The sequence below is a fragment of the Streptantibioticus parmotrematis genome (genome assembly GCF_019890615.1).
GTDB lineage: Bacteria > Actinomycetota > Actinomycetes > Streptomycetales > Streptomycetaceae > Streptantibioticus_D > Streptantibioticus_D parmotrematis.
In genome coordinates this window covers 1-56,447 of record NZ_JAINVZ010000029.1, presented here as the reverse complement: position 1 = coordinate 56,447, position 56,447 = coordinate 1, and the positions used below count along the sequence as shown (strand labels likewise).

57 protein-coding genes (1 of these 57 running past the window's edge) are annotated in these 56,447 nt (G+C 73.1%); 46 read left to right on the top strand and 11 right to left on the bottom strand.

What is annotated here, in order from left to right; genetic code table 11:
* Positions 1–176, top strand: the 3' end of a protein-coding gene (locus K7472_RS28840) for an HU family DNA-binding protein (protein WP_222981605.1). It extends 466 nt beyond the left edge of the window; only the last 176 of its 642 coding nucleotides appear in the window; its start codon lies off the left edge, out of view; the stop codon is at positions 174–176.
* Between the two features lie 121 nt (positions 177–297).
* On the opposite strand, the gene K7472_RS28835 is transcribed toward K7472_RS28840, so the two are convergent.
* Both K7472_RS28835 and cofC read right to left on the bottom strand, forming a co-directional pair.
* A complete protein-coding gene (locus K7472_RS28835; RefSeq protein ID WP_222981603.1) occupies positions 298–519 on the bottom strand; it encodes a hypothetical protein in 222 nt (73 codons plus the stop codon).
* A 189-nt stretch (positions 520–708) separates the two neighbouring features.
* On the bottom strand, positions 709–1,371 hold the full coding sequence (gene cofC / locus K7472_RS28830; RefSeq protein ID WP_308014133.1) for a 2-phospho-L-lactate guanylyltransferase: 663 nt from the start codon (positions 1,369–1,371) through the stop codon (positions 709–711).
* 191 nt (positions 1,372–1,562) lie between these two features.
* Here cofC and K7472_RS28825 point away from each other — a divergent pair, with 191 nt between their 5' ends.
* The 3 genes from K7472_RS28825 to K7472_RS28815 all read left to right on the top strand — a co-directional run bounded on the left by K7472_RS28825 (position 1,563) and on the right by K7472_RS28815 (position 4,650).
* The gene (locus tag K7472_RS28825) at positions 1,563–2,339 is read left to right on the top strand and encodes a lysophospholipid acyltransferase family protein (RefSeq protein ID WP_222981601.1); all 777 of its coding nucleotides are present in this window, start codon (positions 1,563–1,565) and stop codon (positions 2,337–2,339) included.
* Between the two features lie 114 nt (positions 2,340–2,453).
* Positions 2,454–3,404 (top strand): NAD(P)H-dependent glycerol-3-phosphate dehydrogenase, encoded by a 951-nt coding sequence (locus K7472_RS28820; RefSeq protein ID WP_252396418.1) that lies wholly within the window; start codon positions 2,454–2,456, stop codon positions 3,402–3,404.
* Positions 3,405–3,498: 94 nt separating this feature from the next.
* A complete protein-coding gene (locus K7472_RS28815; protein ID WP_222981598.1) occupies positions 3,499–4,650 on the top strand; it encodes a D-alanine--D-alanine ligase family protein in 1,152 nt (383 codons plus the stop codon).
* A gap of 39 nt (positions 4,651–4,689) precedes the next feature.
* On the opposite strand, the gene K7472_RS28810 is transcribed toward K7472_RS28815, so the two are convergent.
* Both K7472_RS28810 and K7472_RS28805 read right to left on the bottom strand, forming a co-directional pair.
* On the bottom strand, positions 4,690–5,211 hold the full coding sequence (locus K7472_RS28810) for a DUF3515 domain-containing protein (RefSeq protein WP_308014132.1): 522 nt from the start codon (positions 5,209–5,211) through the stop codon (positions 4,690–4,692).
* Positions 5,212–5,230: 19 nt separating this feature from the next.
* Positions 5,231–5,464: an Lrp/AsnC family transcriptional regulator gene (locus K7472_RS28805; protein ID WP_109452464.1), complete on the bottom strand. Its 234-nt coding sequence runs from the start codon at positions 5,462–5,464 to the stop codon at positions 5,231–5,233.
* Positions 5,465–5,685: 221 nt separating this feature from the next.
* On the opposite strand from K7472_RS28805, the gene K7472_RS28800 reads away from it, so the two are divergent.
* Positions 5,686–6,645: a thiamine-phosphate kinase gene (locus K7472_RS28800; protein ID WP_222981596.1), complete on the top strand. Its 960-nt coding sequence runs from the start codon at positions 5,686–5,688 to the stop codon at positions 6,643–6,645.
* Positions 6,646–6,801: 156 nt separating this feature from the next.
* Complete coding sequence (gene thiD / locus K7472_RS28795; RefSeq protein WP_222981594.1) at positions 6,802–7,596, top strand: bifunctional hydroxymethylpyrimidine kinase/phosphomethylpyrimidine kinase; 795 nt, start codon at positions 6,802–6,804, stop codon at positions 7,594–7,596.
* Positions 7,597–7,714: 118 nt separating this feature from the next.
* Here the strand turns inward: thiD and rpmB are convergent, their stop codons facing one another.
* A complete protein-coding gene (gene rpmB, locus K7472_RS28790) occupies positions 7,715–7,900 on the bottom strand; it encodes a 50S ribosomal protein L28 (RefSeq protein WP_014628431.1) in 186 nt (61 codons plus the stop codon).
* A 274-nt stretch (positions 7,901–8,174) separates the two neighbouring features.
* Here rpmB and K7472_RS28785 point away from each other — a divergent pair, with 274 nt between their 5' ends.
* The 11 genes from K7472_RS28785 to mutM all read left to right on the top strand — a co-directional run bounded on the left by K7472_RS28785 (position 8,175) and on the right by mutM (position 18,506).
* On the top strand, positions 8,175–9,830 hold the full coding sequence (locus K7472_RS28785) for a DAK2 domain-containing protein (RefSeq protein WP_222981592.1): 1,656 nt from the start codon (positions 8,175–8,177) through the stop codon (positions 9,828–9,830).
* A gap of 152 nt (positions 9,831–9,982) precedes the next feature.
* Positions 9,983–12,274 carry an ATP-dependent DNA helicase RecG gene (recG, locus tag K7472_RS28780; RefSeq protein WP_222981590.1) on the top strand — a complete coding sequence of 764 codons (2,292 nt, stop codon included), beginning with the start codon at positions 9,983–9,985 and terminating at the stop codon, positions 12,272–12,274.
* Positions 12,275–12,439: 165 nt separating this feature from the next.
* Complete coding sequence (locus K7472_RS28775; RefSeq protein ID WP_222981588.1) at positions 12,440–12,967, top strand: hypothetical protein; 528 nt, start codon at positions 12,440–12,442, stop codon at positions 12,965–12,967.
* A complete protein-coding gene (locus K7472_RS28770; protein WP_222981586.1) occupies positions 12,964–13,101 on the top strand; it encodes a hypothetical protein in 138 nt (45 codons plus the stop codon). The genes K7472_RS28775 and K7472_RS28770 overlap by 4 nt, the downstream gene beginning before the upstream one ends.
* Positions 13,102–13,172: 71 nt before the next feature.
* Positions 13,173–13,775 carry a 16S rRNA (guanine(966)-N(2))-methyltransferase RsmD gene (gene rsmD, locus K7472_RS28765; protein ID WP_222981584.1) on the top strand — a complete coding sequence of 201 codons (603 nt, stop codon included), beginning with the start codon at positions 13,173–13,175 and terminating at the stop codon, positions 13,773–13,775.
* A 26-nt stretch (positions 13,776–13,801) separates the two neighbouring features.
* Positions 13,802–14,281, top strand: coding sequence for a pantetheine-phosphate adenylyltransferase (gene coaD / locus K7472_RS28760; protein WP_222981624.1), 480 nt, complete (start codon positions 13,802–13,804; stop codon positions 14,279–14,281).
* Positions 14,282–14,431: 150 nt separating this feature from the next.
* Positions 14,432–15,658 carry a F0F1 ATP synthase subunit B gene (locus K7472_RS28755; protein WP_222981582.1) on the top strand — a complete coding sequence of 409 codons (1,227 nt, stop codon included), beginning with the start codon at positions 14,432–14,434 and terminating at the stop codon, positions 15,656–15,658.
* 208 nt (positions 15,659–15,866) lie between these two features.
* Positions 15,867–16,463: a YceD family protein gene (locus K7472_RS28750; RefSeq protein WP_222981580.1), complete on the top strand. Its 597-nt coding sequence runs from the start codon at positions 15,867–15,869 to the stop codon at positions 16,461–16,463.
* Positions 16,464–16,465: 2 nt separating this feature from the next.
* Positions 16,466–16,639 carry a 50S ribosomal protein L32 gene (gene rpmF, locus K7472_RS28745; protein WP_109452482.1) on the top strand — a complete coding sequence of 58 codons (174 nt, stop codon included), beginning with the start codon at positions 16,466–16,468 and terminating at the stop codon, positions 16,637–16,639.
* 19 nt (positions 16,640–16,658) lie between these two features.
* Entirely contained in the window at positions 16,659–17,483 is an 825-nt protein-coding gene (gene rnc / locus K7472_RS28740; RefSeq protein ID WP_222981579.1) for a ribonuclease III, read from the top strand.
* A 150-nt stretch (positions 17,484–17,633) separates the two neighbouring features.
* Positions 17,634–18,506, top strand: a complete 873-nt coding sequence (mutM, locus tag K7472_RS28735; RefSeq protein WP_222981577.1) for a bifunctional DNA-formamidopyrimidine glycosylase/DNA-(apurinic or apyrimidinic site) lyase — start codon at positions 17,634–17,636, stop codon at positions 18,504–18,506.
* Here mutM and K7472_RS28730 read toward each other — a convergent pair.
* Complete coding sequence (locus K7472_RS28730; protein ID WP_222981575.1) at positions 18,482–18,925, bottom strand: winged helix-turn-helix transcriptional regulator; 444 nt, start codon at positions 18,923–18,925, stop codon at positions 18,482–18,484. The two genes, mutM and K7472_RS28730, sit on opposite strands and share 25 nt — an antisense overlap.
* Before the next feature lie 135 nt (positions 18,926–19,060).
* Between K7472_RS28730 and K7472_RS28725 the strand changes: the two genes are divergently transcribed.
* A complete protein-coding gene (locus K7472_RS28725; protein WP_222981573.1) occupies positions 19,061–19,663 on the top strand; it encodes a flavodoxin family protein in 603 nt (200 codons plus the stop codon).
* Between the two features lie 136 nt (positions 19,664–19,799).
* Positions 19,800–20,822, top strand: coding sequence for an alpha/beta fold hydrolase (locus tag K7472_RS28720; protein WP_222981571.1), 1,023 nt, complete (start codon positions 19,800–19,802; stop codon positions 20,820–20,822).
* A 63-nt stretch (positions 20,823–20,885) separates the two neighbouring features.
* Here K7472_RS28720 and K7472_RS28715 read toward each other — a convergent pair whose 3' ends face one another.
* On the bottom strand, positions 20,886–21,797 hold the full coding sequence (locus K7472_RS28715; RefSeq protein WP_222981569.1) for a CAP domain-containing protein: 912 nt from the start codon (positions 21,795–21,797) through the stop codon (positions 20,886–20,888).
* Positions 21,798–21,931: 134 nt separating this feature from the next.
* Between K7472_RS28715 and K7472_RS28710 the strand changes: the two genes are divergently transcribed.
* From K7472_RS28710 to K7472_RS28695, 4 genes are all read left to right on the top strand, one after another.
* Positions 21,932–22,258, top strand: a complete 327-nt coding sequence (locus K7472_RS28710; protein ID WP_222981567.1) for an acylphosphatase — start codon at positions 21,932–21,934, stop codon at positions 22,256–22,258.
* A 423-nt stretch (positions 22,259–22,681) separates the two neighbouring features.
* Positions 22,682–22,882: a hypothetical protein gene (locus tag K7472_RS28705; protein WP_222981565.1), complete on the top strand. Its 201-nt coding sequence runs from the start codon at positions 22,682–22,684 to the stop codon at positions 22,880–22,882.
* A 346-nt stretch (positions 22,883–23,228) separates the two neighbouring features.
* Positions 23,229–27,074, top strand: a complete 3,846-nt coding sequence (locus K7472_RS28700) for a chromosome segregation SMC family protein (RefSeq protein WP_222981563.1) — start codon at positions 23,229–23,231, stop codon at positions 27,072–27,074.
* A 251-nt stretch (positions 27,075–27,325) separates the two neighbouring features.
* Positions 27,326–28,753 (top strand): sugar porter family MFS transporter, encoded by a 1,428-nt coding sequence (locus K7472_RS28695; RefSeq protein WP_222981561.1) that lies wholly within the window; start codon positions 27,326–27,328, stop codon positions 28,751–28,753.
* Positions 28,754–28,898: 145 nt separating this feature from the next.
* Here the strand turns inward: K7472_RS28695 and K7472_RS28690 are convergent, their stop codons facing one another.
* A complete protein-coding gene (locus tag K7472_RS28690; RefSeq protein ID WP_222981559.1) occupies positions 28,899–30,353 on the bottom strand; it encodes a purine-cytosine permease family protein in 1,455 nt (484 codons plus the stop codon).
* Positions 30,354–30,597: 244 nt separating this feature from the next.
* Here K7472_RS28690 and ftsY point away from each other — a divergent pair, with 244 nt between their 5' ends.
* Complete coding sequence (gene ftsY, locus K7472_RS28685; RefSeq protein ID WP_222981557.1) at positions 30,598–31,818, top strand: signal recognition particle-docking protein FtsY; 1,221 nt, start codon at positions 30,598–30,600, stop codon at positions 31,816–31,818.
* Between the two features lie 91 nt (positions 31,819–31,909).
* On the opposite strand, the gene K7472_RS28680 is transcribed toward ftsY, so the two are convergent.
* Positions 31,910–32,578 (bottom strand): bifunctional DNA primase/polymerase, encoded by a 669-nt coding sequence (locus tag K7472_RS28680; RefSeq protein ID WP_222981555.1) that lies wholly within the window; start codon positions 32,576–32,578, stop codon positions 31,910–31,912.
* 474 nt (positions 32,579–33,052) lie between these two features.
* Here K7472_RS28680 and nsdA point away from each other — a divergent pair, with 474 nt between their 5' ends.
* The 4 genes from nsdA to K7472_RS28660 all read left to right on the top strand — a co-directional run bounded on the left by nsdA (position 33,053) and on the right by K7472_RS28660 (position 39,358).
* Entirely contained in the window at positions 33,053–34,570 is a 1,518-nt protein-coding gene (gene nsdA / locus K7472_RS28675; protein ID WP_222981553.1) for a transcriptional repressor NsdA, read from the top strand.
* Positions 34,571–34,961: 391 nt separating this feature from the next.
* Entirely contained in the window at positions 34,962–36,353 is a 1,392-nt protein-coding gene (locus tag K7472_RS28670) for an ammonium transporter (protein WP_222981551.1), read from the top strand.
* The gene (locus K7472_RS28665) at positions 36,350–36,688 is read left to right on the top strand and encodes a P-II family nitrogen regulator (protein WP_222981549.1); all 339 of its coding nucleotides are present in this window, start codon (positions 36,350–36,352) and stop codon (positions 36,686–36,688) included. Before K7472_RS28670 ends, K7472_RS28665 begins: the two co-directional genes overlap by 4 nt.
* A gap of 180 nt (positions 36,689–36,868) precedes the next feature.
* On the top strand, positions 36,869–39,358 hold the full coding sequence (locus K7472_RS28660) for a [protein-PII] uridylyltransferase (protein WP_222981547.1): 2,490 nt from the start codon (positions 36,869–36,871) through the stop codon (positions 39,356–39,358).
* 206 nt (positions 39,359–39,564) lie between these two features.
* On the opposite strand, the gene K7472_RS28655 is transcribed toward K7472_RS28660, so the two are convergent.
* Positions 39,565–39,831 (bottom strand): hypothetical protein, encoded by a 267-nt coding sequence (locus K7472_RS28655; RefSeq protein WP_222981545.1) that lies wholly within the window; start codon positions 39,829–39,831, stop codon positions 39,565–39,567.
* 396 nt (positions 39,832–40,227) lie between these two features.
* Here K7472_RS28655 and ffh point away from each other — a divergent pair, with 396 nt between their 5' ends.
* From ffh to ftsH, 3 genes are all read left to right on the top strand, one after another.
* Entirely contained in the window at positions 40,228–41,775 is a 1,548-nt protein-coding gene (gene ffh / locus K7472_RS28650; protein ID WP_222981543.1) for a signal recognition particle protein, read from the top strand.
* 8 nt (positions 41,776–41,783) lie between these two features.
* Positions 41,784–42,347: a GNAT family N-acetyltransferase gene (locus tag K7472_RS28645; RefSeq protein ID WP_222981541.1), complete on the top strand. Its 564-nt coding sequence runs from the start codon at positions 41,784–41,786 to the stop codon at positions 42,345–42,347.
* 119 nt (positions 42,348–42,466) lie between these two features.
* Complete coding sequence (gene ftsH / locus K7472_RS28640) at positions 42,467–44,398, top strand: ATP-dependent zinc metalloprotease FtsH (RefSeq protein WP_222981539.1); 1,932 nt, start codon at positions 42,467–42,469, stop codon at positions 44,396–44,398.
* A gap of 58 nt (positions 44,399–44,456) precedes the next feature.
* Here ftsH and K7472_RS28635 read toward each other — a convergent pair whose 3' ends face one another.
* The gene (locus K7472_RS28635) at positions 44,457–45,245 is read right to left on the bottom strand and encodes a methyltransferase domain-containing protein (protein ID WP_222981538.1); all 789 of its coding nucleotides are present in this window, start codon (positions 45,243–45,245) and stop codon (positions 44,457–44,459) included.
* A gap of 171 nt (positions 45,246–45,416) precedes the next feature.
* On the opposite strand from K7472_RS28635, the gene proS reads away from it, so the two are divergent.
* From proS to K7472_RS33010, 15 genes are all read left to right on the top strand, one after another.
* A complete protein-coding gene (gene proS / locus K7472_RS28630; protein WP_222981536.1) occupies positions 45,417–46,829 on the top strand; it encodes a proline--tRNA ligase in 1,413 nt (470 codons plus the stop codon).
* A 250-nt stretch (positions 46,830–47,079) separates the two neighbouring features.
* Positions 47,080–47,670, top strand: coding sequence for a hypothetical protein (locus K7472_RS28625; protein ID WP_222981534.1), 591 nt, complete (start codon positions 47,080–47,082; stop codon positions 47,668–47,670).
* A 227-nt stretch (positions 47,671–47,897) separates the two neighbouring features.
* Complete coding sequence (gene rpsP / locus K7472_RS28620) at positions 47,898–48,341, top strand: 30S ribosomal protein S16 (protein ID WP_109452531.1); 444 nt, start codon at positions 47,898–47,900, stop codon at positions 48,339–48,341.
* A gap of 2 nt (positions 48,342–48,343) precedes the next feature.
* Positions 48,344–48,583, top strand: coding sequence for an RNA-binding protein (locus tag K7472_RS28615; RefSeq protein ID WP_109452533.1), 240 nt, complete (start codon positions 48,344–48,346; stop codon positions 48,581–48,583).
* Between the two features lie 151 nt (positions 48,584–48,734).
* Positions 48,735–49,412, top strand: coding sequence for a ribosome maturation factor RimM (gene rimM / locus K7472_RS28610; protein WP_222981531.1), 678 nt, complete (start codon positions 48,735–48,737; stop codon positions 49,410–49,412).
* Positions 49,413–49,440: 28 nt separating this feature from the next.
* The gene (gene trmD, locus K7472_RS28605; RefSeq protein WP_222981529.1) at positions 49,441–50,256 is read left to right on the top strand and encodes a tRNA (guanosine(37)-N1)-methyltransferase TrmD; all 816 of its coding nucleotides are present in this window, start codon (positions 49,441–49,443) and stop codon (positions 50,254–50,256) included.
* Between the two features lie 131 nt (positions 50,257–50,387).
* Complete coding sequence (rplS, locus tag K7472_RS28600; protein WP_222981527.1) at positions 50,388–50,738, top strand: 50S ribosomal protein L19; 351 nt, start codon at positions 50,388–50,390, stop codon at positions 50,736–50,738.
* A 94-nt stretch (positions 50,739–50,832) separates the two neighbouring features.
* Entirely contained in the window at positions 50,833–51,657 is an 825-nt protein-coding gene (gene lepB / locus K7472_RS28595) for a signal peptidase I (protein WP_222981525.1), read from the top strand.
* Entirely contained in the window at positions 51,650–52,846 is a 1,197-nt protein-coding gene (gene lepB, locus K7472_RS28590) for a signal peptidase I (RefSeq protein WP_222981523.1), read from the top strand. Before lepB (K7472_RS28595) ends, lepB (K7472_RS28590) begins: the two co-directional genes overlap by 8 nt.
* Positions 52,734–53,750 (top strand): signal peptidase I, encoded by a 1,017-nt coding sequence (gene lepB / locus K7472_RS28585; protein WP_222981521.1) that lies wholly within the window; start codon positions 52,734–52,736, stop codon positions 53,748–53,750. Before lepB (K7472_RS28590) ends, lepB (K7472_RS28585) begins: the two co-directional genes overlap by 113 nt.
* A 266-nt stretch (positions 53,751–54,016) precedes the next feature.
* A complete protein-coding gene (gene lepB / locus K7472_RS28580; protein ID WP_222981519.1) occupies positions 54,017–54,766 on the top strand; it encodes a signal peptidase I in 750 nt (249 codons plus the stop codon).
* Positions 54,763–55,416 (top strand): NUDIX hydrolase, encoded by a 654-nt coding sequence (locus K7472_RS28575; protein ID WP_222981517.1) that lies wholly within the window; start codon positions 54,763–54,765, stop codon positions 55,414–55,416. The genes lepB (K7472_RS28580) and K7472_RS28575 overlap by 4 nt, the downstream gene beginning before the upstream one ends.
* A 10-nt stretch (positions 55,417–55,426) precedes the next feature.
* A complete protein-coding gene (locus K7472_RS28570) occupies positions 55,427–55,753 on the top strand; it encodes a DUF2469 domain-containing protein (RefSeq protein WP_109452549.1) in 327 nt (108 codons plus the stop codon).
* Between the two features lie 172 nt (positions 55,754–55,925).
* A complete protein-coding gene (locus tag K7472_RS28565) occupies positions 55,926–56,285 on the top strand; it encodes a YraN family protein (RefSeq protein ID WP_222981515.1) in 360 nt (119 codons plus the stop codon).
* Between the two features lies 1 nt (position 56,286).
* On the top strand, positions 56,287–56,447 hold a 161-nt coding region (locus tag K7472_RS33010), incomplete at its 3' end, for a magnesium chelatase domain-containing protein (protein ID WP_289679274.1).

The following is a 56,447-nucleotide window of genomic DNA, read 5'->3' as shown; positions in this document are numbered from 1 at the left end:
CGAAGAAGACCACCGCCAAGAAGACGACCGCCAAGAAGGCCGCGGCGAAGAAGGCCACGGCGAAGAAGGCGACCGCCAAGAAGACCGCGCCGGCGAAGAAGGCCACCGCCAAGAAGGCCCCCGGCAAGCGAGCCAGCGCCCGCAAGACCACCGCGAAGCGCACCGCGCGGAAGTGACACCCGCGGGCGGCCGTACGCCGACGCGGGCCGCCCACCCACCGCGACGGGCCGGACTCCCCTTGGGAGCCCGGCCCGCGCTGCGTTCCGGGGCGCTTTCCGCGTCGTCCGGCGGGGCCCTTCAGCCCTGCTCGGGGTCCGGGAAGGTCTGGAGGGTCACGAAGACCACCCGGCGGGCCTCGCCCTCGCCCTCGGTGCGGATGCGCACCCGCTGGCCCACCCGCAGCAGCCGCAGGCCCCCCGCGTCGAACGCCGCCGCGTCGAACGGCAGCGGGGTCCCGTCGTCCAGCAGCACGCTGCCGCAGCGCGTGTCCGGATCGTAGGTGTACGAAGTCGCCTGCATGCCCCGCAGCCTACCGGCGGCCCGGCGCGCCCCGCCTTCCGTCGGCCCCCGCCCGACCGGTGCGCTCCGGTCCATTTACCGCCTCCGGTAATCACGAAGAAGCCCGCGCGGGTATTACCGCCGAATTCACCGAACAGGTCCGCTTCACCGAACAGGTCCGCGAAATCACCGGGCAAAGCGCGAACGCCCTCACTCCGCCATCAGCAGGCCCGCCACCGCCGCGGCCGTACGCGGGCCGACCCCCAGCGACAGCGCGACCCGCAGGTCCTCACCGGTGTCCACGTCGCGGCGTACCGAATCGACCCCGAGCAGCGCGATCTCCCGCGCCCCCGAAGCCCGGTGCCGGGCCCGGGAGGCGCCGCCGAACGCCGGGGCCAGCGCGGCCCCCGGCAGGGCCGTCAGCAGCGTGGTGCCGACGCCCGCCGCGTCCGCCAGGAACGCCCGCGGCCCGTCCGGCGCGTGCCCGGGCACCCCTTCCTGCGCCGCGTCCGCCAGGACCAGGGCGAGTTCGTCGGGGCGCAGCGCGGGCAGGTCCGCGTTGAGCGCGGCCACCGGTGCCCACGGGTCCTCCTCGCGCACCGCCCGCTCGCCGTGCGCCAGCGCCGCGTTGAGCCCCGAAGGCGCACCGGGCACCACCCGGGCCCCCAGCGCCGCCAGCTCGCGGGCGGCCAGCGGGTCGTCGGTCACCACCGCGACCGCCCGCACCGCCGGACAGGCCAGCGCCGCGGCCACGGTGTCCAGCGCGAACGCCAGGGCCAGCCGCGGCCGCACCGCCTCGTCGGCGGTGTCCGCGAGCCGGCTCTTGGCCGCGCCGAGCCGCTTGACCGGCACCACGACATCCCACACCCTCACGCTGCGCACCGGCTCATTCTGCCCGCAGCCGCTGGTCCGCGCCGTGCGGCAGGGGGTTACGGTGTCGGTACGCGCCGGGCCGGTCCTGCTCGACACCAGCGCTGGGCCGGGGCCACACTTGTGCGGCTGTCCGATTGCCGGGGGCGCCCCGGCGCCGCGTCGAGACAGCGCCAATCGAGGAGGATGTCCTGGTGTCCCGCCGCAGAATCGGCTTCGTCTACCGCTTGGCCGCCGTCATCGCGAAGCCCTTCCTGATCGCCGTGATCAACCGGGACTGGCGCGGTGTGGAGAACATTCCGGCCGAGGGCGGATTCATCACGGCCGTCAATCACAACTCCCACCTCGACCCGTTCTGCTACGCGCATTTCCAGTACAACACCGGCCGCGTCCCGCGATTCCTGGCGAAGGCGCCGCTGTTCAAGCCGCCGGTCGTGGGCTGGTTCATGCGCGGCACCGGGCAGATCCCGGTCTACCGCGCCACCACCGACGCGGCCCAGGCCTTCCGCGCCGCCGTCGCCGCGGTCAACGACGGGGAGTGCGTCGCGTTCTACCCCGAGGGCACCCTCACCCGCGACCCCGACGGATGGCCGATGACCGGCAAGACCGGCGTCGCCCGCGTCGCGCTGCTGACCAAGGCACCGGTGATCCCGGTCGCGCAGTGGGGCGCCAACGAACTGCTGCCGCCGTACAGCACGCGCCCGCGGCTCTTCCCGCGCAAGACGCACCAGGTGCTGGTGGGCAAGCCGGTGGACCTGGACCGCTTCTACGACCGGGAGCCGACCGCCGAACTGCTGCGGCAGGCCACCGACGCCATCATGGCCGACATCGCCGTACTGCTCGGCGAACTGCGCGGCGAGACGGCCCCCGCCGAACGTTTCGACCCGCGCCGCCACAGGAAGACGGCGAAGGCCAAGGGCGGCAAGTCCGGCGCGAGCGCCGTCGACGACGCGGACGACGCGGCCGAGTAGGCCCGTACGCGGGGGCGCGGGCAGCAGGGGACAACCGGAGCGAAGGCAAGGGATCAGCAAGTGACGACGCGCTGCGCGGTGTACGGAACGGGCTCGTGGGGGACGCCGTTCGCGATGATCCTGGCGGACGCCGGCTGCGAGGTGACCCTGTGGGGCCGCCGCGCCGCCGTGGTGGACGCCATCAACACCACCCGCACCAACCCCGACTACATGCCGGGCGTCGAACTGCCCGCGACCGTCACCGCCACCACCGACCCCGCGCGGGCCGCCCGCGACGCCGAGTTCGTCTTCCTCGCCGTACCGTCGCAGACGCTGCGCCGCAACCTCACCGAGTGGGCGCCGGTGCTGCCGTCCGACGCGGTGCTGGTCAGCCTGATGAAGGGCATCGAACTCGGCACCGCCAAGCGGATGAGCGAGGTCATCGAGGAGGTCGCCGAAGCCGGTCCCGAACGCGTCGCGGTGCTGTCCGGCCCCAACCTCTCGCCGGAGATCGCCGCCCGGCAGCCCGCCGCCGCGGTCGTCGCCTGCCGTGACGAGGACGTCGCCCGCCGCCTGCAGGCCGCCTGCCACACCGCGTACTTCCGCCCGTACACCAACACCGACGTGGTGGGCTGCGAACTCGGCGGCGCGGTCAAGAACGTCATCGCGCTCGCCGTCGGCATCGCGGACGGCATGGGCCTGGGCGACAACGCGAAGGCGTCGCTGATCACCCGCGGCCTCGCCGAGACCACCCGGCTGGGCCTGGCGATGGGCGCCGACGCGCACACCTTCGCCGGGCTCGCCGGCATGGGCGACCTGGTCGCCACCTGCTCCTCGCCGCTGTCGCGCAACCACCGCTTCGGCATCAACCTCGGCCGCGGCATGACGCTCCAGGAGACCGTCGCCGTCACCAACCAGACCGCCGAGGGCGTCAAGTCCTGCGAATCCGTGCTGGATCTGGCCCGCAGGCACGGAGTGGAGGTGCCGATCACCGAGACGGTCGTCGGCATCGTGCACGAGGGAACGCCGCCGCTGGTCGCCCTCAAGGAGCTGATGGCGCGCTCCGCGAAGGCCGAACGCCGCTGACGGCGCTACGGTGGGCCGCACGGCCGGTTTTTCCCCGAACCCGTGGCCATGCGTCGGCGATGGCCCGGGAACCACCAGGTAGGGTCTCAGCGACATGAGCAACGTGCCTACTGACCAGAACCCCGAGCACCGCAAGCCCCGGGTCGCCGTCGTCTTCGGCGGCCGCAGCTCCGAGCACGGCATCTCCGTGCTCACCGCGGGCGCGGTGCTGCGCGCGATCGACCGTTCCCGGTACGACGTGCTGCCCATCGGCATCACCACGGACGGCCGTTGGGCGCTGACCGCCGACGACGCCGACCGCATGGCCATCGCCGACCGGGCCCTGCCCAGCGTCGAGCAGATCGCCGAGTCGGCGGAGGGCTCGGTGCTGCTGTCCGTCGAGCCGGCCAGCCGCGAGGTCGTCCTCGCCGAACCCGGCTCGGTGCCCAAGGCGCTCGGCGACGTCGACGTCGTCTTCCCCGTGCTGCACGGCCCGTACGGCGAGGACGGCACGTTGCAGGGCCTGCTGGAGCTGTCCGGCGTGCCCTACGTCGGCTCCGGCGTGCTGTCCTCCGCGGTCGGCATGGACAAGGAGTACATGAAGCGCGTCTTCACCTCCTTCGGCCTGCCGGTCGGCCCGTACGAGGTGATCCGGCCGCGCGAGTGGGAACGCGACCAGGCCGCGGTGCGCGAGCGCGTCGTGAACTTCGCCGCCGACCACGGCTGGCCGCTGTTCGTCAAGCCCGCCCGGGCCGGCTCGTCCATCGGCATCTCCAAGGTCGACGACCTCGGCGGCCTGGACGAGGCGATCGAGGAGGCCCGCAGGCACGACCCGAAGGTGCTGGTCGAGGCGCTGCTGACCGGGCGCGAGATCGAGTGCGGCGTGCTGGAGTTCGAGGACGGGCCGCGCGCCAGCCTGCCGGCCTGGATCCCGCCCGTCACCGACCACCACTTCTACGACTTCGAGGCCAAGTACATCGACTCGGCCGAGGGCGTCGTGCCCGCCCCGCTCACCGAGCGGGAGACCGCCGAGGTGCGGCGGCTCGCGGTGGCGGCGTTCGAGGCGGCGTCCTGCGAGGGCCTGGTGCGCGCGGACTTCTTCCTCACCGACGAGGGCGAGTTCGTGATCAACGAGATCAACACCATGCCGGGCTTCACGCCGATCTCGATGTACCCGCGGATGTGGCAGGAGACCGGGGTGAGTTACCCGGAGCTGGTCGACCTGCTGCTCCAGGCGGCGCTGCGACGCTCCACCGGGCTGCGCTAGCCGGTACCGGCCGAGGCGCCGGGCTCTCGCGGCCCGGCGTCAGACCCCGGTCGGAACGGTGCGGCTGATCGCGTTCGCCAGGTCGGTGAGCGCGCTCATGTCGCCGTAGGGGCCCGCGTACTTCTCCGGGATGGTCACCTCGACGTACGCCTTGCGCAGCGTCGTGGTGCAGCGGACACTGCCGTCCGACTGCTTCTGCGGCAGCCAGTCCACGCCGTCGATCTGCGCCGCGTCCGCGGTCGGGTCGTAGTGCGGGGTGCCGGGGGTGAGGACCGTGGGCTGCGGGACGCCGCAGCGCAGGGCGATCGCCGGGTCGCCCCAGGCGGCGGTGAGGTCGGAGGCCGGCTGCGTCGTGTGCCGGGACTGGCCGTCGACCTTGGCGGGCAGGGCGGCGTGCAGGGCACGGCAGAGCGTCGCCACGTCGGGGGAGGGGCTCGGCACGGCGACCGCGTACGGGGAGCCGCCGGAGGAACAGGCGGCCGCCGCCAGAAGGCAGGCGGCGGCCGACAGCAGACGCAGGGAGCGGGACCTCGGAAGCGGCCGGAGGGCGGAAGAACTCACCGGCCGAGCATAGGCGGAGCTAGAGATGGACCACCGGACAGGTCAGGGTACGGGTGATCCCGTCCACCTGCTGGACCTTGGCGACCACCATGTGGCCGAGTTCGTCCACCGTGTCGGCCTGGGCGCGCACGATCACGTCGTACGGGCCCGTCACGTCCTCCGCCTGGATGACACCGGGAAGCTTGGAGATCACCTCCGCAACCGACGAGGCCTTGCCGACCTCGGTCTGGATCAGGATGTACGCCTGTACCACGGAACCTCCAGGGCGGCTACGAGGATCATGTGGAAGGGACGGCAACCGTACCGCGTCGCGGCGTGGTGCGGGGAGACCCGCGCGGTCGGATCGGCGTGCCGGGTGCCCGCGGCGGGCGCCGTATTGACGAGCTTTGACCATCGTGACGGACGTGGTGCGGCCCCAGCGGGCCGCCGGGCGAAGGGGACTGCGTTGCCGGCGTTGACTGAGGAGCGGGTCGGATGAGGGGCACCGTGGGCGAGCTGGGGGAGTTCGGTCTCATCAGGGAGTTGACCTCCCGGCTCACCACCACCGAGGCGGTCCGGCTGGGGCCCGGCGACGACGCGGCCGTGGTCGCCGCGCCCGACCGCCGGGTGGTCGCCAGCACCGACGTGCTGCTGGAGGGCCGCCACTTCCGGCGCGACTGGTCCACCGCGTACGACGTCGGGCGCAAGGCGGCGGCGCAGAACCTCGCCGACATCGCCGCGATGGGCGCGGTGCCGACCGCGCTGCTGCTCGGCCTGGTCGTCCCGGCGAGCCTCGCGGCGACCTGGCCGGTGGAGCTGATGGACGGCATCCGCGACGAGTGCCAGGTCGCCGGGGCCGCGGTGGTCGGCGGCGACGTGGTGGGCGGCGACGCGATCACCGTGGCCATCACCGCGCTCGGCGACCTGGGCGGACGCGAGGCCGTCACCCGCTCCGGCGCCCGCCCCGGCGACGTCGTCGCGGTGACCGGCTGGCTGGGCTGGTCGGCCGCCGGGTACGCGGTGCTGTCCCGCGGATTCCGCAGCCCGCGCGCGTTCGTCGAGGCGCACCGCAGGCCGGAACCGCCGTACCACGCGGGCCCCGCCGCGGCCGACCTCGGGGCGACGGCGATGACCGACGTCAGCGACGGCCTGGTGGCCGACCTCGGGCACATCGCGGCGGCCAGCGGTGTCCACATCGACCTGCGCTCCGCCGACGTCGACGTGCCCGCCCAGATGCACGACATCGGCCAGGCGGTCGGCGTGGACCCGCTGCACTGGGTGCTGACCGGGGGAGAGGACCACGCGATCGTGGCCACGTTCCCGCCCGACACCAAGCTCCCGGCCCGCTGGCGGGTCATCGGCGCCGTCTCGCCGACCTCCGGCCCGCCCCTGGTGACGGTGGACGGCGCGCCCTGGGACGAGGCGGGCGGCTGGGACCACTTCACGCACGGCTGAGACACTTCACGCAGGGCTGAGGCAGTCCACGTACGGCTGAGGTACTTCACGCACGGCTGAGGCGCGGCGGCCTCCCGCCGGGCGCGGCCGGATCTTCACCGGGCGTCGACCGGGCGTCGACCGGGCGGTCACCCGGCACCGGTTAGGTTGGCCCGCATGAGCATTCCGCCGCGCGTGCTGACCGTCGCCGGATCCGATTCCGGTGGCGGCGCGGGCATCCAGGCCGACCTGAAGACCCTGCTGGCCCTCGGGGCGCACGGCATGAGCGTGATCACCGCCGTCACCGCGCAGAACTCACTGGGCGTACGCGGTGTGTGGGAGCTGCCCGCCGAGGCGGTGACCGCGCAGTTCCGCGCCGTCGCCGACGACATCGGCCTGGACGCGGTCAAGACCGGCATGCTGTCCTCGCCGGACCTGGTGCGCACCGTCGCCGGACTCCTCGACGACCTCGGCGTCCCCGTGGTCGTCGACCCGGTCGGCGTCTCCAAGCACGGTGACACGCTGCTCGCGGCCGAGGCGCTGGACGCGGTGCGGACCCTGCTGCTGCCCACCGCCACCGTGGCCACCCCCAACCTCGACGAGGTCGAGCAGCTGACCGGGGTGCGGGTGACCGGCGAGTCCGGGATGCGCGCGGCGGCCGAGGCGGTGCTGGCGTACGGGCCGCGCTGGGTGCTGGTCAAGGGCGGCCACCTGCCCGGTACGGGCAGCGCGGCCGACCTGCTCTGCGACGGCACCGAGGAGCACTGGTTCCGGGCCGTCCGCCACGACAACCGGCACACCCACGGCACCGGCTGCACGCTGGCGAGCGCCGTCGCCGCGGAACTCGCCAGGGGTCGCGCCGTCCCGGAGGCGGTCGGCCGCGCCAAGGCGTACGTCACCGGCGCCATCGCGGGCGGGTTCGCGCTGGGCGGGGGCATCGGCCCGGTCGACCACGGCTGGCGGAACCGCTGACCGGAGCCTTCCGGCCCCCGCGGGCACGACGAAAGGCCGGTCCACCCCAGAGGGCGGACCGGCCTTTCGAACAGCCGCAGGCTGCGCTACGACGACGTGTCGGACGTCAACGCGTCGACTAGCGCGCGACCTTGCCGGCCTTGATGCACGAGGTGCAGACATTGAGGCGCTTCGGCGTCCGACCGACCACAGCACGCACCGTCTGGATGTTGGGGTTCCAACGACGGCGGGTACGGCGGTGCGAGTGCGAGATGTTGTTGCCGAAGCCCGGCCCCTTGCCGCAGACGTCGCAGTTGGCAGCCACGGGTATCTCCAAAGACTTCAGATGCACGTACGGTGAGATCCCAAGCCGGGCCGAGGGCCGGGCCGAGGGGAATGGCCCGACTGGTGCCGGGCAACCGGAGCAGCATACAACGCCTGCTCCCGTACAACGAAACTACCATGGTCACGGCTCCGCCCGCCCCGGGCTGCCGGCCCCCGGGCCCGCCGCACTAAGGTCACGGCGAGATCTTCCGTCCACAGGTCCACGGGCCCACAGGCCTACAGGTCCACGGTCAGCGAGCCGCAGGAGGAACCCGGTGCCGCACACGCTCGACGCCGCCGCGGTCCGCGACTGGTGCCGCACGGCGCTGCGGGCGCTGGGCCGGGCCCGCGAGGAGATCGACGCGATCAACGTCTACCCGGTCGCGGACGGCGACACCGGCACCAACCTCTACCTGACCATGGAGTCCGCCGCGCAGTCGGTGGACGCCGTGCTCGACGGCCACGCCGCCTCCGGCGGGCTGCCGGAGGCGACCGAGGCGGTGCGGGCGATGGCGCACGGCGCGCTGATCGGCGCCCGAGGCAACTCCGGGACGATCCTGGCCCAGCTGCTGCGCGGGATGAGCGAGGCCCTGGCGGAACGCGCCGACGCCGAGGGCCTGCGCACCGCGCTCGGCCTCGCCGCGGCCTCCGCCTACCAGGCCGTCGCCCACCCCGTCGAGGGCACGATGCTCACCGTGGCCTCCGCCGCCGCCCGCGCCGCCCGGGAACGCGACGGCGACGCCCTCGCCCCGGTCGCCGCCGCCGCCCACGCGGGCGCCCGCGACGCCCTCGCCCTCACCCCGGCCCAGCTGGGCGTGCTGGGCCGGGCCGGGGTGGTGGACGCCGGGGGGCGCGGGCTGGTCACCGTGCTGGAGGCGCTGGAGCGCACGCTGCGCGGCGACGCCGCCGAGCAGGACGGGGGCCGCACCGCGCAGCGCACGGTGCCCCCGGTCCCGTACGGCTGCGGAACGCGCGGCATCGGCGACCCGCACGTGGTGCCGGGCGGGCCCGCCTTCGAGGTGATCTACCTGCTGGAGGCCGCCGACGACGCGGTGACCGCGTTGCGCGCCCGGCTGGACCGGATCGGCGACTCCCTCGTCGTGGTCGGCGGCGGCGGGCTGTGGAACGTCCACGTCCACACCGACGACGCGGGGGCCGCCGTCGAGGCGGGCGTCGAGGCGGGCCGTCCGCACCGCATCCGGGTCACCCACTTCGGGGACGTCCAGCGGCTGCGGGAGAACGCGGCGGCGGAACCGGGCCCGGAGCCGGCCGGCCGCGCCGTGGTGGCCGTCGTCGAGGGCGAGGGACTGGCCGGGCTCTGCCTCCAGGCGGGCGCGACCGTCGTCGCCGTACGGCCGGACGAGCCGTTGGCCAGCGGGGACATCGCGGAGGCGGTCCGGCGCGGCGGCGCCGACGAGGTGGTGCTGCTGCCCAACGACGACGCGCTGCGCGACATCGTGGGCGCCGCCGCCCAGCGGGCCCGCGCCGAGGGACTGCGGGTCGCCCTCGTCCCGACGCGTTCGGTGGTCCAGGGCATGGCGGCGCTCGCGGTCCACCAGCCCAGCCGCCGCTTCGACGAGGACGTGGTCGCGATGACGGCCGCCGCGGGCGCGACGAGGTACGCGGAACTGGCGGTCGCCGCGCACGAGTCGTGGACGATGGCGGGCGTCTGCCAGGCCGGCGACGTGCTGGGCCTGATCGACGGCGACGTGGCGGTGATCGGCGGCAACCTGGTGGAGACCGGCACGATCGTGCTGGACCGGATGCTCGCGGCGGGCGGCGAACTGGTCACCCTGGTGCTGGGCGAGGGCGCCCCGCCGGACCTGGCGGACCGCCTCCAGGCCCACGTCCGCGAGAGCCACCTCGCGGTGGACACCGTCGTCTACGCGGGCGGCGGGCGCGGCCGTCCGCTGGTCATCGGCGTGGAGTAGGGCGGCTCACCGGGGGGAGCGGGACGGCTCACCGAGGGGGGGCGGGACGGCTCACCGAGGGGGGCGGGACGGCCCACCAGAGGGGGTGGGGCAGCTCACCGGAGAGGGCGGGACGGCCGGTCAGCGGCCCGTTGTCCGAGGCGTGCGCCAAGATGGACAGCGTGTCCGCCCTGCGAGAGCCCCTGCGCAAGGTGGTCGGCGACCGCACCGCGAAGGTCCTGGCCGACCACCTCGACCTGCACACCGTCGGTGACCTCCTGCACCACTACCCGCGCCGCTACGCCGAACGCGGCGAGCTGACCCGGCTGGCCGACCTGCCGCTGGACGAGCACGTCACCGTCGTCGCGCGGGTGGCCAAGGCGGAGAAGAAGACCTACAACCACGGGCGCGGGGTGCGTCTTGAGGTCCAGGTCACCGACGGCAGCGGCACGCTGACCCTGGTGTTCTTCAACAAGGCGGCCCACTTCCACCACACCAAGCTGGTCCCGGGCAGCCGCGGGATGTTCGCCGGCAAGGTCACCGTCTTCAACCGCGCCCGCCAACTCGCCCACCCCGACTACCAGTTGCTGGACGACGAGAGCGGGCAGGACGCCAGGGACGCGGTGGACGCGTTCGCCGGGAAGCTGCTGCCGCTGTACCCGGCGTGCAAGCAGATCGCCTCCTGGCAGATCGCCCAGTGCGCGCAGACCGTGCTGGACTCCATCGACTGGACGGACGTCGCCGACCCGCTGCCGGAGCGGCTGCGCGAGCGGCGCGCCCTCGCCGCGCTGCCCGAGGCGATCGAGAAGGTGCACCGGCCCGCCACCAAGGCGGACATCGCCGCCGCCCGCGACCGCCTGAAGTGGGACGAGGCGTTCGTCCTCCAGGTCGCGCTGGCCCGCCGCCGGGCCGCCGACGCGAGCCTGCCGGCGGTCGCCCGGGTGCCGCGCGCGGACGGGCTGCTGGCCGCGTTCGACGCCGAGCTGCCGTTCACCCTGACCGACGGTCAGCGCACGGTCAGCGGCGAGATCTTCGCCGACCTCGCCACCGAGCACCCCATGCACCGGCTGCTCCAGGGCGAGGTGGGCTCCGGCAAGACGCTGGTGGCGCTGCGGGCGATGCTCGCCGTCGTCGACAGCGGGGGACAGGCCGCGTTGCTGGCGCCCACCGAGGTGCTGGCCCAGCAGCACCACCGGTCGATCACCGAGATGATGGGTGAGCTGGCGGATCGATGGGGTCTGCGCGAAGCGCAGTCCGACAAGGGCGGTGGTGGGCGACGGGCGGGCATGCTCGGTGGGTCCGACCTGGGCACGAAGGTCGTGCTGCTCACCGGCTCGATGGGCGCCGCCGCCCGCCGCGCCGCGCTGCTGGACCTGGTCACCGGCGAGGCGGGGATCGTCATCGGCACCCACGCGCTGATCGAAGACAAGGTCGCCTTCCACGACCTCGGCCTGGTCGTCGTGGACGAGCAGCACCGCTTCGGCGTCGAACAGCGCGACGCGCTGCGCGGCAAGGGCAAGCAGCCGCCGCACCTGCTGGTGATGACCGCCACCCCCATTCCGCGCACCGTCGCCATGACCGTCTTCGGCGACCTGGAGACCTCGGTGCTCGACCAGCTGCCCGCGGGACGCTCGCCGATCGCCAGCCACGTGGTGCCCGCCAAGGACAAACCACACTTCCTCAGCCGCGCCTGGGAACGGGTGCGCGAGGAGGCCGAGGGCGGCCACCAGGCGTACGTGGTCTGCCCGCGCATCGGCGACGAGGAGGAGGCGGAGGGCGCCAAGGGGGCGAAGGGCGCGCGGAAGAAGGCCGACGCGGACGGCCCGGACGCCCCGGACGACGCCGAACGCCGTCCCGCGCTCGCCGTGCTGGAGGTCGCCGAGCAGCTGGCCGAGGGGCCGCTGAAGGGCCTGCGGGTCGAGGCGCTGCACGGCCGCATGGCGCCGGACGCCAAGGACGACGTGATGCGCCGCTTCTCCGCGGGCGAGGTGGACGTGCTGGTGGCGACCACGGTCATCGAGGTCGGGGTGAACGTGCCCAACGCCACCGTGATGGTGATCATGGACGCCGACCGGTTCGGCGTCTCGCAACTGCACCAGCTGCGCGGCCGCGTCGGCCGGGGCTCCGCGCCGGGGCTGTGCCTGCTGGTCACCGAGGCCCCCGAGGCGAGCCCCGCCCGCCCCCGGCTGAACGCGGTCGCGGCGACCCTCGACGGCTTCGAGCTGTCCCGCGTCGACCTGGAGCAGCGCCGGGAGGGCGACGTGCTGGGCCAGGCCCAGTCCGGCACCCGCTCCAGCCTGCGGATGCTCGCCGTCATCGACGACGTCGAGGTCATCGAGGCGGCCCGCGAGGAGGCCGCCGCGCTGGTCGCCGAGGACCCCGAGCTGGCGGCCCACCCGGACCTGCTCACCGCGCTGGACGCGCTGCTCGACGCCTCACGCGAGGGCTACCTCGAAAAGGGCTGAGGGCCGCTGCCCGGAGGCGGGCCGACGGTGGCCTGAGCGGCATGAAGCCCCGCCCGCGGCACGGTTCCTGACGGCCCGTCATTGTCAGACCCCCCTGGGAGAATGAAAGCAGTTCGGCCGATCCGTCGAAGGATGGGCCGAGTTGGACCATTGGGGGCTGAAATCATGGCGTTCCGTCATCTCAACGAACTGCCACTGGGCGAGCGGGTCTTCCGGATCGAACTCGCCAGTGACGACGACACCACGGTGACCCTGGGACTGGCCGGCTGGAGCGAGGCCGACCCGGACACCCCGCTCGCGTCCGGTGAACTGCGACTGCCCCTGCGGGACGTGGCATCGCTGCGCATCGCCCTCAACCGCGCCCTGCGGGCGCTGGCCCTGGTGGCCGACGTCGCCGAGCCGATTCCCGACCGGGACGTGCTGCGGGAGCTGTTCCCCGGCCACGGCGCGCCCTGGATACCCCAGCACGAGGAGGAACTCGTCCGCAGGTTCCACGACGGCGAGACCATCGCCCGCGTCGCCGCCCGCTTCGGCCGTACCCCGGACTCCCTGCGCACCAAGCTGCGCGAGCTGGGGCACGACCCGCGCCGCCCGGAGCACTGCCCGCCGGACGGCTGCCTGTCCTGGTCCCGTTACGCGTCGGCCGCCGTCGTCGGTGCCGTCGGCGCGGTGGGGGAGGGGAACGCCGAATGACCATGGCCCACGCACACAGCGGCGACGACGACAACTGGCACAACGGCTTCGCGCCCGCGAGACGTGACGGCTTCGCGCCCGCGGGGCACGGCGGCCGCGCGCCCGCGCGGGTCGAGCCGTTCGCGGCCGGGTGATGTACTGGTGGAACGGCGCCCGACCGGCGCCGTTCCACCGCCCACCCGACCCTTGAGGACGTGACGACGACGTGACCCGCGTGATCGCCGGAGCGGCCGGAGGACGGCGGCTCGCCGTGCCGCCGGGGCTCGGCACCCGGCCCACCTCGGACCGGGCGCGTGAAGGGCTCTTCTCCAGCTGGGAGTCGCTGCGCGGCACGCTGGACGGCGCCCGCGTGCTCGACCTGTACGGCGGCTCCGGCGCGGTCGGCCTCGAAGCGCTCTCCCGGGGCGCGGCCCACGTGCTGCTCGCCGAGGCGGACGCCCGCGCCGCCCGGGTGATCCGCGACAACGTGCGCGCCCTCGGGCTGCCCGGCGCCGAGGTGCGCCCCGGCAGGGCCGAGAAGCTGGTCGCGGGACCGCCGCCGGGCGAACCGTACGACCTGGTCTTCCTCGACCCCCCGTACGCCGTCACCGACGACGAACTGCGCGAGATCCTGCTCACACTCACCGCCGGGGGCTGGCTCGCGCCGGACGCCGTCGCCACCGTGGAGAGGAGCACCCGGGGCGGTGAGTTCCGCTGGCCCGGGGGGTTCGAGGGGCTGCGGGCCCGCCGCTACGGAGAAGGCACGCTTTGGTACGGTCGCGCCGCCGCCGGTGATCACGCCGGCGGCGCCGGCACGCCCGCGTCATGAACGCACCGGAGAGCGAGGAACCACTGTTGCGCCGCGCCGTCTGTCCGGGGTCCTTCGACCCCATCACCAACGGACACCTCGACATCATCGCCCGCGCGTCCCGCCTGTACGACCAGGTCTACGTCGCCGTGATGATCAACAAGTCGAAGCAGGGCCTGTTCGCCGTCGACGAGCGGATCGCGCTGATCGAGGAGGTCACCGCGGGGTTCGGCAACGTGGTGGTGGAGTCCTTCCACGGACTGCTGGTCGACTTCTGCAAGCAGCGCGACATCCCCGCCATCGTCAAGGGCCTGCGGGCGGTCAGCGATTTCGACTACGAGCTCCAGATGGCCCAGATGAACAACGGGCTGTCCGGCGTCGAGACGCTCTTCGTACCGACCAACCCCACCTACTCCTTCCTCTCCTCCAGCCTGGTCAAGGAGGTCGCCCAGTGGGGCGGCGACGTCTCCCACCTGGTGCCCGAGCCGGTGCTGACGGCGCTGCGCGCCAAGCTGGCCCGGGACTGACCACGCCCACCGCCGCCCGGCACCCGGCTTCCGCGGGGCTGACGTCGCGTCAGTCACTGTGCCGGGTGCGCCGGGTGGTCGTAGCATCTGCTTGACCCGTACGGCGACCGCCGGTCCGCGGGGTCCGGCCGAGGAGAGACTGACAGCACCATGGACGTGCAGAAGAAGCTCGACGAGATCGTCGCGGCCGTCGAAGGCGCGCGCTCCATGCCGATGTCCGCCTCCTGCGTGGTCAACCGCGCCGAACTGGTGGCCCGGCTCTCCGAGCTCCGCGATGCGCTGCCCGACTCGCTCTCCCAGGCCCAGGCGCTGCTGGGCGACCGCGACCAGATGGTGGCCGAGGCGCGCGCCGAGGCCGAGCGGATCATCGAGTCCGCCCACCAGCACCGCGGTTCGCTGGTCTCCGACACCGAGGTCGCCCGGCAGTCCCAGGAGGAGGCCGACCGCATCCTCGCCGAGGCCCGCCGCGAGGCCGAGGAGATCCGCGCGGAGTCCGACGAGTACGTCGACAGCAAGCTCGCCAACTTCGAGGTGGTCCTCACCAAGACCCTCGGCTCGGTCGACCGCGGCCGCGAGAAGCTGCTCGGCCGCGACCCGGGCGCCCCGCAGGACGACGTGGACGACGAGGCCCCCGAGCGCAGCGCCGACCCCGAGGAGCTGCGCCGCCGCGCCGACGCCTACGTGGACGCCAAGCTCGGCGCCTTCGAGGCGGTGCTCGCCAAGACGCTGGAGGCGGTCGGCCGGGGCCGCCAGAAGCTCACCGGCCACCGCGCGATCGACGACCTGGGCGCGCACCTGGCCGCCCAGGACGCGGCCGAGGGCGGCGCGGCCCACCAGAGCGACGCGGAGTACCTCGCCGGGCTCGCCGGAGTCCCGTTCGTCAGCGAAGACCAAGCCGCCCAAGCCGCCCAGGCCGTCCAGGTCCCGCAGGCCGACCCCGGTACCGGTTACGGCTACCCGGAGCAGCCCCAGCAGCAGCCGTACGACCCGGCCGCGGCGTACCCGGCGGCGGCCGCCGCCCAGCCCGGCGCGGAGTACGGCTACCAGCAGGACGGCTGGACCCAGCAGCAGCCCGGCTACGACGGCTACGGCTACCCGCAGCAGCCCCAGCAGCAGCCCGAGTACGGCACCGAGTACGCCGACCCGGCCGCGTACGGCTGGCAGGAGCAGCCGCAGGGCTACGACCAGCCGCACGTACCGCACCAGCAGTCCCCGTACGAGCAGCAGGCGCACCAGCCCCACGACCACCAGCCCCACGACCACCAAGCGCACCAGGGCCACCAGGCGCCGCAGCCGGCCGGGCTGGACGAGACGAGCTTCTTCGACACCGGAATGATCGACCTGGACCGGCTGCGGGAGCTGGAACAGGGCCGCTGACCGGCCCGGAGCCGGGCGAGGTCGGGGGACGAGTTGGGCCAGCGGCGCGCGTCCAGTATCCTGACACCTCCGGCCTGTGAACACGTGCCGGTTTTCGGCTGCCCGCTTTAACCCGGGCCCGCGCCGGACGGCACGCACACGTCGTACGGCAAAGCACCAAGGAAAGCAGGAAGCCATCAACGCCCGCCTCGACCACCGCGACCCGCTCGTGTTCGACACGCGTGAGCTGGGTCGTCGTCCTGGCGCGATGAAGAAGGTCTCCCGCACGGCACCCGCACCGGCCGACCTCGGTCTCGCCGGGGTGATCGGAGTCCCGCAGGGGGCGCCGGTCGAGCTCGACCTGCGGCTGGAGTCCGTCATGGAGGGTGTGCTCGTCACCGGCACCGTCCATGCGCCGGTCACGGGCGAGTGCGTAAGGTGTCTGGAGCCGATCGAGCGCGAGCTCGACACCGACTTCCAGGAGCTGTACTCCTACCCCGACGCCGGTGAGCGGTTCGGCGGCGAGTCCGCCGAGGCCGACGGCGACGACGAGGAGGAGACGCTCTTCCTCGAGGACGACCTGTTCGCCCTCGAACCCGTGCTGCGTGACGCGGTGGTGCTCGCACTGCCGTTGCAGCCGGTGTGCCGGGAGGACTGCCCGGGTCTGTGCTCCGAGTGCGGAGCGCGGCTCGCGGACGACCCCGACCACCACCACGACGCCGCCGACATCCGTTGGGCGGCATTGCAGGGACTCGCCGACACCCTCCAGGACGGCGAGAAGGACAACGCACCCCGCGCGAGCGGGGATGACCCACAGGAGAAGTAGCCGTGGCTGTTCCGAAGCGGAAGATGTCGCGCAGCAACACGCGCCACCGCCGTTCGCAGTGGAAGGCTGCGCCCGTGAGCCTGGTGGCGTGCGAGCGCTGCCACGAGCCGAAGCTCCAGCACATCGCGTGCCCGAGCTGCGGCACCTACAACAAGCGTCAGGTGCTTGAGGTCTGATCGGCGGGTGACAGGCTCCATGTCAGACGCCAAGTCGTCGGCAGACGCCGGTAAGGCAGCCTCGTCCCACACGCTCCTGGAAGGGCGGCTCGGGTACACACTCGAACCCGCCCTTCTGGTGCGTGCGCTGACGCACCGCTCGTTCGCGTACGAGAACGGCGGGCTGCCCACCAACGAACGGCTGGAGTTCCTCGGGGACTCCGTGCTCGGTCTGGTGGTCACCGACACGCTCTACCGCGCCCACCCCGACCTGCCCGAAGGCCAGCTGGCCAAGTTGCGGGCCGCGGTGGTCAACTCGCGTGCCCTCGCCGAGGTCGCCCGCGGTCTCGAACTGGGCAGCTTCGTCCGCCTGGGCCGGGGCGAGGAGGGTACCGGCGGCCGTAACAAGGCGTCGATCCTCGCCGACACCCTCGAAGCGGTCATCGGCGCGGTCTACCTCGACCAGGGCCTGGACGCCGCCTCCGAGCTGGTGCACCGGCTGTTCGACCCCCTGATCGAGAAGTCCTCCAACCTCGGAGCGGGCCTGGACTGGAAGACCAGCCTCCAGGAACTCACCGCGACCGAAGGGCTCGGCGTGCCCGAGTACCTGGTCACCGAGGCGGGACCGGACCACGAGAAGACCTTCACGGCTGCCGCCCGCGTCGGTGGTGTCACGTACGGCACCGGCACCGGCCGCAGCAAGAAGGAAGCCGAGCAGCAGGCCGCCGAGTCCGCCTGGCGGGAGATCCGCGCCAAGCAGGAGGAGACGGCCAAGCAGGCAGAGACGGCCAAGCAGCAGGAGGAGACGGCCGAGCAGGAGGCCGAGGCCGCCCAGGCCGGCACCGCGGAGTCCGCGGCGCCGTAACGGCCCGCGCACGTCCGCGTCCGCCGCGTCCTGTGAGCACCGGTACGCAAGCCCGCTTCCGTACCGGCTCCCGTCCGCATCCGTACGGCACCGGGCCCGCCCCCACCCGCTGGGGGCGGGCCCGAGCCGGATCACCGCCGGAGGAAGGTCATGCCGGAGCTGCCCGAGGTCGAGGTGGTCCGCCGCGGTCTGGCCCGCTGGGTCAGCGGCCGCACGGTCGCCGACGTCGAGGTCCGGCACGTCCGCGCGGTGCGTCGGCACACCGAGGGCGCGGAGGACTTCGCCGCCCGGCTGCGCGGTGCGGTGATCGGCGACGCGCACCGCCGCGGCAAGTACCTGTGGCTGCCGCTGGACGACGGCGGCTCGCTGCTGGGCCACCTCGGCATGAGCGGCCAGCTCCTCGTCCAGCCGCCGACCGCGCCCGACGAGAAGCACCTGCGCGTCCGGCTGCGCTTCGCCGACGACGTCGCCACCGAACTGCGCTTCGTCGACCAGCGGACCTTCGGCGGCCTGTCGGTGCACCCCCGCGTCCCGGACGGCCCGGACGCCGCCCTCGGCCTGCCGCTGCCGCTCGCCCACATCGCGGCGGACCCGATGGAGGCCGCGTTCGACGAGGACGCCTTCTACGACGCGTTGCGCCGCCGCCGCACCACCGTCAAGCGCGCCCTGCTCGACCAGTCGCTGATCAGCGGCGTCGGCAACATCTACGCCGACGAGGCCCTCTGGCGCGCCCGGCTGCACTACGACCGTCCCACCGCCACGCTGACCCGGCCGCGTACCGCCGAACTCGTCGGCCACATCCGGGACGTGATGATGGCCGCCCTCGACGTGGGCGGCACCAGCTTCGACAGCCTCTACGTCAACGTCAACGGCGAGTCCGGCTACTTCGACCGCTCGCTGGACGCCTACGGGCGCGAGGACGAGCCCTGCCGCCGCTGCGGCACCCCGATCCGCCGCCGGCCGTGGATGAACCGCTCCAGCTACTTCTGCCCGCGCTGTCAGCGCCCGCCGCGCGCGTCATAGGCCTCGCGCGCCGCCAGCACCTCGGGCATCCGCCCCTCCACCAGGTCGAACAGCTCCCGCAGCCGCCTCGCCACGTCATGCCCCAGCGGGGTCAGGCAGTAGTCGACGCGGGGCGGATTCGTCTCCTGCGACCTGCGGTTGACCAGACCGTCGCGCTCCAGCGCGTGCAGCGTCTGGGACAGCATCTTCTCGCTCACGCCGTCGACCCGGCGCCGCAACTCGTTGAAGCGCACCGTGCTGTCGCTGATCGCGCTCAGGGTGAGGCTTCCCCAGCGCCCGGTGACGTGTTCCAGCGTCCCGCGGGAGGGACAGTCGCGGGCGAAGACGTCGTACGGCGAGCAGGTGTCCTCGGCGGAGGAGGCTTGGGCGGAGGTGCCCTGGTCGGAGGCGTGCGGGGTGGCGGGGGCGGTGGCGTCCATGGGGTCAGCGTACTCCGACGCAGTGCTAACTGTTGGGTTGCGCTTTCTTTTTGAAAGTGCTCTGATGTGGGAGCGGCGCCGCCAGGCAGCGCGCCGCGAGCACCCCCCCGCCACCCGGCCTTCCGAGGAGAACCCGTGACCACCCCTGCCGCCACGCCCGCCGCCCCCGTTGTCGCCATCGCCTACCACTCCGGCTTCGGCCACACCGCCGTCCTCGCCGAGGCGGTCCGCGACGGCGCCGCTGCCGAGGGCGCCGCCGTCCACCTCGTCGACGTCGACGGCATCACCGACGAGGGCTGGGCGCTGCTGGACGCGGCCGACGCCATCGTCTTCGGCTCGCCGACCTACATGGGCACCGCCTCCGGCGCCTTCCACGTCTTCGCCGAGGCCACCTCCAAGCGCTGGTACGGGCGGGCCTGGCAGGACAAGCTGGCGGCGGGCTTCACCAACTCCGGCTCCAAGAGCGGCGACAAGCTGCACACCCTCCAGTACTTCACCGTGCTCGCCGCGCAGCACGGCATGCACTGGGTGAACCTGGGGCTGCTCCCCGGCTGGAACGCCTCCACCGCCTCCGAGAACGACCTCAACCGCCTGGGCTTCTTCCTCGGCGCGGGCGCCCAGACCAACAGCGACGAGGGCCCGGAGGGCGTGCACAAGGCGGACGTCGCCACCGCCGAGCACCTCGGGCGCCGCGTCGCGGGGACCGCCAAGCGCTACGCGCCTGCCGCGGCGGCCTGACGGCGGGTCGGGGTCGGAGGCGTGACGGCGGCTTCGGGGTGGCGGTTGCCGAAACGGCAACCTTGATCGCCTTCCGGGGCCGCCACACCGCATGATCAAGGTGTTTCGCGGCCACCCGGGAACCCGAGGAGATGCCATGCCCCAGCCCGCCCCGTCCGCAGACCCGCGCCACCGCGTCGACGCCGCGCGCCACCGCACCGTCGACGCGCCCGCCGGGCGGCTGCACCTGGTCGAGCAGGGCACCGGGCCGCTGGTCCTGCTCGTCCACGGCTTCCCCGAGACGTGGTACTCGTGGCGCAGGCAACTCCCGGCCCTCGCCGCGGCGGGGTACCGCGCGGTGGCGCTCGACGTGCGCGGCTACGGCCGCTCCTCCAAGCCGTCCGCGATCGAGGCGTACCGGATGCGGGCCCTCGCGCAGGACAACGTCGCCGTGGTGCGCGCGTTGGGCGAGGAGACGGCGGTGATCGTCGGGCACGACTGGGGTGCGAACATCGCGGCCGTCTCCGCCCTGCTCCACCCCGAGGTCTTCTCCGCGGTGGGCCTGCTGAGCGTGCCCTACGCCCCGCCCGGCGGCCCCCGCCCGAGCGATGTCTTCGCGCGGACGGGCGGGGACCAGGAGTTCTACGTCTCCTACTTCCAGGAGCCGGGCCGGGCCGAGGCCGAGATCGAGCCGGACGTCCGGGGCTGGCTCGCCGGCTTCTACGCGGCCCTGTCCGGCGACACCATGCCGGCGCGGGACGAGCCCGACCCGCACTTCGTCAGCCGCGGCGGCACCCTGCGCGACCGGTTCCCCCGGGACCGGCGCCCGTCATGGCTCACCGAAGCCGATCTCGACACCTACGCCGGGGAGTTCGAGCGCACCGGCCTGACCGGGGCGCTCAACCGCTATCGGAACATGGACCGCGACTGGGAGGACCTCGCCGACCTCGACGGCGCCCCGCTCACCCAGCCGTCGCTGTTCATCGGCGGCACCCTGGACGCCTCCACCACGTGGATGGCCGACGCCGTCGACGCCTACCCGGCCACCCTCCCCGCCCTGGTCTCCTCCCACCTCCTGGACGGCTGCGGCCACTGGCTCCAGCAGGAGCGCCCGGAGGAGATCAACAAGCTGCTGACCGACTGGCTCGCGGTGGTGTCCCGGCCCACGCCCCAGCGGTAGCGACAGCGACCGCCGCCGAGCGGAGATCGCCCCGGAGCGGACGAGGATCCCGGTGAAGCGGACTCAGAAGCCGAAGTCCTGCGTCCACCACGGGCCGTCGGGGCCGTAGTACACGCCGATCCCGATGGAGTGGTAGTCGCAGCTGAGGATGTTGGCCCGGTGGCCGGGGCTGTGCATCCAGGCGGTCATCACCGCCTGGGCGTCGGCCTGGCCGCGGGCTATGTTCTCGCCCGCGAGGTTGCCGATCCCCAGCGCCTTCGCCCGGTCCCACGGGGACTTGCCGTCCGGGTCGGTGTGGTCGAAGAACCCCCGGGTGCCCATCTCGGTGCTGAAGCCCTGCGCCAGCGCGGTCAGCTTCGGGTCGGCGGTCAGCGGCTTGCACCCGGCCGTGGCCCGCGCCTGGTTGACCAGGGCCAGCACCTCGCCCGCCGCCACAGCGGAGGCACTCTGCGCGCTGGGCGTCGCCGTCGCCACCGGGGTGACCGGCCCCGACGCGCTGCCCGAGGGGGTCGTGGCACCGCTCGCGCCGCCGGATCCGGACGGCGGCACGGTGACCGTCGGGCCCGGCCGGGTCGCCGTGCCGCCCGGGGTCGCGGTCGGCGAGACCACGGGCGCGGGCGCCGCGCTGCCGCCCCGGGAGCCGCTGAGGGCATGGCCGCCGGGCGCGGTCGAGCCGCCGCCCGTCGTGGAACCACCGCCGTCCGGGCCGCCCAGCAGCGACGTGGGCGTGCCGTCCGCCTGGGTGAGCCCGCCCGACGTGTCGTCACCGCCGCCGAGGACACGACCGCCGCCCGGCAGGCCCGAAGGGGTCGGCAGCAGTCCGGTGGCCACCGCCACGGCACCCACCGCCACGGCCGCGGAGGCGCCCAACAGCCCGGTGCGCGCCGGGTGTTGCCGACGCCGGTGACCGCCGTGGCCGTTCGGGGCGGCGGCCGGGGCGGACGGAGCGGGCGGATCGAGTCGGTGGCGGCCCATGCGCACGGCCCTCACTTCCGGGTGTCGGCGTCCCGCAATCACCCGAACGGGTGAACGCAGTTGCGGCGCGACTGTACCGAACCGGCGCCGTGACGGAAGTGAGGCGTGCGCAATTGACGGGATACGGTGATCTCATGAACGGCTCTGCCCGCACAGGTCACCAGGATGATCCGGACGCCTCCGGCGGGCCCGTACGGCTGACCGCCTGGGTGCGCGGGCGGGTGCAGGGCGTCGGCTTCCGCTGGTGGACGCGCGCCCGCGCGCTGGAGATCGGCGGCCTGACCGGCTTCGCGTCCAATCTCGACGACGGCCGCGTCCAGGTCGTCGCCGAGGGCCCGCACGACGCCTGCGAGCGCCTGCTGACCTCGCTGCGCGAGGGGGGCACTCCCGGGCGGGTGGACGGCGTGACGGAGATGTGGGGTACGCCACGTGGCGGCTACGAGGGCTTCGCCGAACGCTGACCCGTGGACGGCGGCGTTGAAGGCCCCGCGCGTCGTGCCGTACGTCATCCATGACGTAGGGGCGCCGTCCGCGTGAGGGGTGCGCAGGTGGCGCGACCTGCCGTGACGGGCGCCGGTGACAGCTTCCTGCAGAACCTTGCCAAACGGCCCCCGCCGTGCCAGGCTGCGGCAGCAAGGATGATCTCCGAGCCCCCGCGGGTGCCTCCGCGGCGCGTCGCGCGCCGCGTGTCGTGACGGCACGCCGGACGAGTGGGGCGTGATCGTGTTGACCGTCAAACCATTTGGTGAGACGCTGGAAGCCCCGCGCACCTTAGCTGTTCGGCCGTCCGAGAAGCAACGGCAGCGGCGAAAACGGCGGGTGCGGCAGCCCCCTCACGACCCACACCGCACAGGTCGGTCACTCAGCGTGGAGGACCATTCATCATGGCAAAGGCGCTTCTCGGTTACGTCGGCGGCCCCGACCCGCGACTCCTCGCCGAGATGCGACGGCTTCAGCAGCGCGTTCAGGACCTGGAGTCCGAGCTCGTACGGATCCAGGCCGAGAACGACGCGCTGGCCTCGTCGCGCGAAGAGTCGCTGCTCGACAGCATCGACGTATCCCAGGCGGAGCCTGCTCTCGCTTGATCCGGTCCATGCCCCTCGGGCCGGATCAACCACGTCAGCACCGCAGATGATTCTGCAAAGGGACGCTTCGGCGTCCCTTCGTCGTTTCCCGGGACTTCTCGTCGTTTCCCAGGACTTCCCGGGACGCCTCGCCCGTCGTCTCCAGGACTCTCTCGCGCCCGGCGCCCGCCGTTACCGCTGAAGTCGTGCCCCCGTCGTGCGCCCCCGTTTCCCGGGCGGTCGCCAGGTCTTCGCCGACACGTGCGCCCGCCTTCTACCGTCTGATGTGCCCTGCGCCCTCCCCGGCGAAACCGTGGCCGAACTGTAGAGTCCGACTGCCCGGCAACGCGGAGGAGGACAGGTCGGCGTGCACCTCAAGAGCCTGACCCTGCGAGGCTTCAAGTCCTTCGCCTCGGCCACCACCCTGCGTTTCGAACCGGGCATCACCTGCGTCGTCGGCCCGAACGGCTCCGGCAAGTCCAACGTCGTGGACGGCCTGTCGTGGGTGATGGGGGAGCAGGGCGCCAAGAGCCTGCGCGGCGGCAAGATGGAGGACGTCATCTTCGCGGGCACCACCGGCCGCCCGCCGCTGGGCCGCGCCGAGGTCTCCCTCACCATCGACAACGCCGACGGCGCCCTGCCCATCGACTACGCCGAGGTCACCATCACGCGGACGATGTTCCGCAACGGCGGCAGCGAGTACCAGATCAACGGCGACACCTGCCGCCTGCTGGACATCCAGGAACTGCTGTCCGACTCCGGCATCGGCCGCGAGATGCACGTGATCGTCGGTCAGGGCCAGCTGGACTCGGTGTTGCACGCCGACCCGATGGGCCGCCGGGCCTTCATCGAGGAGGCGGCGGGCGTCCTGAAGCACCGCAAGCGCAAGGAGAAGGCCCTGCGCAAGCTGGACGCGATGCAGGCCAACCTCGCCCGGGTGAGCGACCTGACCGCCGAACTGCGCCGCCAGCTCAAGCCGCTGGGCCGGCAGGCCGCCGTCGCCCGGCGCGCCGCCGTCATCCAGGCCGACCTGCGCGACGCCCGCCTGCGGCTGCTCGCCGACGACCTGGTGACGCTGCGCGAGGCGCTGCGGGCCGAAGTCGCCGACGAGGCCGCCCTCAAGGAACGCAAGGACGCCGCGGAGGCCGCGGTCGACGCCGCCGCCCGGCGCGAGGCCCAACTGGAGCAGCAGGTACGGGAGATCGGCCCGCGCCTCGCCGCCGCCCAGCAGACCTGGTACGGCCTGTCGCAGCTGGCCGAACGCGTGCGCGGCACGATCGGCCTGGCCGAGCAGCGGATCCGGCACGCCACCGGCCAGCGCACCGAGGAGCGGCACGGCCGTGACCCGGAGGACCTGGAACGCGAGGCGGCACGGGTGCGCGAGCAGGAGGCCGAGCTGACCGCCGCCCTGGAGGTCGCCCGCTACGCGCTGGAGGACACCGTCGCGCACCGCGCGGAGCTGGAACGCGCCCTGGCCGCCGAGGAAACGCGCCTGAAGGCCGCCGCCCGCGCCATCGCCGACCGCCGCGAGCTGCTCGCCCGGCTGCACGGCCAGGTCAACGCCGCCCGCAGCCGAGCCGGTGCGGCCGAGGCGGAGATCGGCCGCCTCACCGCGGCCCGTGACGAGGCGGCGGAACGCGCGGTGAGCGCGCAGGAGGAGTACGAGGGCCTGAAGTGCGAGGTGGACGGCGCCGAGGCGGTCGACACCGAGCTGGAGGCGGCGTACGAGACGGCCCGGCGGGAGCTGGCCGACGCTGAGGAAGCCTTGGCCACGGCCCGCGACGCGGCGACCGTCGCCGAACGCGAACGCGCCGCGCTCGCCGCCCGGCACGAGGCGCTGGCGCTCGGCCTGCGCCGCAAGGACGGCGGCGCCGCCCTGCTGGCCGCCGCCGGACGCCTGACCGGACTGCTCGGCCCGGCCGCCGAACTGCTGACCGTGACCCCGGGCCACGAGGCCGCGATCGCCGCCGCCCTGGGCGCCGCGGCCGACGCGGTGGCGGTGGCCACGCCGTCCGCCGCTGCCGAGGCGCTGCGGCTGCTGCGGGCGGACGACGCGGGCCGGGCCGCGCTGCTGGTCGGCAGCGGCGAGGGGGAGTTCGTCCCGGCCCGGGCGGCGGCCGCTTCCGCGAGGGAGGGTTCGGCGACGGACGATTCCACGACAGGCAATGCCTCGGCAGGCGATGCCACGACCGGGACGTCCGCGACGGCGGAGGGCGCTCGCGCCGAAGCGCCCGCAACGCCCGTCACGCCCGCCCCTCGCGCGCCGGAACTCCGCGCGCCGGAACCCCGCACGGCCCCCGTCGGCCTTCCCCACCAGAGCCCGGCGGCCCCGGACGCGTCCGCCGCCGTTCCCGCCGCCGAACTCGTCACCGGGCCGCCGCGGTTGCTGTCCGCGGTGCGCCGTCTGCTGCGCGACACCGTGGTGGTCGCCGACCTCGCCGCCGCCGAGGAGCTGATCGAGCGGCGCCCGCAGGCCGTCGCGGTGACCGCCGAGGGCGACCTGCTCGCGGCGCACTTCGCGCACGGCGGCTCGGCGGGCGCGCCCAGCCTGCTGGAGACCCAGGCCGCCGTGGACGAGGCCGCCGCGGGCCTGGAGCGCCTCGCGGCCCGGTGCGCGGGGCTGGCCGAGGCGCAGGCCGCCGCCAAGGAGCGCCGCGCGTCGGCCGCCCGGCAGGCCGACGACCTCGCGGCGCGGCGCCGTACCGCGGACAAGGAGCGGTCGGCCGTCGCCCAGCAGCTCGGCAGGCTCGGCGGCCAGGCCCGCGCCGCCGCGGGCGAGGCCGAGCGCACCGCGGCCGCCGTCGTACGCGCCGAGGAGGCGCTGTCGCGGGCGAGCGGCGAACTGGCGGAGCTGGCCGGGCGGTTGAGCGAGGCCGAGGAGGTGCCCGCCGAGCAGGAGCCGGACACCGCCGCGCGCGACCGGCTCGCCGCCGACGGCGCCAACGCTCGCCAGACCGAGATGGAGGCGCGGCTGCAACTGCGTACCCACGAGGAGCGGGTGAAGGCTCTGGCCGGGCGCGCCGACTCGCTGGACCGCGCGGCCCGCGCCGAGCGCGAGAACCGGGCCCGCGCCGAGCGCCGCAAGGCCCGGCTGGCGCACGAGGCCCGCGTCGACTCGGCTGTGGCGTCCGGCGCCCGCGGCCTGCTGGAGTACGTGACGGTCTCGCTGGAGCGCGCCGAGCGGGAACGCGCCGCGGCCGAGCGCGCCAAGGCGGAGCGCGAGGCCGCGCTCGCCGCCGAACGGGACGCGGCCCGCGGCTGGAAGTCCGAACTGGACAAGCTGACCGACTCGGTGCACCGGGGCGAGGTGCTGGGCGCGGAGAAGCGGCTGCGCGTCGAGCAGTTGGAGGCCAAGGCGCTGGAGGAGCACGGCATGGAGCCGGCCGGCCTGATCGCCGAGTACGGCCCCGACCAGCCCGTGCCGGCCCCGCATCCCGCCGAGGGCGAGCAGCCGCACGCCGAAGCGGAGGCGCCGCGTGCCGACGCGGAGGGGGAGGCGCCGCGGGCCGAAACGACGGAGGAGGCGCCGCCGACGCGGCCCTACGTGCGCGCCGAACAGGAGAAGCGCCTGAAGGCCGCCGAGCGCGCCTACGCGCAGCTGGGCAAGGTCAACCCGCTGGCGCTGGAGGAGTTCGCGGCCCTGGAGGAGCGGCACAAGTTCCTCACCGAGCAGTTGGAGGACCTGAAGAAGACCCGCGCCGACCTGCTCCAGGTCGTCAAGGAGGTCGACGAGCGGGTCGAGCAGGTCTTCACCGCCGCGTACCACGACACGGCGCGGGAGTTCGAGGGCGTCTTCTCGCGTTTGTTCCCGGGGGGCGAGGGCAGGCTGGTGCTCACGGATCCGGACGACATGCTGGCCACCGGCGTGGAGGTCGAGGCGCGGCCTCCGGGCAAGAAGGTCAAGCGGCTGTCGCTGCTGTCGGGTGGCGAGCGCTCGCTGACCGCGGTGGCGCTACTGGTGTCGATCTTCAAGGCCCGGCCGAGCCCGTTCTACGTGATGGACGAGGTCGAGGCGGCGCTTGACGACACCAACCTGCAACGACTGATCGGGATCATGCGCGAGCTCCAGGAGAGTTCGCAGCTGATCGTGATCACCCACCAGAAGCGGACGATGGAGGTCGCCGATGCCCTGTACGGCGTATCGATGCAGGGTGACGGTGTCTCGAAGGTGATCAGCCAACGGCTGCGGGAGAGCGGCAAACGCTCCGCCTGACCCGGTCCCTCACCGCGGTCGCGTCCGCCCGATGGCTGACGCGATCTTCAATATGTGAACGATGCGTGACGTGTCCTGTGTCCAAACAGACACCTGACCCCCTATTGACTTCGGAACTTGAACGCATAGCCTCTGAAACGTCGTTTTAACCTTCGACGGATGGTCGAGTGGTGACGGTCGGTGGATCGCCTGACACTCGAGATCCAGGCCCCCACACCGCAGGGCTCACCGACGAGCCCCAGGAGTTCACCTTGACCAGCACACGACCAGGCGTGACGCCGGGTGGCCCGCAGGCCGCCTCCGACCACCTCGGGCACGTCGTCTTCATCACGGCGGCGGCCGCCATGGGCGGTTTCCTGTTCGGCTACGACAGCTCCGTCATCAACGGCGCCGTGGTCGGCATCCAGGGCAAGTTCGGCATCAGCCACAGCCTGCTCGCGCAGGTCGTCGCCGCCGCGCTGCTCGGCTGCGCGGTGGGCGCCGCGCTGGCCGGACGGGTCGCCGACCGCATCGGCCGCATCCGGGTGATGCGGATCGCCGCCGTGCTCTTCACCGTCAGCGCGGTCGGCTCCGCGCTGCCGTTCGCCGTGTGGGACCTGACCATGTGGCGGGTCATCGGCGGCTTCGGCATCGGCATGGCCTCGGTGATCGGCCCCGCCTACATCGCGGAGGTCGCGCCGCCCGCCTACCGTGGCAGGCTCGGCTCGTTCCAGCAGGCCGCGATCGTCGTCGGCATCGCCATCTCGCAGCTCGTCAACTACGGCATCCTGCAGATGGCCAACGGTAACCAGCGCGGCAAGCTCGGCGGCCTGGAGGCCTGGCAGTGGATGCTGGGCGTCATGGTCGTGCCGGCCGTCCTGTACGGCCTGCTGTCCTTCGCCATCCCCGAGTCGCCGCGCTTCCTGCTGTCGGTCGGCCGGGACGACGCCGCCAAGAAGGTGCTCAGCGAGGTCGAGGGCACCGGCACCGACCTCGACGCCCGCGCCGAGGAGATCCGGCACGCGATGCGCCGGGAGCACAAGTCCACCTTCCGCGACCTGCTCGGCGGCCGGGGCGGCTTCCTGCCGATCGTGTGGATCGGCATCGGGCTGTCGGCCTTTCAGCAGCTGGTCGGCATCAACGTGATCTTCTACTACTCGTCGTCGCTGTGGCAGTCGGTCGGCATCGACCCGACGAGTTCGTTCCTGTACTCCTTCACCACGTCGATCGTGAACGTGATCGGCACGGTGATCGCGATGCTCTTCGTGGACAAGATCGGCCGCAAGCCGCTGTCGATCATCGGTTCCGTCGGCATGACGATCTCGCTGGCGCTGGCCGCCTGGGCGTTCTCGTTCAAGACCGGCCACGGCAGCAACATCCACCTGCCCAACACCCAGGGCACGGTGGCCCTGGTCGCCGCGCACAGCTTCGTGCTGTTCTTCGCGCTGTCGTGGGGTGTCGTGGTGTGGGTGCTGCTCGGCGAGATGTTCCCCAACAAGATCCGCGCCGCCGCGCTGGGCGTCGCCGCCTCCGCGCAGTGGATCGCCAACTGGGTGATCACCGTCAGCTTCCCGACGCTGTCCGACTGGAACCTGTCCGGCGCGTACGTCATCTACTCGTGCTTCGCGCTGCTGTCGATCCCCTTCGTCGTCTTCCTGGTCAAGGAGACGAAGGGCAAGTCCCTGGAGGAGATGGGCTAACACCCCGCCGCCCCCTCCTCCAGCCCGCTGCCCCGGCCCGGCCGCCGTCCCCGGCCCCGAGCCGGGGCAGCTCATCGCCGTCACGAGGGCACGGAAAACGGCGCGGCCCCGGGGCCGCGCCGTTCGTCCTTCCTTCCGCCGGGCCTCAGACCGTGGCCGCGGCCTCGGTCGCCTCGGCCGGCTCGGTGTCCGGGGTACGGGACGGGCGCCGCCGGGGCAGCACGCCGTACAGCACCGCGGAGACCACGATGGTCACCGCCCAGCCCAGGCCGTTGCGGCCGGGCCAGCTGGACGCCAGCGGGCCGGAGAACCAGGAGACCGAGGTGAAGCACAGGCCGAACGCCAGCCCGGCCGCCCACGCGGTCATCGCCTGCCAGGCGAAGCCGCCCTTGTACCAGTAGGCGCTGGAGCGGGAGGTGTCCATCAGCGCCTTCGCGTCGTACGACGTGCGGTGCAGCATGTCCACGCCGAACACGCCGATCCACGCCGAGAACGAGACCGCCAGCAGTGTCAGGAACGAGATGAACGAGCTGATGAAGCTGGTCGCCACGATCATCAGCAGCGAACCGAAGACCAGGCTGATCACGGCGTTCACGCTGACCGCCGCGGCGCGCGGGATGCGGAAGCCCAGGGTCTGCGCGGTGAAACCGGCCGAGTACATCGACATGCTGTTGATCAGCAGCATGCCGATCAGCGCGATCAGCAGGTACGGCACCGAGATCCAGGTCGGCAGCAGCTTGCCGATGAACGAGACCGGGTCGGTGGCCGACGCCAGGTCCGGCGTGCCGACCGCCATCACCGCGCCCATCAGCACCAGCGGGACCACCACGATCCCGGCGCCGCCGACGGTGTTGCCGACGATGCCCTTGTCGGACGCCCGGCGCGGCAGGTAGCGGGCGAAGTCGGCGCCGGAGGGGGCCCAGCTGATGCCGCCCGCCGCTATCGTGCCGACGCCCGCGATCAGCGCGGCGGTACTGCCGCCCGGTCGCGAGAAGACCTGCGACCAGTGGGTGTGCCCGATCAGGTAGACCAGCACCGCGACGCTGAACGCGCCGAACAGGTACGCCGACCACTTGTTGCACAGCAGCAGCACGACGCGGCCCATGCCGGAGACGGTGAAGGTGCAGCCGACGAAGAACAGCAGCGTGACGACGATCAGCACGGTGTTGCTCTTGATCCCGAACAGCAGGTTCAGGATGGTCAGCACCGCGTACGCGCCGGTGACCGCGTTGATCGTCTCCCAGCCCCAGCGGGCGATCCAGGTGACCGCGCCGGGGAAGAGGTTGCCGCGCTGGCCGAAGACCGCCCGCGACAGCGTCATGCCGGGGGCGCCGCCGCGCTTGCCCGCGATGGCCAGGAAGCCCACGATGCCGTAGCTGACGACCGGGGCGAGGATCGCGACCAGCAGCACCTGGTAGAAGTCCAGGCCGTTGGAGACCACCAGGCCCGCGCCCATGGTGAGCAGCAGCACGCTGATGTTCGCGGCGACCCAGGTCGGGAAGAGTTCACGGACACGGCCGCGTCGCTCGCTGTCGGGAACGGGCTCGATGCCCCGGGTCTCTATGGCGCTGCTCGCCTCGCCGGCGCGCGTCTGGTCCATGGCGGAGGTACTCCGGAGGAAGGGGAAGGCGGTGGAACCGCGGAGCGGAACAAGGCTGCCGCACGTGATCTACGCGCGTCACGGCCCCAGGATCATATGCGCCTGAACAAAACGTCAACCGTGATCTTTGTCCCATTATGCCGGATCTCCCGCCGTCACCACGAGGCCCGGCCCGGCGACCCGGCCGCCCGCCGCGCCGCCTTCGCGTGACGCGGCCGGGCCGTGGCCGATACTGGAGGGCGTTATGGAAACCGTCATCCTTGCTGTAGTCATCGCCCTGGTCGCGGTCGGCGCGCTCAGCGGCCTCGTGATCGGCAGCCGCCGTAAGAAGCAGCTGCCGCCCGCGCCGCCGCCGTCGGCAGAACCGAGGATCACCGCCCCTCCGGCCGAGCCCCACGTCGGCGAGGACGCGGAGACCCCACGTGACGAACCTCGCAGGACCATCGAGGAGGTGGGCCTGCCCGAGGCCCCGGTGGTCACCCTGCCGCCGGAGGCAGAGGAACCCGAGGCCGCCGCCGCGCCGCCGGCCGTCGAGGTCCCCGAGCCCGCCGCGGGCCGCCTGGTGCGGCTGCGCTCCCGGCTGTCGCGGTCGCAGAACACCCTCGGCAAGGGCCTGCTGGCCCTGCTGTCGCGGGAGCACCTCGACGAGGACACCTGGGAGGAGATCGAGGACACCCTCCTGACCGCCGACGTCGGCGTCGCCCCCACCCAGGAGCTCGTCGAGCGGCTGCGCACCCGCGTGCGCGTCCTGGGCACCCGCACCCCGGCCGAACTGCGCACCCTGCTGCGCGAGGAGCTGCTGACGCTGGTCGGCACCGACCTCGACCGCGTTCTGCACACCGAGAGCGTGACCGACAACCCGGCCGTGCTGATGGTCGTCGGCGTCAACGGCACCGGCAAGACCACCACCACCGGCAAGCTCGCCCGCGTCCTGGTCGCGGACGGGCGCAGCGTGGTGCTGGGCGCGGCGGACACCTTCCGGGCCGCCGCCGCCGACCAGTTGCAGACCTGGGGCGAGCGCGTCGGCGCCCGCACCGTGCGCGGTCCCGAGGCCGGCGACCCGGCGTCGGTGGCGTTCGACGCGGTGAAGGAAGGCATCGCCGAGGGCGCGGACGTCGTGCTCATCGACACCGCGGGCCGCCTGCACACCAAGACCGGCCTGATGGACGAGCTGGGCAAGGTCAAGCGGGTCGTGGAGAAGCACGGCCCGGTCGACGAGGTGATCCTCGTCCTGGACGCCACCACCGGGCAGAACGGCCTGGTCCAGGCCCGCGTCTTCGCCGAGGTGGTCGACATCACCGGCATCGCCCTGACCAAGCTGGACGGCACCGCCAAGGGCGGCATCGTCGTGGCGGTCCAGCGCGAACTGGGCGTCCCGGTCAAGCTGGTCGGCCTGGGCGAGGGCCCGGACGACCTGGCGCCGTTCGAGCCGGAGGCGTTCGTCGACGCACTGATCGGCGACTGAGACGCTCCAGGAAGACTCAGGAACGTGTAAGGGGTGCTCACGCATGGTGAGCACCCCTTACACGTTCTTTTACGCGCTCAGGAGTACGCGCTCAGGAGCGCACGAGCAGTCCGTGGCGGTGGCACACGTACGCCAGTGTCCCGAGCAGCAAGCGGGCCTCCGGGGGCTGCCGGTCCGGGGAGGGCGGACGCAGCCAGCGCACCGGGCCGAGCCCGCCGAGGTCGGAGGGCGGCGCGGTCACGTAGTCGCCCCGCCCCAGGCAGCGCAGGTCGAGACCGGTGTCGTCCCAGCCCATCCGGTACAGCAGGCTGGGCAGCGCGGCCGCGGCGCCCGGCGCCACGAAGAACTGCGCCCGGCCGGTCGGGGTGGCCAGCACGGGACCGAGCCGCAGGCCCATCCGCTCCAGCCGGACCATGGCCTGGCAGCCCGCCTCCTCGGCCACGTCCAGCGCGTCGAAGGAGCGCCCGGCGGGCAGCAGCACCGCGGCGCCCGGCGTCTCGTCCCACGCCTCGGCGACCCGGGCCGGCGACAGGCCCGCCGAGATCTCGGAGGCGAAGCGCAGCGGGTGCGCGCCCGGCGCGGTGCAGCGGGGGTCGCCACAGCTGCACTCGCCGCGCACCGCGCGGGCGCCGGGGGCCACCATCCAGCCGTACCGCCCGGTGTACTCCGCGACCGTGGCGCGCACCGAGGTACGGGTACGGCGGCGGGTGCCGGGCGCGATGTCCCGGATCTCCCGGAAACTGCCGATCGTGAAGCCCATGTCACCTCCAACACTCCTAAGGGGCCGTTGGTTACGTAATCGGCCGGTAACTCCTGAGAGCTGACGGGTCGTCGGGGGCCGGGACCGACGACGGGGTGGCGCACCGTCGCACCCCGGGTCGCGCGTTCCTCGCCGCGCGCCGCCCGACGACCCCATCCGCCCCGGCCCGGTCACCACGTGTCAAGTGAATCGCGCGCGACCGCGGAAGAGTTCATTCGCAGGGGTGGCGAATGGTGGCGTTTCCGCATCCGCCCTCGCCGGACGGGTGATCGAGGGGTTACTTTCGGTTCACCGGCCCTCGGGGCCGGTACGCCCGCCGGGTATGCCAACGGCACTCCCCGCACACGTATTCGGCAACCAGGGTTGACGGACGGTGCGACAGGAGCGCCAACCGGCGGCATGCTGAGGGCGGTTGACGGGGCGGCACAGCACGGGGACCAACGGCACGGGGACCAGAACAGGGAGGCGTTCCGGGTGGGCGGCACCGACGACACCAGCGGCGGCACGAACGGCGGCGCGGGCGGAGGCAGCGAGAAGCAGGCCAACGCCAAGCTCGGCTCGTGGTTCGTGCGCAGCGGCTGGTCGAAGGGCGAGCTGGCCCGGCAGGTCAACCGCAGGGCCCGGCAGATCGGCGCCACCCACGTGTGCACCGACACCTCCCGGGTGCGCCGCTGGCTGGACGGCGAACAGCCCCGCGAGCCCATCCCGCGCATCCTGTCCGAGCTGTTCTCCGAGCGCTTCGGCGCGGTGGTCGCCATCGAGGAACTGGGCCTGCGCACCGCCCACCAGCCGCCCGCCACCTCCGGCGTCGACCTGCCGTGGGCGGCGCCGCAGACCGTCGAGATGATCAGCGAGTTCTCCCGCAGCGACCTGATGCTGGGCCGCCGCGGCTTCCTCGGCGCCTCCCTCGCGCTGTCGGCCGGACCCGCCCTCGTGGAACCGATGCAGCGCTGGCTGGTGCCCGCCCCCGGCGGCGCGCCGCAGGGTCCCCTCGCCGCGGTCCCGGCCGCCCGGGGTTCCCGGCCCACCCGGCTGTCCGGACCGGAGCTGGACCTGCTGGAGAGCACCACGGTGATGTTCCGCCAGTGGGACGCGCAGTGCGGCGGCGGGCTGCGGCGCAAGGCGGTCGTCGGCCAACTCCACGAGGTCACCGACCTGTTGCAGGAGCCGCACCCGGCGCCGGTCGCCAAGCGCCTGTTCCGCGTCACCGCCGAACTCGCCGAACTCGCCGGGTGGATGAGCTACGACGTGGGCCTCCAGCCCACCGCGCAGAAGTACTTCGTGCTCGCGCTGCACGCCGCCAAGGAAGCCGGCGACCGTCCGCTCGGCGCCTACGTGCTGTCCAACATGAGCCGCCAGATGATCCACGTCGGCCGCCCCGACGACGCGCTGGAGCTCATCCACCTCGCGCAGTACGGCAGTCGTGACTCGGCCACCGCCACCACCCAGGCGATGCTGCACGCGATGGAGGCGCGTGCCTACGCCAGTCTCGGGCAGGTCAACAAGTGCCACCGCGCGGTGCGGATGGCCGAGGACGCCTTCAGCGACTCGCTGCCCACCGAGGACCCGGACTGGATCCGCTTCTTCTCCGAGGCCGAGCTGAACGCGGAGAACGCCCACTCCTACCGCGACCTCGCCTACGTCGCCGGGCGCAGCCCCACGTACGCCTCGCTCGCCGCCCCGGTGATGAACCGGGCCGTGGAACTGTTCGCCGCCGACTCCGAGCACCAGCGCTCCTACGCCCTCAACCTGGTCGGCATGGCCAGCGTCCACCTGCTCAAGGCCGAGCCCGAGCAGGCGTCCGACCTGGCCGGACGGGCCATCGACGTCGCCAAGAAGGTCCGCTCCGAGCGGGTCAACACCCGCATCCGCAAGACCGCCGACGCGGCGCTGCGCGACTACGGCACGGTCGCCGAGGTCGTCTCGCTGCGCGACCGGCTCCGCACCGAACTGCCCGACGACGCCCAGGCGGCGGCCCGTACGGCCGTCTGAGCCCCGGCCCGCCCGCACCACTTGTCCGCCCGCACCGCTTGTCCGCCCACCCCGCGCTCCGGCCGCGGTGCCCTGCCGATCACACCCGAACAGGCTCTCCCACGCCACGTTCGACGCAGGGCCCCGCGGCCGGTCCTTCACGCCGCCGCTCACGCCGCGCGTACGCCACTCCTTCACGCCACGCGCCCGGCTCGTCCCGCTGTGTGCCGGACCGTACCGGCACACCCGGTGGCGTGCGGCGGTTCACCTCGCCGTAACACGGCGGTCGCCTTCGTCACGCCGGTGAAACACCGTGCTGCGACGCAGGAAACCCGGCTGCGTCAGTCTCGTGGCGAAAACCGGCCCATCAGCTCCACCCCCTCGCGGGCCGTCCGACGACGAGGAGACGCCGATGCCAGCAGGCATCATGACGACGCTTGCCGCCGACAAGCCCGTCCTTGACACGGGCCACACCGCGTTCATGCTGATCAGCGCCGCCCTGGTGCTGGTGATGACCCCCGGCCTCGCCTTCTTCTACGGCGGCATGGTGCGGGTCAAGAGCGTGCTCAACATGCTGATGATGAGCTTCGTCTCGATCGCCGTCATCACGATCCTGTGGGTGCTCTACGGCTTCACCGAGGCCTTCGGCACCGACCACGGCGGCGTCATCGGCGGCACCGACTGGCTGGGCCTGCGCCACATAGGGATCACCGAGCTGTGGCCCGGCTACGGCATCCCGATCTACGTCTTCGCCGCCTTCCAGCTGATGTTCGCGATCATCACCCCGGCGCTGATCTCCGGCGCCCTCGCGGACCGGGTGAAGTTCTCCGCCTGGACGCTCTACATCGCGCTGTGGGCGACGCTCGTGTACTTCCCCGTCGCCCACTGGGTCTGGGGCGCGGGCGGCTGGCTGCTGAAGTTCGGCGTCATCGACTTCGCGGGCGGCACGGCCGTCCACATCAACGCCGGCGCCGCCGCGCTCGGCGCGATCCTGGTGATCCGCAAGCGGGTCGGCTTCGGCAAGGACCCGATGCGGCCGCACAACCTGCCGCTGGTCATGCTCGGCGCGGGCCTGCTGTGGTTCGGCTGGTTCGGCTTCAACGCGGGCTCCTGGCTCGCCGCGGACGGCGTCGCGGGCGCCGCGTTCGTCAACACCCAGGTCGCCACGGCCGCCGCCATGCTCGGCTGGCTCGGCTACGAGAAGATCCGGCACGGCTCGTGCACCACGCTGGGCGCCGCCTCCGGCGCGGTCGCGGGCCTGGTCGCCATCACCCCGGCCTGCGGGTCGATCTCCCCGCTCGGCTCGATCGGCCTGGGTATCGTCACCGGCGTGATCTGCGCCTGGGCGGTGGGACTGAAGTTCAAGCTGGGCTTCGACGACTCCCTCGACGTGGTCGGCGTCCACATGGTCGGCGGCATCGTCGGCTCGCTGTCGATCGGCCTGCTGGCCACCGGCGGCGTCGGCCAGACCGCCAAGGGCCTGTTCTACGGCGGCGGCTTCGCCCAGCTCGGCAAGCAGTGCGTCGGCGTGGTCTGCGTACTGGCCTACTCGCTCGTCGTCTCCGCGATCCTCGCCAAGGTCCTCGACCTGGTGATGGGCTTCACCGTGAACGAGGACGACGAGGTGTCCGGCATCGACTCCGCCGAACACGCCGAGACCGGCTACGACTTCGCGGGCGTCGGCTCCGCCGCCCGCCTGCTGCCGACGCTCACCGGCGCGGCCACCGCCGCCGCCTCCCGCCAGGACGACGACAAGCGGCCCGCCGGACCGGGCGGGCCCAAGGCCTCGAAGGTTGACGCATGAAGCTCATCACCGCGGTCATCAAGCCGCACCGGCTGGACGAGGTCAAGGACGCGCTGCGGGACTTCGGCGTCGCCGGCCTGACCGTCACCGAGGCCAGCGGCTACGGCCGCCAGCGCGGCCACACCGAGGTCTACCGGGGCGCGGAGTACACCGTCGACCTGGTGCCGAAGATCCGCATAGAGGTCCTGGTGGAGGACGCGGACGCCGACCAGCTGATGGACGTGGTGGTCAAGGCCGCCAGGACCGGGAAGATCGGCGACGGGAAGGTGTGGAGCGTGCCCGTCGAGACGGCGGTACGGGTCCGCACCGGCGAACGCGGGCCGGACGCGCTGTGAGGCCGGAGTCCTTTGTGAGCCCGGACGCGCTGTGAGCCCGGACGCGCCGTGAGCCTGGGCGCGTTGTGAGAAGGCCCGGCGCCGACCGCGGTGGCATGGAAGCGCTACGCGATCGCGCCGGGCCCGCGCGTCACGCAGAACCCTGAAGTCCGCCGCACGGGAGCCGCGTTGGGAGACCGGATGACCGAACACACCGAGACAGCGGCCCCCTCGTCCGCGCCCTCCGGCGCGGCGGGATCCGGCTACGCGGCGGACCGGCTGGCCCTGCTCGCCGAGGACGCCCGGCCCGGTCCGTCGCGCCGCCGCGAGCTGGCCGCCCTCACCGACGCGTGGCTCGCCAGGCTCTTCACCCCCGCCGTCCCCGGCACCGCGCTGGTCGCGGTCGGCGGCTACGGGCGTGGCGAGCTGTCCCCGCGCAGCGACCTCGACCTGCTCCTGCTGCACGACGGCTCGGCCTCCGCCGCCGAGGTCGCCGCCCTCGCGGACCGCGTCTGGTACCCCGTGTGGGACCTCGGGCTCGACCTCGACCACTCGGTGCGCACCCTCGCCGAGGCCCGCGCCACCGCCCGCGACGACCTGAAGGCGCAACTCGGCCTGCTCGACGCCCGCCACCTCGCGGGCGACGACGCGCTGACCGCCTCGCTGCGCACCGCCGTGCTCGCCGACTGGCGCGAGCAGGCGCCGCGCAGGCTGCCCGAGTTGCACGAGATGTGCGTCGAACGGGCCGCACGGCAGGGCGAGTTGGCGCACCTGCTGGAGCCCGACCTGAAGGAGGCGCACGGCGGCCTGCGGGACGCCACCGTGCTGCGCGCGGTCGCCGCCTCCTGGATCGCCGACGCGCCCCGCCAGGGCCTGGACTCCGCCCGCACCCGGCTGCTGGACGCCCGCGACGCCCTCCACCTGGTCACCGGCCGTGCCACCGACCGCCTCACACTCCAGGAACACGACCAGGTCGCCGCCCGCCTCGGCCTGCTGGACGCCGACACCCTGCTGCGCGAGCTGTACGAGGCCGCCCGCACCGTCGCGTACGCCAGCGACGTCACTTGGCGCACCGTGGAGCGGGTCCTGCGTTCGCGCACCCGACGCCCGCGCCGCCTCGGGCTGCTGGGCCGCGGGCGCGGCGAGCCGGCCGCCGTGGAGCGCGTGCCGCTGGCCGAGGGGGTCGTGGAGCAGGACGGCGAAGCCGTGCTGGCCCGCGCCGCCCGTCCGGAACGCGACCCGGTGCTGCCGCTGCGGGCCGCTGCCGCCGCCGCGCAGGCCGGGCTGCCGCTGTCGCCGCACGCGGTGCGCGCGCTGGCCGCCGCGCCGCCGCTGCCCGAGCCGTGGCCCGCCGAGGCGCGCGAGGCGCTGGTGACGCTGCTGGGTGCCGGGCAGGCCACCGTCGCGGTGTGGGAGGCGCTGGAGGCGGAGGACCTGGTGACCCGGCTGCTGCCGGACTGGGAACGGGTGCGGTGCCGCCCGCAGCGCAACGCGGTGCACCGCTTCACCGTCGACCGCCACCTGGTGGAGACCGCCGTGCGGGCCTGCGAGCTGACCCGCCGGGTCGGCCGCCCCGACCTGCTGCTGGTCGGCGCCCTGCTGCACGACATCGGCAAGGGCTGGCCGGGCGACCACTCGGTGGCCGGAGAGGTCATCGCCCGCGACGTCGCCTCCCGTCTCGGCTTCGGCCGCGCGGACGCCGACACGCTCGCGCTGCTGGTCCGCCAACACCTGCTGCTCGTCGAGACCGCCACCCGCCGCGACCTGGACGACCCCGCCACCGTCGCCTCCGTCGCCGAGGCGGTCGGCTCGCGCGGGACGCTCGACCTGCTGCACGCGCTCACCGAGGCCGACGCGCTCGCCACCGGCCCCGCCGCCTGGAGCACCTGGCGGGCCCGGCTCGTCGCCGACCTGGCCGGGCGGGTCGCGGACGCCCTGGACGGCCGGACCGCGTCCGGCCCGCAACCGCAGGAGTCCGCCACCGACGCGTTCACCGCCGACCAGGAACGCCTCGCCGTGGAGGCCGCGCGCACCGGCGGCCCGGTGCTGACCCTGCGCTCCGAGGGCGCCTCCAGGGCCGACGAGGCGGGCGGTGCCCCCGACGAGTCCGCCGACCCCGGCACCGAGCCGGTCGGCGCCGAACTGCTGCTCGCGGTGCCGGACCGCCCCGGTCTGCTGCCCGCCGCGGCCGGACTGCTGGCGCTGCACCGGCTGACGGTGCGCGGCGCCGACCTGCGCACGTGCGACCCGGTCGGCGCGGGGCCGGTGACGCTGCTGAGCTGGCGGGTCGCGGCGGAGTACGGCGCGCTGCCGGACGCCGCCCGGCTGCGCGCCGACTTCGTCCGCGCGCTGGACGGCTCGCTGGACATCGACTCCCGGCTGGCCGAACGCGAGGCGGCCTACCCGCGGCGGCGTGGGGTGCCGTCGCCGCCACCCCGGGTCACGGTGGCGCCGGACACCTCGCGGCTGGCCACCGTGATCGAGGTCCGCGCCCACGACGCCCCCGGGCTGCTGTACCGCATCGGCCACGCGCTGGAGGCGGCCCGCGACGTCGCCGTGCGCGCCGCCCGGGTCAGCACGCTCGGGGCCGACGCCGTGGACGTCTTCTACCTCGTCGGCCCGGACGGCGTCCCGCTGGGCCGGGACCGCGCGGCCGAGGTGGCGCGGGCGGTGGAGAAGGCGCTGGCCTGAGCCCGTACGGATTCCCTTTTCGCGTCGCCTTTCCCGATTCTCCGCGGAATTCGCGGTGCCGCGTCGGAAGGGGAACGCGAAATCACCGCCCGGCTGACAGGAATACCGGGCGGTGATTTCGTTCGAGAGGTAGTCGTGCGGTGCCGTGCGGTGGTCCCTGCGCCGTCACGGCCCCGCGTCCCGCCGTCGCCCCGTAAGGGCGGCGGTCAGCGCACCCGCAGTACGGCGGTGGTCGAGCGCACCACCTTGGTGCCCTTCACCACGAACAGCCCGGTGCCCCGCGCGCCGCTGTGACGCATGTGCTTCCAGTGCCGGTTGGCGCAGTGCCGGTGGTGCCTGCCGTGGTCCCCGCGGTGGCTGACCGGCGCCGGGTGGTGGCATGTCTCGGCGGCGCTGGCCGTGGCGGCGGTGCCCGAGACCACCGCGAGGGAGGCGACCGCGGTGACCAGTCCGCGCTTGAGGGCGAGCTTCATCGTCGTCATTCCTTTCCGCGCCGGGCTTTCCGGCACGAAGCGGATGTCTGTCCCGCGGTCGCCGTCCGATAACCACCCGCCGGACCCCGGGGAGCGGAATTCGGTGAGGGCGCGAAATGCGCTGTCCGGGTGGCTGCCAATGATCGTTAAGTGAATTCTCATCCCGCTCATCGGAAATCCTCATTCACCGTCATGCGGAAGGCGGTCGGCAGCCGTCCCGGGCGGAGTACGCCCTTATGGCGCCCCTACCGGGCCGCCGGTCGCGGCCGGTCGCCCGACTTCACCCGGACGGCTCCCGCGCGCGTGCCCGTACCGCCGTGCAGACCGGACCCGGACCGGCCGGATACCCTGGGGGACGACCGATGCCCGCCCCCGACACGAGGATCCGCGACCGCCGTGTTCGACACTCTTTCCGACCGCCTCGCAGCGACGTTCAAGAACCTGAGGGGCAAGGGCCGCCTGTCCGAGGCGGACATCGACGCCACGGCGCGTGAGATCCGCATCGCGCTGCTGGAGGCGGACGTCGCGCTGCCCGCGGTGCGGGCGTTCATCAAGCAGGTCAAGGAGCGGGCGCTCGGCGCCGAGGTCTCCCAGGCACTCAACCCCGCCCAGCAGGTCATCAAGATCGTCAACGAGGAGCTGATCGGCATCCTCGGCGGCGAGACCCGCCGCCTGCGGTTCGCCAAGAACCCGCCGACCGTGATCATGCTCGCCGGTCTCCAGGGCGCGGGCAAGACCACGCTGGCCGGAAAGCTCGGCAGCTGGCTGAAGGGCCAGGGCCACGCGCCGCTGCTGGTCGCCTGCGACCTCCAGCGCCCCAACGCGGTCAACCAGCTGTCCGTCGTCGCCGAACGCGCGGGCGTCGCGGTCTACGCCCCCGAGCCGGGCAACGGCGTGGGCGACCCGGTCAAGGTCGCCGAGGACTCCGTCGAGTACGCCCGCTCCAAGCAGTACGACGTGGTCATCGTCGACACCGCCGGCCGCCTGGGCATCGACCAGGAGCTGATGCGGCAGGCCGCCGACATCCGCGACGCGGTCCGCCCCGACGAGATCCTCTTCGTCGTCGACGCCATGATCGGCCAGGACGCGGTCAACACCGCGCAGGCCTTCCTCGACGGCGTCGGCTTCGACGGCGTGGTCCTGTCCAAGCTCGACGGCGACGCGCGAGGCGGCGCCGCGCTGTCGGTGGCGCACGTCACCGGCAAGCAGATCATGTTCGCCTCCAACGGCGAGAAGCTGGACGACTTCGACGCGTTCCACCCGGACCGCATGGCGTCCCGCATCCTCGGCATGGGCGACATGCTCACCCTGATCGAGAAGGCCGAGCAGACCTTCTCGCAGGCCGAGGCCGAGAAGATGGCCTCCAAGCTGGCGTCGAGCAAGGGCAAGGACTTCACCCTCGACGACTTCCTGTCGCAGATGGAGCAGGTCCGCAAGATGGGCTCGATCTCCAAGCTGCTCGGGATGCTCCCCGGCATGGGCCAGATCAAGGACCAGATCAACAACCTCGACGAGCGGGACGTGGACCGCACCGCCGCGATCATCAAGTCGATGACCCCCGGCGAGCGCCAGGACCCGACGATCATCAACGGCTCGCGCCGGGCCCGCATCGCGCGCGGCTCCGGCGTCGAGGTCGGCGCGGTCAAGAACCTCGTCGAGCGGTTCTTCGAGGCCCGCAAGATGATGTCGCGGATGGCGCAGGGCGGCGGGATGCCCGGCATGCCCGGCATCCCGGGCATGGGGGGCGGCGGCGCCCGCAAGAAGAAGCAGGTCAAGCAGGCCAAGGGCAAGCAGCGCAGCGGCAACCCGCAGAAGCGCCGCGCCGAGGAGGCCGCCGCGGCGGCCCGCCGCGAGCAGCAGGCCGGCGGCGCCTTCGACCTCCCCGCCGGCGACGACGGCCAGAACTTCGAACTCCCCGACGAGTTCAAGAAGTTCATGGGCTGACCCGGCCTGTGACCGCCGACAGCCCGAGAACGAGCCCCGCCCGCGACGAGTCCCCGGCGAGGGTCCACGTCCGCCCGCCGCGGCCCTCCGACGCGCCCGCGTACGCCGAGGCCGTGCTGCGCTCCGCCGACCACATCGGCGCGTGGAACCCCGTCGAGCCGGACGGCCTGCCGGACCTGCTGCGCCGGCAGGGGCCCGCGATGCGCAGCTTCCTGGTGATCGACGACGAGACCGGCGGCATCGTCGGCAAGTGCAACGTCACCAACATCGTGCGCGCCCGCTTCCGCAACGGCGTCCTCGGCTACGACTCCTACCTGCCGTTCGCGGGCACCGGCCGGATGACCGAGGGGATGCGGCTGGTCGTGGACCGCTGCTTCCAGGACATGCCCGACGGGCTGGCACTGCACCGGCTGGAGATCAACGTCCAGCCGGGCAACGACCGGTCCATCGCCCTGGCGAAACGGCTGGGCTTCCGGCACGAGGGGTTCTCCCCGCGCATGCTCTACCTCAAGGGCGCCTGGCGCGACCACGAGCGGTTCGCACTGACCGTCGAGGAGTGGCCCGGGGCCTGAGCGCGAGCGGTCCGGACGGAGCCCGAGGCGGGGCCCGTACGGCGCCCGGCGCGTCCCGCGCGGTCCGGGACGCCCCGGCGTCCCGCGCGACTGTCGGTGTCATTACGTATGGTCGAGCCATGACCAACGCCGTACCGCCCCGCCAGGACCCGGAGCAGCCGTGGCGCTCCGAGGGCGCCCCGCCGCCCCGGCCACCCCGGCGTCCGCGGCGCGGCATCGGCGTGTGGGGCGGCATGATCGTCGCCGCGCTCGCGGTGTTCCTGATCACGGACCTGCTCCTGTCGGTCTTCGGCGGCAGCAGCACGCGATCGGTGCCGTACACCGAGTTCAGCAAGGAGCTGTCGGCGGGCAACGTCACCAAGATCTACGCCAAGGGCGACGCGATCCAGGGCGAGCTGCGCAAGCCCGCCCGGGTCCCCGGCGGCAGCGGCACCTACCGCGAGTTCAGCACGCTGCGCCCGTCCTTCGCGGACGACCCCGTCTGGTCCGAGCTGACCAAGCACGACGTCACCGTCACCGCGGAGCCGGTGGTCCAGCAGCGCAGCTTCCTCGCCAACCTGCTGATCTCGCTCGCCCCGATGCTGGTGCTGGTCGCCTTGTGGGTGCTGATCGCCCGCAGGATGAGCGGCGCGCTGTCCGGCGGGCTCGGCGGCCTCGGCCGCAAGGCGCCGCCCAAGCCGGTGGTGCCCGGCGAGGACAGCAAACGCACCACGTTCGAGGACGTGGCCGGCATCGACGAGGTCGAGGCGGAGCTCAGCGAGGTCGTCGACTTCCTCAAGCGCCCCGACGCCTACCGCAGGCTCGGCGCCCGCATGCCGCGCGGCGTGCTGCTGTCGGGCCCGCCGGGCACCGGCAAGACGCTGCTGGCCAGAGCGGTGGCGGGCGAGGCGGACGTGCCGTTCTTCTCCGCCTCGGCGTCGGAGTTCATCGAAATGATCGTCGGCGTCGGCGCGGGCCGGGTGCGCGAGCTGTTCGCCGAGGCCCGCAAGGACGCGCCGTCGATCATCTTCATCGACGAGATCGACACCATCGGACGGGCCCGCGGCAGCGGCGGCGGCCTCGGCGGCCACGACGAGCGCGAGCAGACCCTCAACCAGATCCTCACCGAGATGGACGGCTTCTCCGGCTCCGAGGGCGTCGTCGTGATCGCCGCCACCAACCGCGCCGACGTCCTGGACCCGGCGCTCACCCGCCCCGGCCGCTTCGACCGCACCGTCTCCGTCAGCCCGCCCGACCGCGGCGGCCGCGAGGCGATCCTGCGCATCCACACCCGCGAGGTGCCGCTCGCCCCCGACGTCGACCTCGCCCGGGTCGCCCGCACCACTCCCGGCATGACCGGCGCGGAGCTGGCCAACCTCACCAACGAGGCCGCCCTGCTCGCCGTCAAGCGCGACCGCGACGACGTGGGGCCCGGCGAGCTGTCCGACGCGCTGGAGAAGGTCCAGCTCGGCGCGGAACGCCCGCTGGTGATGCCGGAGGAGGAGCGCCGCCGCACCGCCTACCACGAGAGCGGCCACGCTCTGCTGGGCATGCTCCAGCCGGGCGCCGACCCGGTCCGCAAGGTCACCATCGTGCCGCGCGGCCGCGCCCTGGGCGTCACCCTGTCCACGCCCGACGCCGACCGCTACGCGTACACCGAGCCGTACCTGCGCGGCCGGGTCATCGGGGCGCTGGGCGGGATGGCCGCCGAGCAGACCGTCTTCGGCGTCGTCACCACCGGCGCGGAGAGCGACCTGGAGCAGGTCACCAACATCGTGCGCGGCATGGTCGGCCGGTGGGGGATGAGCGAGCGCATAGGCCGGCTGACCGCGCTGCCGCAGGACGCCCAGCAGGCGTACGGCCTGTCGGCGGCCCCCGCGACACTCGACGCGGTCGACGCCGAGATGCGCCGGATCGTCGACGAGTGCTACGAGGAGGCGGGCCGCCTGCTCACCGCCCACCGCCCCCAACTCGACGCGCTGGCCGAGGCGTTGCTGGAACGCGAGACGCTGGACGAGAGCGAGGCGTACCGCACGGCGGGCATACCCCGGCTGACGAAGCCGGAGGGCTGACCGCCCGCGCCGCGAGCCGGACGTCGACGTCGCGCACGTCAACGGCCGCCGCGCGCCGTCACGTTCGGGCGATGACGTACCGCAGCACGTTCTCCATCCGCACCGTGCCGTCCTGCGCGAGGAACGGGTGGAGCGCCTCGGTCAGTTCCTTCTCGGTCTGCACGCGGTCCGTCGCCGCGATCGCCGCGTCGAACAGGCCGCTGGCGAGCAGACCGCGCACCGCGCTGTCGAGGTCGGCGTAGCCGAACGGGCACCGCACCCGGCCCCCGCCGTCCGGCCGCAGGCCCGCCGCCCGGCACAGTCCCTCCAGGTCGTCGCGCCCGGCCGCGTCGGCCGCCGCGCCCAGCACCCCGGCTGTCGCGCAGCGCTCCGGCGGCCCCCACCCGGCGACCACGACCGCCGCGCCCCGCCGGGCCAGCCGCGCCGCCGCCGTCAGCTCCGCGACCCTCCCGGCGGCCGGGGCGAACGGGTCGAAGGCGGTCACCACGGTGAACGCGGACGCGGCCGGGTCCGCCGCGGCGCCCGCCCCGCCCCGCGCCAGCCGCGCCGCCGCGTGCGCCGGCAGCCGGTCACGCGCCAGCGCCAGCCGCCACTCGTCCCGGTCCACCCCGGTCACCGCGGCGCCCCTGGCCGCCGCCAGCAGCAGCGCGAGCCCGGCGCCGCACCCCAGCGCCAGCAGCCGGGTCGCCGCGCCCACGTCCAGCCGCTCGTACACCGCCTCGTACAGCGGCACCAGCATCCTCTCCTGGATCTCCGCCCAGTCCCTCGCGCGTCCGGCGTCCTCGTCGGCCTGCGCCGTGGGTCCGCCGACCCAACCGGGCCTGCCGGGTACCAGCGTGGGTGTCATCGAACCGCCTCACTCCGCTCCGTGCGGGTTGTGTGACCCCCCGCAACCAGACAACCCGGCAACCGACCGGTAGTCCAGAGTCCGTACGGGTGGGGTTCGGCGAGCCGCCGGTGACCTGGCGGGACCCGGCGGATTCACACCCGGTGCCCGGTGCCCCGTACGATCGGCGCCATGGCAAAGGCTCCCGTGCTCACCCCGCAGGCGGACGACTTCCCGCGCTGGTACCAGGACCTGATCAACAAGGCCGAACTGGCCGACAACGGCCCGGTGCGCGGCACGATGGTGATCCGCCCGTACGGCTACGGCCTGTGGGAGCGCATGCAGCAGGAGATGGACGCGCGCATCAAGGACGCGGGCGCCGCCAACGCCTACTTCCCGCTGTTCATCCCGCAGTCGTACCTGACCCGGGAGGCCGAGCACGTCGAGGGCTTCGCCCCGGAGCTGGCGGTCGTCACGCACGGCGGCGGCAAGGACCTCGAAGAGCCCGTGGTGGTCCGGCCCACCTCCGAGACCATCATCAACGAGTACTTCTCCAAGTGGGTGCAGAGCTACCGCGACCTGCCCCTGCTGATCAACCAGTGGGCCAACGTGGTGCGTTGGGAGATGCGCCCGCGCGTCTTCCTGCGCACCACCGAGTTCCTCTGGCAGGAGGGCCACACCGCGCACGCCACGTACGAGGACGCCCGCGACTACGCCGCTCGCATCCATCGGGACGTCTACGGCGACTTCATGACCGACGTGCTGGCGATCGACGTGGTGCTCGGCCGCAAGACCGCCAAGGAGCGGTTCGCGGGCGCCATCAACACCCTCACCCTCGAATCGATGATGGGTGACGGCAAGGCTCTCCAGATGGGCACCAGCCACGAGTTGGGCCAGAACTTCGCCAAGGCCTTCCACACCCAGTACCTGTCGAAGGACGGCGAGCAGGAGCTGGTCTGGCAGACCTCCTGGGGCTCCTCCACCCGCATGGTCGGCGGCCTGATCATGTCGCACGGCGACGACAACGGCCTGCGGGTGCCGCCGCGGCTGGCGTCCGTCCAGGTCGTCGTGCTCGCCATCAAGGGTGACGACGCGGTGCTCGCCGCGGTCCGCGAGATCGGCGACCGCCTCAAGGCCGCGGGCCTGCGCGTCCAGGTCGACGACCGCACCGACACCCCGTTCGGCCGCCGTGCCGTCGACTGGGAGCTCAAGGGCGTCCCGGTCCGCGTCGAGGTCGGCCCGCGCGACCTGGAGAACGGCACCGCGATGCTCGCCCGCCGCATCCCCGGCGGAAAGGAGCCGGTGGCGGTCGGCGAACTGGCCGAGCTGCTGCCGAAGGTGCTGGAGGAGGACCAGGCGCTGCTGCTCACCCAGTCCCGCGAGCGCCGCGAGTCGCGTACGGCGGACGTGCGCACCATCGCGGAGGCGGCCGAGGCGGCGGCGACCGGCTGGGCGCGCATCCCGTGGTCCGACCTCGGCCCCGAGGGCGAGGCCGAACTCGCCGAGCAGGGTGTCACCGTGCGCTGCCTGGTCGCCGAGGACGGGTCGGTGCCGGAGGCGGACGACGCACCCGGTAACGTCGCGATCGTCGCGCGGGCGTACTGAGGCGCGCGGGGCGCGACCCGAGGACCGGGGCAGGCGCGGCCGAAGGCCCGGGCGCCGGTGCGTGAGGGAGTGCGGAGAGGGCGTGCGCGTCCGGCGGTACGCCCCATCTTGTTGACGCTTGCACAGCTTGTCCACAGACATCCGCACCCGCCCTCAGTCGGATGCATGAGCCCGAACTGACGAGTACGTGCAAATTATTTGGGATGCCCTGGAATCGGAACACCAGGGCACCTCCCCTCGTTGTCACGACGTGAGCACGACACCACCTGTCCTCGCCGCCGAGCTGGCAGCCGCGTGGGCCGACATTCAGCGGCACCACCCCGACCTGCCGGATCTGGCCGCCCCCGAGTCCCTGATCGGAGAGTCCTCGTCCGCCTGCGGCACCGAACTCTCCTTCGAACGGCTGCTGCACGAGGCCGTGCACGGCATCGCCGCCGCCCGCGGCGTCCGTGACACCTCACGTGCCGGCCGCTATCACAACCGCCGCTTCCTGGCGATCGCCGACGAGCTGGGCCTCGACCACTCCGAGGAACCGCATCCCAGCAGTGGATTCTCGCTCGTCGTCCTGCGCCCGGACACCAGAAGGAGGTACCGGCCGACCATCGAACGACTCCAGCGCGCGCTCAAGGCGCACGTCGTCGCCACCACCGCCGACACCACCCGCACCTTCCGCGGACCAGCCGCCCGGCACGGCTCGTCCGGTGGAGGGGTGAGGGTCAAGGCGGTCTGCGACTGCGGGCGCAACGTCCGGGTCGTCCCCTCGGTGCTGGAACAGGCGCCGATCATGTGCGGCAAGTGCGGCCAGCCCTTCCGCATCCCGGAGGTGGTCGGCGCGGCGTGAAGGCGTGACCGCGAGGCGGTCGGCTCCGCTTGACAGTCGCATCGGGGGCATGACAGTCGGGTGCGGGGCCGGCCGTCCCGTATGGCAGAATGGTCAGCTGAGCACTCGGCAGCCGTGCAGGACCCCTCTCTCCTTCGGCTGACGCGTCCGTCGGGCAACCGGCTCCCACAACCCCACGTGGTGGCCAGGCGTGCCCAACCACGTCAACACCAGGAGAACCCACTCCCGTGGCAGTCAAGATCAAGCTGAAGCGTCTGGGCAAGATCCGTTCGCCTCACTACCGCATCGTCATCGCCGACTCCCGTACCCGCCGTGACGGCCGGGCCATCGAGGAGATCGGTCTGTACCACCCGGTGCAGAACCCCTCGCGCATCGAGGTCGACGCCGAGCGCGTCGCCTACTGGCTGGGTGTCGGCGCGCAGCCGACCGAGCCGGTGCTCGCCATCCTGAAGAAGACCGGCGACTGGCAGAAGTTCAAGGGCGAGCCCGCCCCGGCGCCGCTGCTCCAGCCGGAGCCCAAGGCCGACAAGCGCGCCCTGTTCGAGGCCGCCGCCAAGGAGTCCGCCGACGAGCCCAAGGGCGAGGCGATCACCCCCAAGGCGAAGAAGGCCGACAAGAAGGCTGACGACGCTGCCGAGGCCGCGGCCCCGGCCGAGTCCACCGAGGCCTGAGCATGCTCGACGAGGCTCTTGAGCACCTCGTGAAGGGCATTGTCGACAACCCCGACGACGTGCACGTCGCCGAGCGCACGTTGCGTCGCGGGCGCGTGCTGGAGGTCCGGGTCCACCCCGACGACCTCGGCAAGGTGATCGGCCGCAACGGCCGCACCGCCCGCGCGCTGCGCACCGTCGTCGGCGCCCTCGGCGGGCGCGGCATCCGCGTCGACCTCGTCGACGTGGATCAGGTCCGCTGAGCAGTACGACCGACCGGCGCGGGCCGGGAGCGGCTCCGGCCGCCCCCGGCCCGCGCTTGTTCGACCGCCACCGCCACCGCCGGGACGGCCGCCCGCTCCGGCGGCCGGGTGAGCGGGGGACCGGAAGCCAGACCGAAAGGCAGCGAGGAACGTGCAGCTGGTAGTCGGCCGGATCGGCCGCGCCCACGGGATCAGGGGCGAAGTCACGGTCGAGGTGCGCACCGACGAGCCCGAGCTGCGGCTCGGCCCGGGCGCCGTGCTGGCCACCGACCCGCCCGCGACCGGACCGCTGACCATCGAGACCGGCCGGGTGCACAGCGGACGCCTGCTGCTGCGCTTCGCGGGCGTCGCCGACCGCACCGCGGCCGAGGCGCTGCGCAACACCCTGCTGATCGCGGAGGTGGACCCCGAGGAGACCCCCGAGGACCCCGAGGAGTTCTACGACCATCAGCTGATCGACCTGGACGTGGTGACGACCGACGGCACCGAGATCGGGCGGATCAGCGAGATCTCGCACCTGCCCTACCAGGACCTGCTGATCGTCCGGCGGCCGGACGGCGCCGAGATCATGGTCCCGTTCGTCTCCGACATCGTTCCGGAGATCGACCTGGAGGCCCAGCGCGCGGTCATCGACCCGCCCCCCGGTCTCATCGACGACTCCGCCGCCGAGGTCGCGGCCCCCGGCGCGGCGAAGGACTCCGCCGAGGCCGAGTCGGTCGAGGACGGCAGCGCCGCCGAGGACGACTCGGTCGAGCACGGCAGCGACGCCGAGGCCCACGAGAACGGCAGCAGCGGCACGGACGCGTCCGCGCCCGGCGACGGCGCCTGACCGCAGCCGAGAACGGACCGCCTCAGCCATGCGCATCGACGTCGTCACCATCTTCCCCGAGTACCTCGAACCGCTGAACGTCTCCCTCGTCGGCAAGGCCAGGGTCCGCGGCACGCTGGACGTGCGCGTGCACGACCTGCGCGAGTGGACCCACGACCGGCACAACACCGTCGACGACACCCCGTACGGCGGCGGGCCCGGCATGGTCATGAAGCCCGACGTGTGGGGTGAGGCGCTGGACGCGGTCGCCGCCTCGGGTGAGGGCGAGGGCGCCCCGGCGCTCGTGGTGCCCACCCCCAGCGGCCGCTCGTTCACCCAGGAACTCGCCGTGGAGCTGGCGGCCAAGCCCTGGCTGGTCTTCGCGCCCGCCCGCTACGAGGGCATCGACCGCCGCGTCATCGACGACTACGCGACGCGCTGGGAGGTCCACGAGGTCTCCATCGGCGACTACGTGCTGGCCGGCGGCGAGGCCGCGGTGCTGGTGATCACCGAGGCGGTCGCCCGGCTGCTGCCCGGTGTGCTCGGCAACGCGGAGTCCCACCGCGACGACTCCTTCGCCCCCGGCGCCATGGCCGACCTGCTGGAGGGCCCCGTCTACACCAAGCCGCCGGTCTGGCGGGAGCGCGGCATCCCCGAGGTGCTGCTCAGCGGCCACCACGGCCGGATCGCCCGCTGGCGGCGGGACGAGGCGTTCCGCCGCACCGCGGCCCACCGGCCCGACCTGATCGAGCGCTGCGACCCGGCCGCGTTCGACAAGCACGACCGCGCGCTGCTCGCGGAACTCGGCTGGGAGCCCGGCCCGGACGGGCGATTTGGGCGAGCGGCCGGGGCCGTGGAAGAATAGGCCGTTGCCGTACGCCCGCCGAGCGCCCCTGCCACAGGGGGAACGACGCCAGGCCGGCCGGACCGGCATCACCGAACCCGTACCAACGTACCGTCGATGACCTGTGGCATCGGCGAGGAAAGCAGACGAACATGTCTCACGTGCTCGACGTAGTCGACGCCGCCTCCAAGCGCGAGGACGTCCCGGCCTTCCGCCCGGGCGACACCGTCAACGTCCACGTCCGCGTCATCGAGGGCAACCGCTCCCGCGTCCAGCAGTTCAAGGGCGTCGTCATCCGCCGCCAGGGCTCCGGCGTCCGCGAGACCTTCACGGTCCGCAAGGTCAGCTTCAGCGTCGGCGTGGAGCGCACCTTCCCGGTCCACACCCCGATCGTCGAGAAGATCGAGGTCGTGACCCGCGGTGACGTCCGTCGCGCCAAGCTCTACTACCTGCGCGAGCTGCGCGGCAAGGCCGCCAAGATCAAGGAGAAGCGCGAGAACTGAGTCTCGCCCTTCCGGTTCCGCGCCCGGCCCCCAGCGGCCTGAACCGCGGACTCGTGCCAGGTGGCACAGGGTGTACGGATAGGCTCTGCGCCCGATGGACACCGAAGCACAGGACACAGTGGAGCGCGATCGCCCACCGGCCGACGAAGGCCGGGCCGGGTGGTCGCGCTCCGCTGTTCGCCCCGGTCGCGGCGGCCGGTTCCGGCGGCGGGCCGGCCGGTGGTGGCGGGGCCTGAGCCTGTGGCAGGAGGTGGCCGTCCTGGCCGTGATCTGCTGCACGGTGCTCGCGCTGGTCAGCGCCTTCCTGGTGCAGCCCTTCCTGATCCCCAGCGGCTCCATGGAGAACACCCTGAAGGTCGGCGACCGCGTACTGGTCGACAAACTGGCGTACCGCTTCGGCCACCAGCCGCAGCGCGGCGACGTGATCGTCTTCGACGGCGCCGGATCGTTCACCCAGGACGACGCGTCGGGCAACCCCGTCAGCCGGGCCGTCAACGAGGTCGGCAGCCTGCTGGGCCTGGCCCAGCCCGACGGCTCGGTCTTCGTCAAGCGGGTCATCGGCGTCGGCGGTGACCGCGTGACCTGCTGCGACAAGCAGGGCCGCCTCCTGGTCAACGGCCACCCGGTCGACGAGGACTACCTCCACCCCGGGGACGCGCCGTCCAAGGAGCGGTTCGACATCATCGTGCCGCCCGGAAGGCTGTGGGTGATGGGCGACCACCGCGCCGACTCCAGCGATTCGCGCGACCACCTCGGCGATCCCGGCGGCGGCACGGTCCCGGTGGACGAGGTGATCGGCCGCGCCGAGTGGATCGCCTGGCCGCCCAGCAGGGCCCGTTCGCTCGGCCGCCCCGCGACGTTCGACTCCGTACCGCCGGCGCGACCCGCGCGACCCGCCGTAGGGGGCGCGCGTGGGTAGCCGCGGCAGACCCCGCTACGGCCAGCACCGCGGCCCCGAGCACGACCCGGGCCCCGGCGGCGGCGGTCGGACCCGCGCCCGGAACGATTCTGCGGACGGCCACGGCACGGAGCACGCGGGGGCAGGCGGATACCCGGGGACGAGCGGTTACCCGAGGACGGGCGGCTCCGCGGGGACGGGCGACGCCGCGGAGCCCGACGGCGAGCGCGCACGGCCCGGACGCGCGGAGCGGCGCCGCACCGTACGCCGGATCAAGCGGCGGCGGCGCAGGTCCGCCGCGCGCGAGGTGCCCATCCTGATCGGCGTGGCGCTGCTGATCGCGCTGGTGCTCAAGACCTTCCTGGTGCAGGCCTTCGTCATCCCGTCCGGCTCGATGGAGGACACCATCCGGGTCGGCGACCGCGTGCTGGTCGACAAGCTGACCCCGTGGTTCGGCGCCAAGCCGCAACGCGGTGACGTCGTGGTCTTCCAGGACCCGGGCCACTGGCTGGACGGCGAGCCCAAGCCCAAGCCCGCGCCGGAGGGCGTCCGGCAGATCAAGGACTTCTTCAGCTTCATCGGCCTGCTGCCGTCCTCCGACGAGCAGGACCTGATCAAGCGGGTCATCGCGGTCGGCGGCGACACCGTCAAGTGCTGCGACGTCCAGGGCCGCATCACGGTCAACGGACAGCCGCTCACCGAACCGTACGTGGCCCCGGGCAACCCGCCGTCGATGATCAAGTTCGACGTGAAGGTCCCCGCCGGACGGCTGTGGGTGATGGGCGACCACCGCAGCAACTCCGCCGACTCGCGTTACCACATGAACGAGGACGGAGGGGGTACGGTCCCCGAGGACCTCGTGGTGGGCCGCGCGGTGGTGATCGCCTGGCCGGTCTCGCACTGGCGCAGACTGGAGGTTCCGAGCACGTTCTCCTCGGTGCCTCCTCCGGATGCCGACGGGGCCGCGGCTCTCGGCAAGGCCAATAATCGGCAAGATTTGATCCAACTCCCGACTCCTGCGGAACTCCCGCTCGTTATGGGATTGGTTGGCGTGTCCCGTATGCGGGACAGGCTGTGGCGCGGAGTGAGGAGTGGAAGTGGGGGACCTGGTGGTCGGCGCACGGTCCGGACCCGGCGAGCCCGAAGGGCAGGGCTCATCGGTCGGCGCGGTCGAGGAAGAGGCGGCGGTGGATCTCGGCAAGTCCCCTGACGAGGGCGGCGTCCCCGGGCCCGGCGGCCCGGCGGACGAGTCCGGATCCGGCGGGTCCCGGCACGGTGGCGGCAGCGGCGGCGGTTCCGGCAAGGGCGCGCAGGCCAAGCCGCGCTCCTTCTGGAAGGAACTGCCGATCCTGATCGTCATCGCCCTCGTACTGGCGTTGATCATCAAGACGTTCCTGGTCCAGGCGTTCTCCATCCCGTCGGACTCCATGCAGAACACCCTCCAGCAGGGTGACCGCGTGCTGGTCGACAAGCTGACCCCGTGGTTCGGCGACAAGCCGTCGCGCGGCGAGGTCGTCGTCTTCCACGACCCGGGCGGCTGGCTGGAGGGCACCCCCTCCACGGCCAGCAGCAACCCGGTGATCCGCGGCTTCCAGGACGTGTTGAGCTTCATCGGCCTGATGCCGTCCGCCAACGAGAAGGACCTGATCAAGCGGGTCATCGCGGTCGGCGGCGACACGGTCGAGTGCAAGGGCACCGGCCCGGTCTACGTCAACGGCAAGCCGCTGAACGAGCCGTACATCTACCCGGGCAACACCCCGTGCAGTGACAAGCCGTTCGGCCCGATCAAGATCCAGCCCAACCACATCTGGGTGATGGGCGACCACCGCCAGGACTCGCTGGACTCCCGCTACCACCAGGACCTGAAGGGCGGCGGCCAGGTGGACGACAACCAGGTCGTCGGCCGCGCCATCGTGATCGCCTGGCCGATCAACCGCTGGGCCACCCTGCCGATCCCGTCCACCTTCAACCAGCCGGGCATCAACACGGCGATGGGCCTCGCGCCCAGCGCCGCCGGGCTCGCGGGCGCGGTGCCGCTGGTGCTGTGGCGCCGCAAGCGGCTGGTGGTGAAGGCGCGGAAGGCGTCGGCGACGGAGACGTCGTCGGAGGGCTGAGGCGTCGTCGGAAGTCTGAGGCGTCCGGAGGCCTAAGGCGTTTGAGGCCTGAGGGTCCGAGGTCGTCGGAGATCTGAGGGCTTCGGCCCTGGGGCCTGGGATCTGGGGGCTTGAGGGCTCCGGCCCTGCGGGTGATCGCGGCGGATCGCGGCTGAACGGAATCGTCCGTTTCTGTCGGGTCCGTCGCGATCACCGCTGATCAAGGCCGCTCAAAAAGGCGGCAACGACTGCTGACGGTGTCGGTACCGCCGGGTAGGGTGCCGCCCATGAGCAGCAGCGCGACTCGCGGTAACAGCGGCCAGGGCCGCCTGGGCAACATCCTGTCCGGCGTGGCGGTCGCCCTCGGGTGCGTGCTGTTCCTGGGCGGTTTCGCCTGGGCCGCGGTCGTCTACCGGCCGTACACCGTGCCGACCGACTCCATGCAGCCCACCGTGAACCCCGGCGACCGGGTGCTGGCCCAGCGGATCGACGGCGACCAGGCGCACCGCGGTGACGTGGTCGTCTTCGAGGACCTCGCCTGGGGCGACGTGCCGATGGTCAAGCGGGTCGTGGGCGTGGGCGGCGACAAGGTGGCCTGCTGCGACAAGCAGGGCCGCCTGACGGTGGACGGCAAGCCGATCTCCGAGCCGTATCTGGAGAGCCCCGACAAGCCCGCCTCGCCGGTCGGCTTCAGCGTGACGGTGCCGCACGGGCAGCTGTTCATGCTCGGGGACAACCGCGCCGTCTCCGACGACTCCCGCGCCCACCTGGGCACCGACAGCGGATCGGTGCCGACCGGCTCGGTCATGGGCCGGGTCGACGGCACGATATGGCCGCTGAGCCGCCTGCGCGCCCTGGACCGCCCCTCCGGCTTCGCCGCCCTGCCCGGCGGCATCTCGCAGCCCGGGCCGATCACCCTGATCCTGTACGCGGTGATAGTCGGCGTCGTCCTGATCTTCGGCGGCGCGGCGTACGGACCGATCGCCCGCCTGCGCGGCAGACGACGCGGCGGCGCGCCGGTGGCGGCGAGGGCGTGAACGGGGATTCTTCCGGGGCGTCGGTTTCCGGGGCGGCGGCTTTCGGGGCGTCGGTTTCCGGGGCGGCGGCTTTCGGGGCGTCGGCTTCCGGAGCGGCGGGCGAGGGGGGATCGGCTTCCGGGGGCGGGCGGCGCCGGGCGGCCCGCGTCATCCTGCTCGGCCGCGACGACCGGATCCTCCTGCTGCACGGCTACGAGCCCGCCGACCCCGCGGTGACCTGGTGGTTCACCCCGGGCGGCGGGGTGGAGGCGGGCGAGAGCCTGGAAACCGCAGCGCTGCGCGAGGTGGCGGAGGAGACTGGAATCACCGCGGTACGGCTCGGTCCCGTACTGTGGCAGCGGTCCTGCGCCTTCGACTTCGACGGACGCCGCTGGGAGCAGGACGAGTGGTACTTCCTGGCCCGGACCGACGCCGTCGAGGTGGACACCGCGGGCCAGACCGACCTGGAACGGCGCAGCGTACGGGGGCTGCGCTGGTGGACCTGCGGGGAACTGCTCGCCACGCGTGAGACGGTGTATCCGACCAGGCTCGCCGGGCTGCTGCGTAGGCTGCTCGACGAGGGACCCCCGGGGTCGCCGCTGGTGCTGGAGACCGAGGTCGACCGACCCGCGACGACCGGCGGCGACGACCGCGGGGGAACGTACGGCTGAAGGGGATGCCATGAGCGCCGAGGACCTCGAGAAGTACGAGACCGAGATGGAGCTGAAGCTCTACCGGGAGTACCGCGATGTCGTCGGCTTGTTCAAATACGTGATCGAGACCGAGCGGCGCTTCTACCTCACCAACGACTACGAGATGCAGGTGCACTCGGTCCAGGGCGAGGTGTTCTTCGAGGTCTCGATGGCGGACGCCTGGGTGTGGGACATGTACCGCCCGGCGCGTTTCGTGAAGCAGGTCCGGGTCCTCACCTTCAAGGACGTGAACATCGAGGAGCTCAACAAGAGCGACCTCGACCTGCCGTCCGACGACTCCGGCTTCAACGGGTAGCAGTCGGCTGGCGGCGATGGGCAGCAGCCGTCCGGCACCGGTCGTGGTGAGCGCCGAAGTCCACCCGCCCGGGTGAGCGAGTTATCCACAACCGCACCGGCGTCCACGGATTCTGACCAAGATCATCCGCGCGCCTCCGTGACCGGCACAGTCGGTCGCGGAGGTGTTCCGCATGAACGCAAAGACCGCCCTGGGCCGCTACGGCGAAGACCTGGCCGCCCGGGAACTGACCGCCACCGGCCTGACCGTCCTGGCCCGCAACTGGCGCTGCCGCGACGGCGAGATCGACATCGTCGCGGCCGACGGCGACGCGCTGGTCGTCTGCGAGGTCAAGGCCCGCAGATCCGGGCACTACCAGCACCCCATGGCCGCCGTCACCCCGCGCAAGGCCGCCCGCCTGCGCCATCTCGCCGAGTGCTGGCTGGCCCGGCACGACACCATGCCGCCGGGCGGGGTCCGCATCGACCTGGTCGGCGTCCTGCTGCCGGACCGCGGTGCCGCCCGCGTCGAGCACGTGCGGGGGGTGGCCTGAGATGGGATTCGCCCGCACCTGCTCGGTCGCCCTGATCGGCACCGAGGGCGTGGTCGTCGAGATCCAGGCCGACCTGGAGCCCGGGGTCGCCGCCTTCACCCTCGTCGGCCTGCCCGACAAGAGCCTGTCCGAGAGCCGCGACCGCGTCCGCGCCGCCGTCGT

Bases quoted from the DNA above. Each gene is read 5' to 3' on its own strand.
- K7472_RS28835 (WP_222981603.1), bottom strand. From the start codon at position 519: ATGCAGGCGACTTCGTACACCTACGATCCGGACACGCGCTGCGGCAGC.
- K7472_RS28820 (WP_252396418.1), top strand. From the start codon at position 2,454: ATGATCCTGGCGGACGCCGGCTGCGAGGTGACCCTGTGGGGCCGCCGC.
- K7472_RS28815 (WP_222981598.1), top strand. From the start codon at position 3,499: ATGAGCAACGTGCCTACTGACCAGAACCCCGAGCACCGCAAGCCCCGG.
- K7472_RS28800 (WP_222981596.1), top strand. From the start codon at position 5,686: ATGAGGGGCACCGTGGGCGAGCTGGGGGAGTTCGGTCTCATCAGGGAG.
- thiD (WP_222981594.1), top strand. From the start codon at position 6,802: ATGAGCATTCCGCCGCGCGTGCTGACCGTCGCCGGATCCGATTCCGGT.
- recG (WP_222981590.1), top strand. From the start codon at position 9,983: ATGGACAGCGTGTCCGCCCTGCGAGAGCCCCTGCGCAAGGTGGTCGGC.
- K7472_RS28775 (WP_222981588.1), top strand. From the start codon at position 12,440: ATGGCGTTCCGTCATCTCAACGAACTGCCACTGGGCGAGCGGGTCTTC.
- K7472_RS28770 (WP_222981586.1), top strand. From the start codon at position 12,964: ATGACCATGGCCCACGCACACAGCGGCGACGACGACAACTGGCACAAC.
- K7472_RS28755 (WP_222981582.1), top strand. From the start codon at position 14,432: ATGGACGTGCAGAAGAAGCTCGACGAGATCGTCGCGGCCGTCGAAGGC.
- rnc (WP_222981579.1), top strand. From the start codon at position 16,659: ATGTCAGACGCCAAGTCGTCGGCAGACGCCGGTAAGGCAGCCTCGTCC.
- mutM (WP_222981577.1), top strand. From the start codon at position 17,634: ATGCCGGAGCTGCCCGAGGTCGAGGTGGTCCGCCGCGGTCTGGCCCGC.
- K7472_RS28730 (WP_222981575.1), bottom strand. From the start codon at position 18,925: ATGGACGCCACCGCCCCCGCCACCCCGCACGCCTCCGACCAGGGCACC.
- K7472_RS28720 (WP_222981571.1), top strand. From the start codon at position 19,800: ATGCCCCAGCCCGCCCCGTCCGCAGACCCGCGCCACCGCGTCGACGCC.
- K7472_RS28715 (WP_222981569.1), bottom strand. From the start codon at position 21,797: ATGGGCCGCCACCGACTCGATCCGCCCGCTCCGTCCGCCCCGGCCGCC.
- K7472_RS28710 (WP_222981567.1), top strand. From the start codon at position 21,932: ATGAACGGCTCTGCCCGCACAGGTCACCAGGATGATCCGGACGCCTCC.
- K7472_RS28705 (WP_222981565.1), top strand. From the start codon at position 22,682: ATGGCAAAGGCGCTTCTCGGTTACGTCGGCGGCCCCGACCCGCGACTC.
- K7472_RS28690 (WP_222981559.1), bottom strand. From the start codon at position 30,353: ATGGACCAGACGCGCGCCGGCGAGGCGAGCAGCGCCATAGAGACCCGG.
- ftsY (WP_222981557.1), top strand. From the start codon at position 30,598: ATGGAAACCGTCATCCTTGCTGTAGTCATCGCCCTGGTCGCGGTCGGC.
- K7472_RS28680 (WP_222981555.1), bottom strand. From the start codon at position 32,578: ATGGGCTTCACGATCGGCAGTTTCCGGGAGATCCGGGACATCGCGCCC.
- K7472_RS28670 (WP_222981551.1), top strand. From the start codon at position 34,962: ATGCCAGCAGGCATCATGACGACGCTTGCCGCCGACAAGCCCGTCCTT.
- K7472_RS28665 (WP_222981549.1), top strand. From the start codon at position 36,350: ATGAAGCTCATCACCGCGGTCATCAAGCCGCACCGGCTGGACGAGGTC.
- K7472_RS28660 (WP_222981547.1), top strand. From the start codon at position 36,869: ATGACCGAACACACCGAGACAGCGGCCCCCTCGTCCGCGCCCTCCGGC.
- K7472_RS28655 (WP_222981545.1), bottom strand. From the start codon at position 39,831: ATGAAGCTCGCCCTCAAGCGCGGACTGGTCACCGCGGTCGCCTCCCTC.
- ftsH (WP_222981539.1), top strand. From the start codon at position 42,467: ATGACCAACGCCGTACCGCCCCGCCAGGACCCGGAGCAGCCGTGGCGC.
- K7472_RS28635 (WP_222981538.1), bottom strand. From the start codon at position 45,245: ATGACACCCACGCTGGTACCCGGCAGGCCCGGTTGGGTCGGCGGACCC.
- proS (WP_222981536.1), top strand. From the start codon at position 45,417: ATGGCAAAGGCTCCCGTGCTCACCCCGCAGGCGGACGACTTCCCGCGC.
- K7472_RS28615 (WP_109452533.1), top strand. From the start codon at position 48,344: ATGCTCGACGAGGCTCTTGAGCACCTCGTGAAGGGCATTGTCGACAAC.
- trmD (WP_222981529.1), top strand. From the start codon at position 49,441: ATGCGCATCGACGTCGTCACCATCTTCCCCGAGTACCTCGAACCGCTG.
- rplS (WP_222981527.1), top strand. From the start codon at position 50,388: ATGTCTCACGTGCTCGACGTAGTCGACGCCGCCTCCAAGCGCGAGGAC.
- lepB (WP_222981525.1), top strand. From the start codon at position 50,833: ATGGACACCGAAGCACAGGACACAGTGGAGCGCGATCGCCCACCGGCC.
- lepB (WP_222981519.1), top strand. From the start codon at position 54,017: ATGAGCAGCAGCGCGACTCGCGGTAACAGCGGCCAGGGCCGCCTGGGC.
- K7472_RS28570 (WP_109452549.1), top strand. From the start codon at position 55,427: ATGAGCGCCGAGGACCTCGAGAAGTACGAGACCGAGATGGAGCTGAAG.
- K7472_RS28565 (WP_222981515.1), top strand. From the start codon at position 55,926: ATGAACGCAAAGACCGCCCTGGGCCGCTACGGCGAAGACCTGGCCGCC.